The organism is Pontivivens marinum, from assembly GCF_900231835.1.
GTDB lineage: Bacteria > Pseudomonadota > Alphaproteobacteria > Rhodobacterales > Rhodobacteraceae > Pontivivens > Pontivivens marinum.
Map to the genome: position 1 here is coordinate 1 of NZ_OCTN01000004.1, position 57671 is coordinate 57671.

Here is a 57671-nt window from a genome sequence, read left to right on the forward strand (position 1 = left end):
CGCCATTCAGCATTGGGCTGGAAAAGCCCAGTCGCTTTCGAGCGGAAGGTGGCCTAAACGAGCACCGGGGGCGGCACAAAAACGGGTCAGGTCCACAATAGAACGCGTTGGTTTTGAAGCCGGTGCAATGAGCCAACATCTGTTCTTTGGTTTGCAATCGGCTGGGTTCGACGTCGTTTGCATGGAGGCGCGTCAGGTGAGCGCCGCGTTGTATGCCATGCGGAACAAAACCGACAAGACAGATGCAAAAGGCATTACCCAGATTTTACGGACAGGCTGGTTCAGCCCTGTTCACATGAAGAGTCGGGAGGCCCATGGGTTGAGGGCGCTTTTGAGCACGCGAAAAGCGTTACTCAAGAAGACGATGGATATGGCCAACGAAGTACGTGGGCTGCTGAAGATCTTTGGTGTGCGATTGCCCCGAACAGTGAAACACGGGTCCTTTGATGGTCTGGTGCGGCCCATGATCGAGATGGACGACGTCCTTGCGCATGCGGTCATTCCATTGCTCGACGCGCGGGTGGTCTTGTTCCAACATTACTTGGAACTGGATCGACGCGTGAAACGTGCGGCATCCCAAGACGAGGTTTGCATGCGCATGATGACCGTGCCGGGTGTTGGTCCGATCGCAGCACTCACATTCAAGGCGGCAGTTGATGATCCGAGCCGTTTCGAACGCTCTCGTACCGTCGCTGCGCATTTTGGCCTCACACCAAGGCGCTTTCAGTCAAGAGAGCACGACAATCCTGGCCGAATATCGAAGGCTGGAGACCGAGATGTTTGGGCGACTCTATATGCAGCCGCCAATGCTTTGTTGATGCGGACGATGGCGGGGTCACAGATCAAATCATGGGGCATGCGATTGATGCGCACCAAAGGTCTCCGACGCGCCGTTGCCGCCGTCGCCCGCAAACTCGCCGTTCTGCTCCACCGTATGTGGATCGACGGCAGCGAATTCCGTCAGGAACAAGTTGGAGGCACGGCATGAACAAGTAGCCTACCACCTAACCTGACGGGATCGTCCAATCCGGACGAGGTTCGTGGACGAAGCCGAAAATGTCTGCTGCGCAGCTTGAAGCGCGCCGGAAAGCGGGGCTCTCCACTTCCATTCCGACACATGCATGCAGCGGCGCCATTTCGAACGCCAAACCAGACTGCGAAGAGAAGCGTGACCCGGAGAAACGATCTCATCTACAAAAAATAGAAGGAAAACGAGCTTGACCCAGACACCCAATTAGAGAAGGCCTCGTTTGTGAGTTAGCTCTATTCCGGTTTTGGCCTTTCTTTGAGCGGTTGAAATATTCCCATGGTGTCCGGCCTGCGAGGCTTGAATCTAGGCAGTGGTGGTTGAAGTCGGTACGCCATGTCGCCACTAAGTTGCGAGCACGTGCAATTTGTTGAACAGGTTTCGGTTAGGAGTTAATCGCGCGTGCAACCGTTGAAGCATGCGGCATCTCGTTTGAGGTGCCTTTTATGCATTGCCATGTGAAGCCTGTTATTCAGGTGCGCACGCGGATCGGCCTTCCTGACATGTGGGCGGCAGTCGCGCGTGGTGGAAAAACATGTCTTGCCCGATCAGAGTATGCAAAATTTTGGCTTTGAATCTAGGTGGAAGCGCTGTGGCGATATGGCGGAGCATTAATCCTAGGTTCGCTGGGTCAGGGCTGATTGGCATGCTCGCTACCCTATTGGGGCATTCAAATTTGCTGGGCCAAATGGGGCATAGCCCAGCAACGCTTTAAGTGGCCTGCCTGTTATGCCGTTCCGGCGGTCATCTCGGGGACCTTGAAACACGCGACGCGGCGGTTTTGCTCAACCGTGCGCAGTGGCGGGCGGCTTTGGCGACAGATATCCTCGGCCAAGGGGCATCTGTCCGAAAAACGACAGCCCGGTGGGGGATTGCGTGCATCTGGCAGGTTTCCTGTCAAGGCAAGCGGTTCATGCGACTGGATTACATTTGGTACAGGTACGGCCTGTACCAATGCGCGTGTATAGGGGTGTAGGGGGCGGTTGATGACGTCTTTGGTAGGTCCATCCTCAACCACCGAACCCATATACATGGTGATTGTCCGTTCGCAGACATAGCGCACCAACGCTAGATCGTGACTGATGAAAACAGCCGCCAGTCCCATCGTGTCGCGCACCTCGCGCAGCACGTTCAGGATGCCTGCACGGACCGAAACATCCAGCATTGAAACCGGTTCGTCCGCGACGATGAAGTCCGGCTTCAGGACGAGTGCGCGCGCCAATACAACACGCTGCAATTGCCCACCGGATAGCTGGTGCGGATAACTGTCCAGCAGGTGTAGCATGCGATCCATCTGCACCCGCACCAACGCATCAGCAACCAACTGATCGTGCTGCTCCTCAGGCACCTGCGTGTTGACGAGGGGTTCGTATATACTGCGGCGGATTGTGAAATGCGGGTTAAGGGCGTCAAACGGGTTTTGAAAAACCAACTGCGCCCTACGGCGAAAGGCCAGCTCATCCGTTCGATCAAGTGTGGAGATATCTTCGCCACCAAAATCGATACTGCCTGATGTCGGCTCGATCAGCTTCAACAACATCCGGCCCAGTGTGGTTTTCCCGCATCCGGATTCACCGACAACGCCAATCGTCTCACCCCGTTTCAGCGTGAAGTTGATGTCATTCACCGCGTCCACTTGCGGGTGTCGCCCGTTGATGACATCGCCAAGAGAGCGGCTGAGGATGAAGCTTTTGGACAGGTTTTTAACGTCCAGGAGGATTTCATCGTGCATTTTTGCGTCCTTCATGCCGTCACCACGCCACGCCACACGGCGGGATCACGGGCCTGCTCGCGCATTTCGGCGGCCTCATGCGCGCGGTGGCAAAGTGAGAAATGTTCGGGGCCGACCTGTACCTCGACCGGTTCCTGCTTGCAGATTTCCTGCGCGAAGGGGCAGCGTTCGCGAAAGCGGCATCCCTCTGGCGGGTTCAGCAGCAGGGGTGGGCCGCCCTCGATCGGGGACAGCTCTCGCTCCTCATCCGCAGACAGTTCGGGAAACGCGTTGTAGAGGCCAATCGTGTAGGCGTGGGACGGGCTGGTCAGCACATCCTTAACCGGACCCTTTTCGACGATCTTACCCGCATACATCACCACCACGTAATCGCAGACATAGGCGACGACCGAGATGTCATGGGTTACCAACACGACGGACAGCCCAAATTCGCGCTGCAACCGTGAGAAGGTGTCCAGCACCTGCCGCTGAATGATCACGTCCAGCGCGGTTACAGGCTCATCCGCGATGGCGAGCCTAGGGCTGAGCGCCAAGGCAAGTGCGATTGAGGCGCGCTGACGCATTCCGCCCGAGAATTGGTGCGGGTAGTCGCGTAAGCGCTTCTTTTCCAGCCCGACCATTGCGAACAGTTCTTCGGCGCGCAGCTTCGCGGCGGCTTTTTTCATGCCTCCACGTTTTGTCAGTACCTCGATGATTTGATTGCCAACGCGCCATACAGGGTCGAGGGCATTCATCGCCGATTGTGGAATATAGGCGATGTCGCGCCAGCGCAGGTCGTTCATCTCACGCTCGGACAGTTTTAGAATGTCAGAGCCGTCGAACTTGATCTCACCACCGGCATAACTGGCAACCGGCGGCATGACGCGCAGTAGCGATCGCACCGCGGTGGTTTTACCGCAGCCAGATTCACCGACGATGCCGACCACCTTGCCCTCGGGCACATCAAAGGAGATGCCGTCAACTGCGTGGACTATGCCCGTGCGGGTTTTGTATTGGATTTTTAGATCCTTGACCGAAAGTAGCATCGGATCAGCCTTTCAGTTTGGGGAATAGGACTTCTTCATAACCGCGGCTAATGAAGAAACCGGCCATGACGACGAAGACGATGCACAGGCCCGGTGGGATGAACCAGTTATACTGACCGCGACCCAGTGCCTGACTGGCATAGGCATCTTGCAGCATGTAGCCCCAGCTAACCGTATCCGACGGGCCAAAGCCCAAGAAGCTGACGGACGCCTCTGTCAGGATGGCCCAGCCAACCGCGACGGATGTGTATAGGAACGACAGAGCCAAAACGTTGGGGGCAATGTGTACGAAGAGGATGCGCCACTTGCCAGCGCCGGTCACGCGGGCTGCCTCGATGAAGGCGCGTTCACGCAAGGACATGACCTGACTGCGTATAACACGGGCCGAGTTGGGCCATAATAGCAGTGCGATGCCCAGCACGACGTTTGATTGCGCCGCCCCCATGAATGATGCGAGCACGATGACGAAGGGCAAGAACGGGATACCCAGTGCGATATCCGCCAAACGCATCAGCAGGTTGTCGATCCAGCCGCCGAAATAACCGGCAACCAAGCCGACCAGCGTGCCGATTGCCACAACGCAGATTGCAGCAGTCAGGCCAACGGCGAGGGCGGATCGTGTGCCCATGACAAGTTGCGAATAGATGTCGCGCCCGGAATAGGAGGTGCCCAGCCAGTGATCGGTGGTTGGGGGCAGGTTTCGGCGCAGCTGGTAGTTATCCGCGAACAAAATCTCCAGCGGTTCATAGTGAACCAATTGATCCGCGAAAATCGCTGTTAGCGCGAATATCAGGTAAATAATCAGGCCAACCTTGGCGTAATTGCTTTCACGCGGAACCCGCCAGAAGGCGTTGCCTGCGCGGCCTAACATGGCGATCAGGCCGGATCGGCGGGGTGCTGTGGCCAGATGTGGCAGCAGTGCCGCAGCCGTCTGATCGGTGGAGGCGGTGCCCATAGGCTCAATTGCTTGCGGCATGACGGATCCTTGGGTCAAGCAGGTGGTAGGTCATGTCAGCGACAAAGTTCATAGCGACCAGAACTGCGGTGATGATCATGAAGGCGCCTTGCGCCAGCGGATAGTCTGAGGCCGAAACAGCGTTCACCAACAGGCGTCCAATGCCCGGCCATGAGAAGATCGTTTCAACAACAACATTGCCACCAATCGCACTACCGATCCCCAGGGCGAATGCCGTGGCAACAGGCAGCATCGCATTGCGAGCGGCGTGGTTCAGCACGATGGTGCGTGAGCCGAGCCCCTTCATCTTGCTCATGGTGATGAATTCCTCTTGCAGGATTTCAATCATGTTTGAGCGCATTAGCAGCAATGGCAGACCCTGTAGGTAAATCGCCAATGTCAGAACGGGCAGTGTTAGGTGATGCAGGTAATCAACGCTGAAAATGCGCGTCCACTCACTGTCATATTCGAGGCCAACACTGTTTGCGCCGCCTGCGGGAAACCAGCCCAGATAGAAGCTGAAGAAGGCGAGCATCACCATGCCCAGCCAGAATTCTGGTGCCGCACGTGTAGCCAGTGCGAGAGGAATGCCGATCCCCTCCACCGTTGAGCCGCGCCGCCATGCCAGATAGGCGCCAGCTAAAACGCCAAAGATATAGGCCACGACAAGACCGGATAGGGTCAGGATGACGGTGTTGGGCAGGGCCTCCATCACCACTTCGGTAACGGGGCGGCGGTGAAAGAAGCTTTGCCCTAGATCACCCTGAAGGGCGTTTTGCAGGAAGATGGTGTATTGCTGGAACAGGCTTTTATCGAGGCCGAAGCGCGCGATAAGGGCCTGCTGTTGTTCCAGTGTGGTGGTTTGATCAATGAATGCTGCCAAGGGCGAGCCCGGCATAAGGCGGAACATGAAGAACAGAATTGTCCCTACGATCCATAATACAAGGATCGCATATAACAATCTAGACATCACATATTTCATGCCGGACTCCTAATATTTGGCTATATTTTTTAGTTTGGGGTGGACCGTTAGTATTGCTCGGTCATGCCTGCCGGATAGTGCAGTTGCCCGTCGACGATTGAATAGCCTGCATCCTCAAGCATCGCCGTGGCCACATCGATGCCCACGGGAAGCTCCTCCGTTGCCGCGTTGTACCAGAATGGCAGTGCTGGTGAGACATGGCTGTTCGCAGGACGACCAAAGCCGTTATAGGCGGCGCCGGCAATCAGGCGGCGATTGATCGCAAAGGACAATGCGCGGCGAACCGCGGGATCATCGAAGGGCGCGCGGCGACAGTTAAAGCCAAGGAACTGGAACCCGATATCGGTCACATCAACAACTGCAATGCTGTCATCAGCATCGGCAGCATCCTTCAGAAGCTGAGGATCGCCAGTGTAATCGGTCAGGAAGTTCAGTTCACCCGAGCGCAGCATGCCGAGCGATGCCTCGACGTTCAGCACCACGCGCATGATGACGCGATCCACCTTTGCTGCGGCGAAGTGGTCGGGGATTGCGGACAAGACAACCTCGGACTGGTTCCAGCGGTCGAACTTGAAAGGACCGGAGCCGACGCGGCTGTCCTCAAGCACGGATTCGGCGGTTTCACCCTCAACCAATGCATCCAGCAGCGGTGCCCAGATATGCTCTGGTACGATGTTCACCTTGGATAATGTCGAGGTTTCAAAGGCCGCGTTCGGTTGCGCCAATTCTACGGTAAAGGTGCGGTCGTCCAGTTTTTCCATCGCGACGATTGGATCGACGAATGGCTTGTACATTGGTGCCACGCCTGCACGTTGCGGGGATTCGAGAGAGAAGATCATGTCCTCCACGCGAACCGGCATTCCGTCATGGAAGGACAGGTCGTCGCGGATAACGATGGTCGCGAGGGTGCCTTCGTCGTTCCATGTGACGGATTCAGCGGCCCATGGTGTTGGCAGGCCGTCGGCGTCGATCCGCATGATACGGTCCCAGATCAGTTCCGTCATCCAGCTGTCACCAGCGCCAGAGATGTAATACGGGTTGATCGCGTTCAGCTCGTTCGAGACGTTCATGATCAAATCCTTCTGGTCGCCCTTAGGCTCAACCGCGATGAAGGACAGGAAGTTTTTGATGCCGAGGCCCGGCTGGTTCACCAGTGTTGTGTCGTCAAACACAGCGGTATTATAGGCGTAGGATTTCGTCGGGTAGACGAGGAAGACATAAGGCTGATCCGCATTCACAATGTCCTGCGCCTCATAAATCAGGGCCTGACGTGCATCGCGATCAACGACGAGGCGCTGTGCCTCTGCCACGCGGTCATATTCGGGGTTGCTGTAGCCCACGAAGTTATAGCCGCTTTCGATATTGGCCGAGTGGAACAGGTTCGACACGAAATCATCGGGGTCTGACCGTTCGGGACGGCCAACCATTTGCCACATGGAAACGTCCCAGCTGTCACGGTTGTACCAAACAACATCCGAGAGCTGGTTCTGGGGCAGGCCGGACACAGTTACGTCAAGGCCAAGGTCGCCCCATGCCTGCGCGATCAGTTCTGCCGCTTGGTACTGCTGTGGGTTTGCCGCCTGTGCGCGGCTGTACAGCGTGAGCGCGCGGACCGGCGACACGGATTGTGCGAGAGCGGCCTTTGGCACCCCGGCCAAACTGGCAATTAGCGCAGCGGATGCGCTGGTGCCGAGAAATTGTCTGCGAGTAGTGGACATAGTCATCACCTCTGTTGGTCGGCATTGGATCGCATGCCGGATTGCCATTTTGTTTCACTAGCTGAAATCTTGTTTTATTTACTATGGGACAAGCGATAGATCAGGTAAACAAATAAAATCAGCAACAATGGATAACTATGATCATGAAACCTGAAAATTGCTCAATCAGTGGGCAGGCAACAGCCGCCAGCAACATTCTTGACCAGATTACGCTCGATCACGCGTGGGAATTGGTCACAACATTCTCAGGTAAGGAGCGTTGGCGCCCCGAGGATGTGAACGAAGCAGGCGAAATGATCGCAGATCGTTTGCGTGCTTTGGGCCTGCCGGTTGAAATCCATCGCCCAACTGTCGCGCTGTCGGTGCCGCTTTCGGCCAGTGTCACATTGGATGGCGAGGAGATGTTTGCGAAGCCGCCATCCTCCTCCAAGAGCTGCCCCGAGGGTGTTAGCGCCGAGCTGTTCTATATACCCGCGCAGAAATCCTCGCTGCGCAGCTATAATAAAAAGGCGATCGCGTTCTTTGGTGAGGATGTGGGCACCGATGTAGAAATGCGTGAAAAAGTTGCCGGTAAGATCCTGATTACAGAGGGTTTTGGAAACCCCGCGCTGGCCGCTATCGCGATGGAGTGGGGCGCGGTCGGCATGATCGCGGTCAACCCCGGCGTAGATACCCACTGGGGCACATGCACGACGGTTTGGGGGTCGCCTGACCTTGATGATTTCGGTCGCAAGCCTACGATTCCCGTGATCTCGGTTGCGAACCCGGTTGGCCTGAAGTTGATCGCCCGTGCGCAGGTCGGCCCGACTGAGGTTACGATCAAAACCGAGATGCAGGAGGGGTGGTTCGAGCAGGCTATCCCCGTCGTGGAAATCCCCAGTTCTGTCGATCCCGACAAATTCCTGCTGCTGCATGGCCACTACGATTCGTGGGATGTGGGCGTTGGCGATAACGCCACTGGCGATGCGACGATGCTAGAGATTGCCCGCGTATTGTGGGAGAATCGCGATCAGCTGCAACGGTCGGTTCGTGTTGCGTGGTGGCCTGGACACTCCACAGGTCGTTATGCCGGTTCGACCTGGTTCTCGGACCACTTTGCGCTGGATCTGGATGAGAATTGCGTGATGCAGGTGAACTGCGACAGTCCCGGTTGTCGCTGGGCAACATCCTATCACCAGACGACGGCAATGACTGAAACGCATATGCTGGTTAATGATGTGATTGAGAAAATCGCAGGCAAAACACCGGTGATGCAACGCCCACATCAGGCCGGCGACTATTCCTTTAACAATATCGGGATTTCGTCCTTCTTCATGCTGTCTTCGACCATGCCAGACGATCTGCGCGAGGAGAAAGGCTATTACGCGGTTTCGGGGTGCGGTGGAAATATCGCGTGGCACACTGAGAACGACACATTGGAAATCGCCGATAAGGATGTCTTGCTGACCGATATCAAGATTTACCTCGAATCCGTTTGGCGTGTTGTGAATGCGACGGTGCTGCCAGTGGATTGGCGCGCAACCATCGCGGAGCTGCAAGTCACGGCGGATAAATATGCCGAAGCATCCGGGGAGGCGGTTAACCTGACGGCTGTTCAAGGTGCGGTTGCATCGCTGGCAAGCTCGCTCGATCGGTTCTATCTGGGCGTGGAGGATGGGGATATCCCCGTAAAAGCCGCTAATGAGGTCCAGATGCGTCTAGCGCGAATTATGGTTCCGGTGAATTATACAACCGCGCCACGGTTTACCCATGATCCGGCTATCACCCGCGCGCCCATGCCATTGATTGAGGGCGTTATGGATCTGGCGCATGTTCCTGCTGAGATGCTTAACGTAACGCTAACGCAATTGATGCGTGGCGCAAACCGGACAGCGGCAGCGTTGATGGATGCGCGCCGCTTGGTTGATTCAGTGCTTTGAACAAAAAGCCCCGCGCGAGTGATCGCGCGGGGCAATTCAGGGGGCTATGTCTCTGGATTATACCGCAGAGCCGTCACGATATACTGAACCGTCATCGGCAACACAGACACCGTAATATTGTGTTGCAGCCTCGGCTGTGACGTAGCCAAGTTGCAGGTCGCGGGCAATCAGCGCGCAGTCCCGTTCCGCCGGATTGCCAAAGCCGCCGCCACCGGGTTGGGCAAAGCGGCAGATATCACCTTTTTCCATCACGCCACGGCCACTGCGGGTAAAGGGCGCATCATCCCGAATTTGAATCACGCCTTGGGTGCCGGACAGGGCAGTTTCGCGCCCCATCGCGGGTTCGACCAGCCGACCACCTGAAAAGGCAACCTGTACAGGTGTATCGTTCAGGCACTGCATCACGGTTTCCTGCCCAAGGCCGCCGCGAAACTTACCCGCACCGCCTGTATCTGGCCGTAATTCGCGTGAGATGACGCGGAAGGGGGCCTCCAACTCGAACAACTCGACCGAGGTGGTTGCAATATTGCCTGGAAAGACGACTGCGGAATTGCCATCGCGATCCCTGAATGCGCCCTGTCCACCCTGCGCATTATAATGCGACAGGAATTCGCGCCCATCCGGTCCGACACCTGCGAATTTTTCCGTCCAGAGGGGGTAGGTCCCCGATGGTGCCATGGCGAGGTCGGGGGCGACTTTGTAAATCGCGCCCATCAATGCCTCTACCGTGAAATAGGACAGGAGGGACCGGTACATTCCCGGCGCAGGGAATGTGGGGTTTAGAACGGTGCCCTCGGGCACGAACAACTTTACCGGACGGAAGGCCCCCGCATTCATCGGTAAATCGGGGCAAAGCGTTGCGATAAACGGAAACACTGCATAGGCGCGCGTGATGTTGAACACCGCATTGATCGGCATCGCGACCTGCGGTGAAGTGCCGGTGAAGTCCAGATGGACCTCACCCTCCTGCACTGTCAGCTTGACCGAAATTTTCAGACGCTCACCGTTTTCGTTGGTGATCTCGTGGAAAACCTCGGAATGCGCCTCACCCACGGGCAATCGGGATAGGGCCTTGCGGAACATGGCCTCCGTTGCGTCGGTGATTTGTTGGGCTAATGTTTCCAGTTGATCCAAATCGAAATCCTGCATCAAGCCGACAATGCCCTTGGCGCCGACCCGATTTGCGGCGATCTGCGCTGAAATATCGCCCAGAACCTTCTCGGACATCCGCACATTGCGGGCGAGCAGGCGATACAGTTCGTCATTGCGTACGCCAGCGCGCCACAGTTTTGAAACGGGAATGATGACGCCTTCTTCGTATACGTCGCGGGCATCCGTCGCACCCAGGCGCCCCCCCATATCGGCATGATGTGCGCAGGTGCAGGCAAAGCCCGCCAAACGGCCCAAGTAGAAGATCGGCGTTGCGACAAATACATCCGGTGCATGACCCGCGCCAACCCACGGGTCGTTACAGATCAGGATGTCGCCATCCTCCAGCGTTTCGGCGGGATATGTGGCCAGCATCTCGCGGATGACAGTCGGTGTCGAGCCTGCCTGCCCGGGGGTGCATTGGTTTGACTGGGCCAGCATTGTGCCATCGGCATCATATAGCGCACATGCGTAATCCTGATTGTCACGCACGATCAGCGAGAATGCCGTGCGTTCCAGCGTCGTGGCAATCTCATCCGCGACGGAGGCGAGGCGTGACCAGATAACTTGCAGGCGGATCGGGTCGAGTGGGGTTTCTTCGCGCATTGCTTAAACTCCAGTATTGATTTCGAGCCACCCTAGGGCGTGGCGTTCAGCATAGGCGCCGGTTCCTAGATGGATTGATGTGCCGGGCTGGATGATCAAGGCAGGCCCATCGATACGGTCTGTAATCGCGTCGAAGCGCATGACCCTGTGCGGCACCATCGCCTGTACGCCTTGATCCCAGATCGTGCGGTTGGATTCCGCTGATGCCACGGTGTCTGATGCTGTGAACTGTGGGCCTGATGCATCTGCCGTGGCCTCAACCCGCAGGGTTACAATCTCGATCTGCATGTCGTCATAGACATATCCGTAGGCTTCCAAATAGGCGTGGGCGAAGTTTTCGGCGATTGATCCGCGTGCGATTTCGTCAATCGGGACGCGCAGTTGATGGCCCTGCCCAATATAGCGCAGGTCGGCGAACAGGTTGAAATGTTGTGCCGCATCAGGGGCAGAGGCGGCGATGATTGCGCCCGCCTGATCGCGCAGTTCACCTATGACGGTGGTCAGGGCGCCTTCGTCCACCTCATCCAAGCGGCGGGGGTAGGAGCGGGCAACCTCGTAACTGGGAGCGGCCATCAGGAACCCAAGTGCAGAGAAAACGCCAGCGGCTTCGGGCACGATGATTTTTGGAATCTTCAATTTTCGGGCCACCTCCATCGCATGTAGGGGACCACCGCCACCAAATGCAACCATGGCTGTTTCTGTCAGGTCACCAGCATTTTCCGCCGCGTAGATCCGTGCGGCTTGCGACATGTTTTCGTTGACGATCTCGATGATTGCGGCGGCGGCCTGTTGCACATCCAACCCCAGTGGATCGGCCACTTCACGCAAGATCGCATCGGCGGCGGCATCGCGGTCGAGGATAATTCCGCCCGCGGCGAATTCAGCCGGGTCAAGGAACCCGAGGATCAAGTTTGCATCTGTGACCGTGGGCTGGGTTCCGCCACGACCAAAGCAGGCAGGGCCGGGATCGGCCACGGCGCTTTCGGGGCCAACCTTTAACCGGCCAAGTGTATCAACCTGCGCGATGGAACCACCGCCGGCGCCAATCTCGATCAGGTCAACCGTGGGAACCGCCAATGGGGTGCCTGAACCCCGCTTGAAACGGTGCACGCGATCCACCTCATAGGAGCGGGTGATGGGCATCTCACCCTTGCGGATCAGGCAGGTTTTGGCCGTGGTGCCGCCCATGTCGAAGGCGATGGCGTCGCTGTGACCGGCTAGACGTGCGAGGTTGCGGGCCGCTAACACGCCTCCGACGGGGCCGGATTCTGCCAAACGTACCGGGCTTTGCCGTGCGGTTTCGGCTGTAATGACACCCCCGCCTGATTGCATCAGATATAGCGGTACGCCGTGGCCTCGCTCGCTCAATGCGCGCTCAACGCCGGCCAGATATTTGTCTACCTTGGGTTTGACATAGGCATTCAGGGTCGTGGTGGTGAAACGTTCAAATTCACGGATTTCAGGCAATACGTCCGAGGATAGGGAGAAGGAGAGGTCAATCCCGGCATCCCGTGCGATTTCGGCGACTTGCGCCTCGTGCGCGGGGTTAGCATAGGCGTTGATGAAGCAGACGGAGACGCTTTCGATGCCCTGCGCGCTAAGCTCATGCAGGATTTCCGTGACTTCGGTCGGGTCGATCGGCGTGACCTCTGACCCATCAGATGCGATACGCCCTGCGGTTCCAATACGCAAATTCCGCGGCACGATAGGCTTGGGGTATTCCTGCCGGATGTCATAGATATCATAGCGGATTTCACGCCGCGTCTCGATGATATCCCTGAAGCCCTCGGTGGTGAGAAGCGCGGTTTTGGCGCCTTTTCGTTCAAGGATTGCGTTGATGACCAGAGTGGTGCCGTGGATCAGAACTTTTAAATTCTCGGGCAGGGTAGGGTGGTTTTTGGTAAGCGCATCAATGCCATTCATCAGGCCGTCTTCGGGTCGCTCAGGTGTGGTTGCGACCTTGAGCGTTTCGATTTTGCCTGTTGCCACCTCGTAAAGAATGAAGTCGGTGAAGCTGCCGCCGATGTCGCAGCCAATACGATATTTTGTCATGTTGCGTGCTCCGGCAGGTGTTTCAGTGATCTGGTTGGGTGGTCTGCTATGCTGTTTCGGGCTGTGCAGGTCATGTTTGCGCCCCCGTTGCATCCGCACCGATATCCCAGAACAGGCCGGTCATTATCGCGAGGCCCTGCTCAACGATGGGTTGCAGCAAATGTTCATCAGGGCCGTGCTGTTTGCAGCCGCCATAGGAATGCGGAATCCAGATGACGGGACAGCCAAGGTGGCGGGCAAAGATTTCAGAGGGCAGGCCACCTGACGAATTGGGCATCAATGTCGGGGCATAGCCGATTGTTTTCTCAACGCTGGTCATAACGCGATCGACCCACGGATTGTCAGGGTCGGTGCGCCATGCAGGGAACCGATTTTTGGACAGGTCCACGATTTCCACCTGCTGAAACCCGTGGGCGTCCAAATGCGTGCGCAGGGCAGGTATGAATTGGGTTTCATCCACATCTGCCGTGTAGCGGATTTGGCAACTAGCGGATGCATCGGGTTGCACGCCGTTGATCGGTTTTTCCGGCGCGCCGGTCACGTAGGCCAGCACGATAAAGGAGGTCCATCCATACATTTTTTCGGCGCGGCTTAGGCCGGCCTCGCCCCAGTCATCGGGCATAATCAGGGTCGGATCAGAGGGATCGACGTTGATCCCCTTTAGCGCGGCGGTCACTTTGGGAGGGACGGATTTTGGCAGCCAGTCCTCGACCAGAATACGCCCACGTGGTGTTGTGATCGAGGCAAGTGCATGGGCGAGGATGAGGCCGGGGTCCTCTAACACGCCACCCCAATGGCCGGAATGACGACTGCCCTCACGCAATTTCACGCGCAGGTCAAAGGCAAATGCGCCGCGATTGCCAAGTTTGATATCCACCTTATCGCGGACAAGGCGCGGGCCATCGGATGCGAGCAGCACATCGCAGGACAGGGCCTCGGCCTCGGTTTCCAGCAGGACATCAAGGCCAACGGACCCGATCTCCTCGGATGTTTCGATCACGAATTTCGCGTTAAAGCCTAGCTTGCCGCGAGATTTCAGCGTGGTTTCCAGCGCTGCGATCCAAATGGCGTGCTGGCCCTTATTGTCGGCCGCGCCACGACCGTACCAACGCTCCCCCTCAACCGTGACGGTCCATGGGTCCAAGCCCTCGCGCCATTGCTCGGGAATGCCACGCACGACATCCCCGTGACCATAGCCCAGTACGGTCGGAAGGGAGGGGTCCTCAATCCGGTGCGCGATTAGAAAGGGGCCGCCACCCTCGACCGGATTGTCGATGATGCGGCATTCAAAATCCAATGCCTGCAATGCGGGCGCAATTTGATCTGCCAGATAGCGGTATAAATCGGGCAGGCGGTCTGCGTTCTGGCTCTCGGTCGGGACGGCAATGCGCTGTCGTAGCACATCCAAAAACCGCCCATCACGCGCGAGGGCAGAGGCATTGTCGGTTGCGGTCAAACGATCTGAGTTCATTTTTCACCTATCGAAAAGCTTTTTCGTATAATAGAAAAATTAGAAGGCTAAACGCAACCAGTCATGCAGGCAGAAATGAAAAAACCCGCCGGTGGGGGCGGGTTTCGTGTTTCTAAACAGTGGGTAAGGTCTAAAGCCGTGCCGTATTTATCGCATGTGCGCCAACGAGGCGTGTGATCTGAACCCCCGCCTCGCGCAGCAGATCCAGTACATGGCCGCGCTTTTCTGGCGGCAGCAGGTCCGTTTTTCCGGTGATTGCCATTGCGGCGGCCACTTGTGAACTGCTGTCATAGATCGGGATCGCGATGGAATAGGTGGAGTGGTCCAGCTCCCCTTCAGACATGACCCAGCCATCGCGCTGGATGGCCGATATTGCCTCACGCAGGCGGTCGGGTTCAATCATTGTCGCAGGTGTGAAGCGGGCCAGATCACTGGCCAGAATAGCCTCGCGAATATCCTCAGGCGCGTAGGACAGTAGGACTTTCGGCCCGCCGCCAGCATGCAGTGGGCCGCGACGACCGATTTCAGCAAATATGTGCTGTTCCTGTGTGCCACGTTGCAGCGCCACGGTAACGGAGTTCATTCCGTCGCGGATCTGGATCGAGACGTTGCACCCCGTTACGCGGCTAAGCTCAACCATTTGTGGTTCGGCTGCTGACAGTAGTTTGGATTGCCGACGTGCCTGATCGCCCAAGATCATGGCGCGCCATGACAACGTATAGGTGCGCCGAACCGTATCCTTGGATACGAAACCGCGCTCCTCAAGTGTGTAAAGCAGGCGAAAGATCAGCGTCTTGGTAAGACCCGTTTTCACGGCAAGTTCTGAAACGCCGCTATCAGGTGAATCTGCCAATGCTTCAAGTAGCAACAGCGCCCTGTCTACTGCGGAAATCGTGTAGTTCAAGGGGCCTCCAAGCCGCAGTAAGCGATAAAATCACTGGTACATGCAGTCGAAATAAAGGAATAAATAGAAATTACAACAATGAAAAAGTGTTTCACCTACTGAAAAATCAGGAGATATGAACGTGTTGGAAACTCAGTTAAGCGAGATTCGTAATGTCCTAGACATGACATCGGCAACGGCACTGGTACATGCATTTGCCAAACAAGATCGGGAAATCCCCGCTGAGGCCAATCGCGGTGCGCAAATGATTGCCGATGCGTTGCGCGCCAAAGGCATTCCGGTAACCCTTCACCAGCCTGAGATTTTCCTGTCACTGCCTGGGCCCGCATCGGTTGTCCTGGCTGATGGATCACAGATGAGGGCCAAGCCACCAGCCTTTGCCCTGTCCTGCCCGCAGGGGATCGAGGGGGAGTTGGTCTATATGGCCGAGGCCGGCGGCGGCACGCCATTAGACCGCAATCCAGCTAGCGCCAGCGCGTTGGAATGTGCGCGGGGCAAGATTGCAGTGATCGAGGGCTTTGCCCTGCCAAACTTCATCGCGGGATTGGAGGCTGTCGGCGCAATCGGTGCAATCGCTGTGAATCCCGGTGTTGATATTCATAACGGAACGGTCTCCACAATATGGGGTACGCCCGAATTGCCCGATCTGTCCCGCTTACCCAAAATCCCATCGGTGGCGGTGAACCGCATTGACGGTGACAGGCTGATTGCGATGGCTTCGCAGGGCGCGCGGGTGACGCTGAAAACCGAGTTGGAAACAGGGTGGTTCCCGCAAAACTTGCCAGTGATGGAGATACCAGCCGCCAATGGGTGCGAAGATTTCGTGCTGCTGCATGGTCATTATGACAGTTGGGGCGAGGGTGTCGGTGATAACGGCACCGGCAATGCATGCATGCTGGCCGTGGCAGAGGCATTATGGGCCTTGCGTGGGAAATTGCAGCGCGGAGTGCGTTTGGCGTGGTGGCCCGGGCATTCGACAGGGCGTTATGCTGGGTCTGCATGGTTCGCAGATACATTCGCGCGGGATCTGGATAAGCATTGCGTCGCGCATATTAACTGCGACAGCCCTGGTTGCCGATGGGCAGTCAGTTACGAGTCGGTGCAATGTCTGGCCGAAGCGGAACCCTATGTTCAGCAAGTTGTCGCCGCCGTAACAGGGCAACATGCCACGGGCATCAGGCCACAGCGAAATTCCGATTACACGTTCAGCAATATCGGTGTGACGGGGTTGTTCAATTCCTCATCCATGATGACCGCCGAGGATCGTGCCGCACATGGGTATTACGTTGTTGCTGGTTGCGGCGGTAACATCGCGTGGCATACGGAAAATGACACAATTGAAATTGCGGATTTCGATGTGTTACGAACCGATGCGGAGCTATATGCAACAACGGTTTACGGATTGGCGACGGCAGAGGTTCTGCCCTTTGACTGGCGACTGACAGCAGCAGAGTTTCGCCAAACCATTCTAAAGGCACAGGCATCTGTCGGTGCGGATTTCGATTTTTCACCATCGCTTGAGGTATTGGATGTATTGCAGGCCTCGCTGAGCGATTTTTACGCGGCGGTGGAGGCTGGGCATATTGCTGCCACGCAGGCCTCTGCTACGATTCAGGCGCTTGCGCGGGTTATGGTGCCGGTGAATTTTGTGCGAGGACCGCGTTTTTCGCATGATCCAGCACTCAATACGCCCCCACTGCCGGGAATTGCGGATGCCAGCCTATGGCCAGATCTGCCTGAAAATCAGCGCGGTTTCCTGCGGGCGCAGCTGATGCGAGGGCAGAACCGTCTTATTGATGCGCTGGAGCGTGCGACCGGGTTGCTGCCAATCGGGTGAATTTTGTCAGGCTGGGTGTGTTCCGTACCCAGCCTGACATTCTCTATTGTTGGGCGATGTCGTCACGACAATGGGAAGCCCATCCGGCCAAGGATCGCGCGTAGGTTTATCCGGCCGCTTAGATAATCACGGTTTGCATATCGGGCCTTATGGCGATCGGTCCATGTGGTTTCAGGGCGACCTTGCGCGACTTCATGTTCCGCAAAAATCGCATCATAGTCCTGCAATGCGGTGGTCTCTACATCGGTACTATAGTGTTCGTGATGCAGGACGACTGATTGCGGCAGGCGCGGGCGGATGCCGGTCTGTGGTTCAGCCTCATACCCCAACGCCATGCCGAATAGAACGACAGCTTGGCTTGGCAGGGATAGCTCACGCGCCATGAATTCAGGGTCGTTGCGGAAATTGCCGATATAGCAGCCTCCCAAACCCATCGATTGGGCGGCGAGCAGGACGTTTTGCGCAAAGATGGCAGCGTCGGTTGCGCCAGCCAGAAAATTATCCAGCAGAGGTAGCGCCCAAAGGTCTTCACCCTTATCCGCGCCAATGCGGGCAGGGCGTGATTGATCCAGGGCGAAGCACAATATGACAGGTGCCTCGGCTACGAAGGACTGCCCGCTGGCCGCCTCGGAGAACCGCTTTTTACGATCCGGATCCGTCACCGCAATCACGGAGATCGGTTGCATATTTGATGAGGTGGCCCCCGATTGGCCCGCCGCGATCAGCGTTTCAAGCGCACCCTCTGGCAGGGGTTGCTCGGTGTAATGGCGAACCGAGCGGTGCTGCATCATCAATTCCATCACCGGTGTTAAGGGCACGCCGGTTGTGGGCAGCGCGTTTCCGTAACGCGCCGCCATCAGTGCTTTCCCGTCCATTACTGCGATACCAAACGTGTCGCAGCACGCAGGGCCGCAACGGTTCTGTTTACACCACGTACAAGTTGGGTACGGGCAAAGCCTTGCTGATTTTCGGGCAGTTCGCCAATTTGGGTGGCAACGGCAAGCAGCGGCAGGGCAGGTACGGGCAATGCAGGGTCGTGACCAAACCGCGGGCCACGAGTGTAGTTTAGCGGAACCAAGATCCGGGCCAAACTCTGAATCGCATCATTGGCCGTTGCTTGCGGCATGGTTGGTGCGTTGGTGTAGAATGTATCAAGCGCAGTGGAAAATGCGCTCAGCGCAGTGGATACGGGTTCTAGAAGTGCCGCATCCGCGCCTGCCTGCTGAGTGTATTTGCCGAGTGTCGCCTCAAATTCAGCCGCCGTGTTGCGCCAGTCAAAGGGCAGGATGGGTGCGTTTGCGACGCTCATCACAGCGGCCAGATACAGTTTAATGTCGCGCATCAGGACATTCTTATCCGCGATTTCCATGACGTCATTTTCAGTATGCCATGCGATGTTTCCACCGCAGCCACCCACAGTGTAATATTCCATTTCCTTGCGCTTCTCCTCGCTCATGGTCGAGGACAGCATGAAGAAGGAGGTCAGGCCAATGTTGTTGAATGAGTAGTCACCGGCGCGCAGCGGACGCTCACCACTCGATTCCAGACCTGTCGCATCGCGGATCACGTCCTTGCAGAAGGCTTCCGTCTCGCTCATCCATGCAACGTTTTCATATGTGTCGGCCCAGCGGCATCCCGGACTGTCGCAATTGACCTGCGCGACGCAGTTTTCATCTAGATCAATCGCAAATGCATCGGCAAACCATGCGGAACCGGCGTAGCGGCCTGTTGAATGGCCGGGCCACCATGCGATGCGCACGGAGCGGCGCAGGTTATCCTTGTTCGCCCACAGGACGCGGGCGATCTCTAGCATGGCGGCATCGCCTGTTGCGTTGTCGCCAACGCCCACATCCCATGAATCGTAATGGCCGTGCAGTAGGACGAATTTCTCGGCTTCCTCGCTGCCTGTGATGTTTACGACCGGAACGGGTGAGGAAAACCAGCCCTCCTCCAGGCGGGTTTTTAGGGTCACTGTGCCGCCCGATTGGGCCAGTTCAACCAGTGCCGCACCGTCAGGGTTTGAGACGGCAGCAACGGGGATCATGGGTTTGCGCGGCAATCCGTCCAGATCAGGCGTGCCCCAGATCGAGGAGCATATGCCCCAGTGCCGGTCCACACCGGGGTTCACGGCAATCACACCGATCGCGCCCTTTTGTTGGAATTCCAGCACCTTTTGCGGATTGGCGAAACCATCGGTCAGCACGATTTTCCCCCGCAAACGTTCGGCATCTGCGTCGGATTCGTTCTTGCGGTTCTTATCGTAAAAGCTGGCGGTCGATGCGGCCAAGGTGCCGGGAACATGTACCAAGGTGCCGGTCAGGCCCTCGGGGATGCTTTTGGCATAGGCTAATGGCTTGGCTGTGTATGTGACGCCATTCGCCTCAACCGATGCATCATAGGGGATCGAGAGGTATAGGTTTGCGTTCAGCAGCTCGCAAGGGACGCCAACCTCATCCAGGCGACGTGCGATGTCAGAGGCAGCTTCGGCGACATCCTCGGGTTTCCACCGTGGGAACGTGGAAAAGTGCTCTACCAAGGCCCAAGGGGCGGCATCGCTTACCTGATCGATAGCGGTCTTAATCCGTGAATCCAGCATAGTTTTCATCTCCTGAGTTGTCCCAAATCCGATGTCGATTTACGCCCCAGTACGGTGTGGGGTGCTCTGTTGGTGATACGGTGTCTCAAAAATAATTGTATGACAATACTAGATTGTACGACAATTATGTGGGTTAATGACATTCAAACAGCTAGGCTGTGACTCGGCGCGTATGGCGTCGATGGACCTTCAGGGATGAGTGATGGACGATTTAAGCCAGATTTTTCAGCATGATCGACTGACACCGCCGGATGCAGGTACAAAACCTGCCCCCAAAAAGGTCGAGCGTGAGCGGATATTCGAAGCCGTGCGTCGTAAAATTGTCGACGGCAGTATCCCACCCGGTGCACGCCTGACGGAGCGCGGATTGTGCGACGCATTCGGTGTGTCCCGTACAGTTGTGCGTGAGGTAATCCGCATGATTGCGGCGGAAAAGCTGGGCGATTTCGAACCCCATGTCGGATTGCGAGTGGCAGAACTGACCCACAAGCATGTGCAGGAAATTTACGCTATCCGAACCGAGCTGGAGGCCATGGTTGTGCGCGGATTTCTATCTGCGGCAACCGATGCCGATATTGCGGTGGCGGAAAGCTACGGCCAGAAAATGCTGGAGATCGCAGCGCAGGGTGATCGCTTTGCCGCAGTTGAGATGATGGCAGAATTCGAACGCTTCATGGCGCGTGTCGCGGATAATGAAATCGCGGCGGAGCTGCTGTCCCAACTCAACGCACGCATCAGTATCCTGCGGCTCGTCGCGATGCGCGAACCGGGGCAGGTCGAAACCGGGATGGAGGGGGTGCGCGCAGTCGTTGCCAGCATCGTCGCCCGAGAGACCGATGCCGCAGAACATGCGGTCCGCACCTTTGTCCGCCGATCGGGTGAATCAGTGCTGCGCCACATGGACCGAACTACCGTTTCCCCAACGACTATTTCCGAACCAACTGAGGAAGACATCACGCCATGACACCTCTATCTTCTGCATCGTCGCCCCAATCGGCCATGGCTGATGCGCCCCTATGTGATCCCGTTACGCTGGAGATTATACGCGGCGCTATCATGGCAACTCAGCGTGAGATGGAGGCGTTGATTGAGCGTACCGCGATCTCAGCCTTTATCCGCGAAAAGAAGGATTTCTATACCGCCCTGTTTGATGAAAACGGCGTTATGGCGGTGGGGTCAATGGTGCCAATCTTTGGCGATCTGACCACACCGGTTTTTGAAAAATTCCCGCGTGAGACGATGAAGCCGGGCGACCTGTATTGGTATAATGACTGCTACGGGTCCAAGGGTGCCGTGACACATTCGAACGACCAAGTGTTGTTGGCGCCAGTGTTTCATGACGGGCGCCTATGTGCCTTTGTGATGAGTTGGGCGCATTTTGCAGATATTGGCGGGCTGCATCCGGGGTCGATTAGCCCTGATGCAACCTCGATCTATCAGGAAGGTATCATCGTTCCGCCGACCAAGATGATTGATGCTGGCGTAGTGAATGAAACCGCGCTCGATATTTTTCACCGTAATTCCCGCTATCCCGCGCAGAGCGAGGGCGACATGGCGGCGTTGACGGCGGCTGTAAAGCTGGGCGTTGATCGCGTGGCTGAAATTGTCGCCCGCTATAGTGCCGATATCGTTTCGAATGCCCTGTCACAGCTATTAGAGCGGACGCGGAAGTTGGTTCGGTCACAGCTTGCAGAAAACTTCGACTACGGCACGTATCGCTTTGCCGATCAGATCGACAGTGACGGGCACGGCAATGGCCCGTTCAGCCTGCGTTTTGCCATCACCCGTGAAAAGGGTGCCGATGGCGAGGATCGGTTCATCTTTGATGCTACCGAAAGCGACGATCAGGCACCCGGTCCGGTCAACCTGATCATGAACAAGGGCGTTGCCGGCATGGCGCTGGGCCTGTTTTATCTGGGGGGTGATCCTGCGCAGGTCTGTAATGCGGGTGGTCCCTTGGCAATTGACGAGGTCCGCCTGCGTGAGGGTTCGATCGTGCAGCCGAAATTTCCGGCTCCGCTGGGCATGCGCGGCCTGACAATGATGCGAATGCTGGCCGTGCTGAACGGTATGGTGAATCGGGGTAAAGGCGGCGCACCGGCGGCGCATTCTGCCTATGTCGTCACGATTATGCGCGGAACCTATGGCAGGGATACCGGAAGCCCGCAGGAATTTTTGTTGGCGGACGGGATCGGTGTGGGTTACGGCGCGCGCGATTTCGCGGATGGTATTGATGCTGTGTATTTCGTGGCGCAGGAAAATTACCCCGTTGAATTCCTTGAATCCAGCTATCCGGTGCGCCTGCGCAATTACGGCGTTGTGCCGGATTCAGGTGGTCCTGGAAAGTGGCGGGGCGGCACGGGCATCATTCGTGAATACGAGGTGCTGGCCGATGAAATGCGCCTCGCATTGCGCATTGATGGTGTGACCAATCCGCCATGGGGCTATGCCGGCGGGAAATCTGCGGGCGTCGGTGGTGCATGGGTCAATCCCGGCACGGCGGGTGAAAAGGTTATTCCGCCCCTGTCTGACGGAACCGTTCTTACAAAGGGTGACGTGCTGCGCATCCACACAGGTGGGGGCGGCGGTATGGGGCATCCCTATGACCGTCCAGCGGAAACTGTGTTGGAAGATGTCCTCGGCGGTTTTGTAACGGCTGCGGCCGCGCGCAGTGAATATGGCGTCGTGATTACTGATGACGTTCTGGATACCGCCGCAACTGAGGCGCTGCGTCAGGATCGTCCGACCGCGATGGCCTTCCACCGTAACACCTATTGTGAAGAGCTTGCTTAACATGGCCCAGAATAACGAACAGACCTCACTTGTCGTTGCTGTTGATATCGGCGGCACTTTTTCTGATGTGGCGCTGGTGGATCACGCGACAGGGCGCAGTTGGCGGGCAAAGACACCCTCGATCCCGTCGGACCCGTCCGAAGCGTTCCTGAACGGTATCCGCCTTGCCCTAGGGCAGGCCGGTGCTGCCGGTGCTGATTTGGATCAGGTCCTGCATGGCACGACCGTCGCCACGAACATGATTCTGGAGGGCAAGGGCGCGCGTGCTGCCCTCGTCACAACGCGCGGGTTCCGGCATGTTCTGGCCATTGGGCGTCAGGACATTCCGCGCAAGGCGAACCTATATACTTGGGTCAAACCTGTGCCGCCTGTTCCCTCTTCGCGCATTGTCGAAATTGACGAGCGTGTGGCCGCAGGGGGCGAAGTGACCGGTGCCTTGAACGAGGACAGCGTTCGCGCCGCTGCCGCATCTATCAGAGGGATGGATGTTGAGGCCGTGGCCGTTTGCCTGTTGCATGCCTATGCCAACCCCGATCACGAGCGTCGCGTTGCTGAAATCCTGCGACAGGAACTGCCGGATCTGGCGATCACTGTGTCGTCGGACGTGTTGCCGGTTGTGCGTGAATATGAACGCTCGCTGACCACGGTGCTGAATGCGACGGTTATGCCGGGCGTCACATCCTATGTGGCGCGTCTAGAGCAACGGTTGAAGGATGAGGGCGCGACCCCGCCATTGATGCTGATGCAATCCAATGGTGGCGTTGCGGGCGCGGCGAAAATCCGCGTTGCACCTGCATTGACCGCATTGTCAGGGCCAGCTGCTGGTGTTGTCGGTGCGCGGGCGGAGGCCGAGGCCTGCGGGATCAGCGATATTATCACCGTGGATATCGGCGGCACCTCGGCTGACATCTGTCTGATCAAGGATGGTAAAATCGGTTTGACGCAGCAGGGCGCTGTTGGTGAGTGGCCGTTGGCATTGCCCATGGTGGACATGATCACGATCGGTGCTGGTGGCGGTTCGCTGGCGCGGATCAAGAATGGTGGCCTAACTGTCGGGCCTGAAAGCGCGGGGGCACGCCCCGGCCCAGCATCCTATGGGCATGGTGGAACGGAACCGACTGTGACCGATGCGCATGTTGTGTTGGGCCAATTGCCTGCGCGTCTGCTGGGCGGCACGATGTTGCTGGATACAGATGCGGCACATCGGGCGGTGGCCAGTGTGGCTGATCCGCTGGGCATCGACATGGAAGCCGCTGCGCGCGGAATTCTAGCCATTGCCGACAATCACATGGTCGGTGCGATCCGCGTCGTTTCGGTTGAGCGGGGCCACGATCCGCGTGATTTCACGCTGGTGCCGTTTGGCGGTGCTGGTCCATTGCATGGATGTGCATTGGCTGACTTGTTGGGTATCCGTCGGGTACTGATCACGAACGCACCGGGTGTTCTATGTGCGAACGGGCTTCTGGTTGCGGATCTGAAGTCGGAGTTTTCACGGGCATTGGCGATTGCCGGCCCGATGAACGGTCCCGAAACGGAGAGCATTGTTGCAGAGCTAGAGGCGCAAGCCCAATCGTGGCTGGATGATGAGGATGTTGTTCCTGAGGCACGTGAGATCGAGCGCGTGGCGCTGATGCGCTATGCGGGGCAGGGGGGCGAGATCGCCGTGCCATGGTCGCCTGACCCCAAGGTGGTCGAGGCAAGCTTTGCCGAGACACATAAATCGCTCTACGGCTTCACACTGTCTGCGCCGATTGAGCTGGTCACATTGCGGGTTCATGCCACTGGCCTTGCCCGTAATGCGCCGGGAATTACCCTTGAACCGGGCGAGACGCCTGAACCGAGCGAATTCATATCGGTTATGATTGCGGGTGCGCCCACCTCGGTTCCGGTCATCGACCGTGCGACACTGGGAGCTGGCTCACGTTTCGACGGACCGGCCATTCTGATCCAACTCGATACCACAACCTTTGTCGGTCCTGATTGGAGCGCGACAGTTCACCCCTCGGGCAACATATTGCTGGAAAAGGCTGCACAATGACGAGCAAAACACTGGACCCGGTCCTCGAACATATCGGTGCGCGCAGCGACGAGTATGTCACGCGCTTGATGGACTATGTAAAAAACCCCTCGATCAGTGCCCACAATATCGGCATCCGCGAAGTGTCAGAGCTGTTGGTGGCGCAGTTGAGCGCGCTGGGCATGAAGGCGGAGGCGATCCCGACCAAGGGGCATCCCTTTGTCTTGGCTGAGTACCGCGTTGATCCCGATAAGCCGACCGTATTGCTATATGGCCATTACGATGTGCAGCCGCCGGACCCGCTGGAGCTGTGGGACAGCCCTCCCTTTACACCCACAATCCGTGACGGCCGTATTTATGCGCGCGGCGTGGGGGATAATAAGGGCCAGCACTTCGCTCAGATCATGGCGATTGAAGCGCACCTAGCGGTCCATGGTACATTGCCGTGCAATGTCATCTTCCTGCTAGAGGGAGAGGAGGAAATTGGCTCTCCACAGATTGCTGATTTCGTGCGGGATCATCGCGATCGGCTTGAGGCGGATTTCGTGGTCACGGCCGATGGCCCGTTGCATGAATCCGGCCGCGCGACCCTGACCTATGGCGTTAGGGGCATGTGTTCATTTGAAATGCGGGTCAAGACGGCTGCGCGTGATGCCCATTCAGGCAATTACGGTGGCGTTATGCCGAACGCGATCTGGACGCTGGTACACTTGCTGGGCACGATGAAGACACCCGATGGACAGATCACCATCGACGGTTTGCATGCTCCGATTATCCCGGCCACCGAGGTAGAGATCGCCGCATCACAGGCGCTGCCGCTCGATCTGCCCGCATATATGCAGAAGATGGGGCTGTCGAAGCTCGATGCTCCGACGGACCGACCGTTCTGGGATCGGCTGATGTTCCACCCAACCATGACAATCAACGGGCTTCATGGTGGTTACGGCGGGCAGGGATCGAAATCGGTCCTACCATGTAGCGCAGTGGCGAAATGCGATATCCGCCTTGTTGAGGCAATGACTCCGCAACAAGTCATGGACTGCGTGCGCGCCCACGTTGCCAAACATGCGCCGGAGGTTGAGGTGATCTTTCAAGGGGGGATGCTGCCCTCGAAGACGGCTATCGATAGTCCGTGGGGACAGGTCATTCAGCAGGCGATCACCGAGGCGCGTGGTGAAGCCCCGTTGGTATACCCCTGTGCCGGTGGCAGCCTGCCTGATTATGTCTTTACCAAGATATTAGGCGTCCCTGCTTTCGTAATGCCATATGCGAATGCGGATGAGGCGAACCACGCTCCTAACGAGAATATGGAGATATCCCTATTCCTGAAGGGGATCCAAACCGGTGCAGCCTTGCTGGACAGATTGGGGCGTATCTAGACGCGATGGCTTTGGTCACACTGAACCATAGGGTGTAGCCTTACCTTAAAATCATGAATCGGTCGGGGCTTTATTGAGCGTCGGCCGATTATGCTAAGGTGAGTTCGGTTGCGTTTGTTTTGATGTATTATGTTTGATGGTGACCTTATCCTATTGGGTTACTATTTTGTGATTTAGAACTGTTCAGGGTTTGGATATTCTTTTAGTGATGGAAATATTTCAAATTATGCCTACGGCGCTTAAATGTGAGCGATGGTGAATGAAGTTGTTAACCTATAACTCAAATTATCGAATAGGTGCTCGTTCAGTATTTCATTTCGCATGCAGCCATTTAAAATTTTGACGAAGGTGTTCTGCATTACCTTGTCTGTCGTACCACTCGACTTTGCAGGTCTCCCTGCCATTTCAAGATGGCATCGAAGGTCAATTCCGTCCCGCTGACCTCCATGCAGGGATAGCCCTTGATCTTGGCAATCTTGCTTAATTCTCGGCTCACACGGATTTTCGATAAGGACGTACCGACAACCGCCGCCAAGCATTACTAGCTAAAGTTGTCGGTCACGTTAAAGATGCGCGAAACCGGCGTCCGCAGGACAGGCTGTCAGAGACAAAGTCCAAGTTCCATTTCTGGTTCGGCCCTACGGCTGGTAGGGCAATGATGAATGGTGCAGGACGATACGTAGAGTGCCGGTCTCGTCCTTCTTGTAGCCAAAGCTCTTATCGACAGTTGTGATGGATTCGTCCTTGTTGGTCAATTTGACCCAGCCCATCCACATCGCGACATCGCCCTGAATAAAGCTGGCCGACGGGATGCTTTCCATAGCACGCCAGCCCATGATGGCGAAGCCGTTGTCTAGCGGATATTCTTCGGAGTGGCCGCAGAAATAGGCCAATGCACCCGCTTTGGTTGGGCGAAACGTTTGCTCGCCGTTGGCCATGGTGGGTTTGAATAGAACCGGCCCCAAGCCGTAGCCGTAATAGTTATCAATATTGGCGGAGGCGACCTGACGCGCCGCGTCGATACCGCCATCCTCGAATGCCTTCGAGATAGTGATTTTGCCGTTCCCCCAGATCGTTAGGGCTTCTTCGATGTCGGCTTGGGTGATCTGCACAGGATGCTCCTTATTGCTATGTTGTCTCGACCGGTAAGCGCCGTGGTGAACGTTGGCATCACTTGGCAGCTTTCGCTAGGGCGGAACATGGTTCGCATCGCAACCAAACTAAAGGGTGTGGTGCTGCGGCCTTTTGTCCGCCTAACCCTATACTATGACATACATTTCAAAACGAGGAATATGCCCGTGCCTGCGGGGGGAATCGGCTGTGCGGTGGACCTGATTTCCGTGCCAACCATCGGCAGCTGCTTGCCTTGGACATGTCAGGGTGGCCGATTTCAGGAACATTTCGCCTTTCTATGCGTTTTTGAAGCTCACACATCCGAACGCAGATCGGCGAAGGAAGGCACGTCATGACCAGCAAGAAAAGCACTCCACCCACCACCACCGATGCAGGTATTCCCGTTCAAAGCGATGAGCATTCTCTAACAGTTGGCCCCGATGGTCCGATTGTTTTGAATGACCATTATCTTCTTGAACAGATGGCAAACTTCAACCGTGAACGTATCCCCGAGCGCCAGCCGCATGCCAAGGGATCAGGGGCCTTCGGTACGTTTGAGGTTACGCAGGATGTGTCACAGTACACCAAGGCAAAGGTGTTCCAGCCCGGCGCGAAATGTGATGTCGTGATGCGGTTTTCCACGGTCGCGGGTGAGCGGGGAAGCCCGGACACGTGGCGCGATCCACGTGGATTTTCGGTAAAAATGTACACCGAGGACGGTAATTTCGACATGGTCGGAAACAACACACCGGTGTTCTTTATTCGTGATCCGATGAAGTTTCAGCACTTCATTCGCAGCCAAAAACGGCGCGCTGACAATAACCTGCGAGACCACGACATGCAGTGGGATTTCTGGACGCTCTCGCCGGAAAGTGCGCATCAGGTGGCCTATTTGATGGGGGATCGCGGCATTCCCAGAACGTGGCGGGAAATGAACGGTTATTCCAGCCACACCTATTCGTTGATCAATGCCGAGGGTGAGAAATTCTGGGTGAAGTTCCACTTCCATACGGATCAGGGGGATGGAAACGCCTATCTCAGTCAGGACGACGCCGACAAACTGGCCGGTATGGACGGGGACTTCCACCGACGAGACTTGTTCAATTCGATCGACAAGGGGGATCACCCTAGCTGGACGCTAAAGTGGCAGGTGATGCCATTCGAGGATGCTAAAACCTACCGGATCAACCCATTTGACCTGACCAAAGTCTGGCCGCATGAGGATTATCCGTTGATCGAAGTTGGCAAGTTGACCTTGAATAGAAACCCGACCGATTTCCACACCGAGATCGAGCAAGCCGCTTTTGAGCCAAATAACATGGTTCCGGGCGTTGGTCTGTCGCCGGATAAAATGCTTCTGGCGCGCGGGTTCTCATATGCAGATGCGCATCGTGCACGGCTGGGCGTGAATTATAAGGAAATACCGGTGAACAGTCCGCAGTCAGACGTTCACAGCTATTCAAAGGACGGGGCAGGGCGCACCAAGAAGGTTTCTGACCCTGTATATGCTCCCAATTCCTATGGCGGCCCATCGGCGCAACCAACGCAGCATGAGGCCGGTATCTGGCATACGGACGGCGAGATGGTGCGGCAGGCATATACCCTTCGCAAGGATGACGATGACTTTTCGCAGGCCGGTATTCTGGTGCGTGATGTGATGGATGATGCAGGACGCGAACGCTTGGTCGGCAACGTCGTTGGGCATCTAACGGACGGCGTTAGTGAGAAAGTGCTGCTGCGTGCCTTCGAATACTGGCGCAACATCGACGGTGATATTGGTGATAAGATTGAGGCAGGCGTGCGCGAAAAACTGGGTGGTGCATCCGATGCACCCGGAATGGCATCTGCCAAAAGCATTAGCGGCTAATCTGTACCAAGGTTAAATATTGCGAAAAAGCAGGGCGGACAAACTCGCCCTGCTATTCCAGATGCGCTCTATATCCACTTCAGTCACCGTCTATTGACTGCTCAAGGAACTTTATGACGTTTTGCACTTGGGTGGCTCGCTCCTGAAGCTCGCTAATTTTTGCCCGAATGACTGTGATTGCATCAGCGCGATCGCAGCTTCCTGCGATGGCCTGCATGATGTCGCGTAGATCTGCGATGGAGATACCTGCTGTGCGGGCCTTAGAGAAGAAATCGAGTGCCGTCAGGTTATCCTCTGGATAATCCCTGTAGTTATTCGTGTCGCTGGTGCCTGCTATGGAGCGTATTAGTCCGTTACGCTCATAGAACCGGATTGTATCCCGGCTGACGCCTGATCGCTCGGCCAGCTCACCTATCCGCATGATAATCCCCAAACCAGTGACAATGGTCCATTGTTTCGCATTAACTTGCTTTCTATATGTTGTGTGACACTCAAAATGACAATCGCACTCGGTAAAGAGGAACAGATTTGATGGCTAAGCGTATCGCAATCGTCGGGGGTGGTGCCATCGGTGCCGAGCTTGCAAAGTCACTTGAAGCAAGCGCGACAGTCACGTTGATCGAGCAGTGCAGCCATTACGTACATGCTCCTGCTATGATCCGTGCGGTTGTTGAGCCATCCATTCTGGATCAAGCTTTGATCCCCTATGACACGCTGTTAACGCAAGGAACATTCGTACAGGCCCGCGCGGTAAGTATTGATGCCGGTGGCGTGCAACTGAATGATGGCAGCCGTATTGACGCAGATTACATTGTCGTCGCGACCGGTTCAGAAAACGCAACGCCTTTTAAACCGAAAGGTGCGGATATAGCTGGGCTTCGCGCTGATAATGCGCGCATTCACGAGATGTTAAAGGCTGCGAGCACAGTCGCGATCGTAGGGGCAGGAGCCGTAGGAACGGAACTGGCGGGTGAAATTGCGCATTTCACGCCCGAGAAGAAGATCAAGCTGATCTCAAGCGACGCCACGCTTTTCCCGCAGATGCCGAAACGGCTGGGGCGGTCCCTCGAAAAGAAGCTGGTTGCCGCTGGCGTTGAGGTGATCCTAGGCGCGCGTGCCATGAACCTGGAAAACATGACGGAGCCTTACGCAGGAGTTTTAGAACTTACCAATGGTCAAAGCGTTCAGGCGGACCTGATCTTTCCTGCAATCGGCTCGCGGGGTTCATCGGAGTTGTTAAGGGCATTGCCGGATGTCAAAATGGGCACCGCAAATCGCGCTATCACTGACCAGTGGATGCGCCCCTCGTCCCTACCAAATATTTTTGCGGCGGGTGACGTGGCTGAAATGGGGGACGCGATGACTGTCGTGGCAACTACGCGACAGTTGCCCTGGCTTATAAAAACACTGAAAACCGTGTTGGTCGGGCAAAAAATCGAAGATCAAAAGCCCTACACACCTTGGAAGAAAGCGCCCATCCTGATCCCACTGGGCCCGTTTAAGGGTAACTCTTTCCTTTCGCTCTTTACCGCAGGCGATTTTTTAACTCGACAGATTAAGGGCAAGGACTTGTTCTTGAAGAAACGTAACAATTTTTTTGATCGGAACTGACGTAATTATGCCCAAATCGATCGACTTTGGGGGGTATAGAAGGGGGCAATCTGTCCAGTTGGGTGTTGGATAGACCTGTAGTGATTTGAGGCGGCTCCTATAATCGCATGGAGCCGCCCATAGCCTTGCTTTCGCTCACAGGCTCCAAATGAACCCGGTCTCCTGCTGTGATCGATCCCACAGTTTTCCCATGATCGTTGGACCGTAGGCAAAGGGTTCCAGCTTCCCCTCGCCAACCGGACCGACAAATCCCATACGGCCTGTTGGCCCGTACAGAGCGCGTTGTTTAAGGCCGTTCTCTGTCGCGCACATGATCTCGGGATACGCGCCCTTTTCAGCTGTTTGAACCAAAGGTGATTTGGTCATAAGCCACCATACGATCCGAGCACCCAAACCGCCGCTGGTGCTGATCAGTGAGGTTGCGGACGAACCGGGGTGGCAAACGTAAACACCGACATTCTTACCGGCGCTTCTGATCCGGTCCTGCAATTCATAGGCGAACATCATCTGCGCCAGTTTGCTTTGACTATACACAGGGTTGGCACTGTAATTCTTATCCCAGTTCATATCGTCAAACTGGATCGTTCGCAGACCCATTTTATAGCCTAGGCTTGCCACAACCACGATGCGGCCCTGCGTTGCCTCGATCCGGTCGAACAACATTCCGCACAAGACAAAATGGCCGTAGTGATTTGTGCCCAGTTGGCTCTCAAACCCGTCCTTGGTCAGTTTTTGCGTCGGCACCTGTGCGATGGCGGCGTTGCAGATCAGCGCATCAATTCTGGGCACCGTTTGCAGGACCTCACTGGCCGCACCGCGCACGCTGCTCAAATCAGCAAGATCCATGCGGATGAAGCTGACATCTGCCGCCATACCGAATTCATCTTTGAGTGTCTTTACCGCGTCCTTGGATTTTTGGGTGCTACGATTGAGCATCACGACTTTTGCGCCCTTGGTTAGAAGTATGCGAGCGGCTTGAAATCCGGTTCCAGCATTCGCGCCGGTGATTAAATAGGTCTTTCCGGTCAGATCGGTGAGGCGCTCCGGTGTCCAGCCTTGGGGTCCGAATTGGGTGTCGGCCATTTTATGTCTCCATGGTTCGCATGCTACGGGCAGCGCGGTATGTGTTTTGTCCTGATTGTTAGATGGCTGTCTTTCATGCGCAAAAATAGGCGATATCATCGCGAATACTTGCCTATTTGTATCGTCGAGATTGCTGTGCTGTCGTTTGCGGATTAACGTAGCAATATGATGCAGGAACAAATCAGACAACTTATCGTGGGTAAAATTCGCGAGGATGGCCTTATGGAAACCGGTGTGCCGGGGGTGAGATTATTTCGGGCGACCGAGGCAATTCCCTGTGCACCTGCCGTCTATGAGCCCAGTGTCCTTGCTATCGCCAGCGGCGCCAAGGAGGCGGTTCTGGATGGTGCGCGATATGTGTATGATAGCAGCCAGTATATGTGTTGCCCGATGTCGATGCCGCTAAAGGCCGGTACACCGCAGGCCACAGCGCAGAACCCGCTTTTCGGGGTCTACATCACCCTCGATCCACGTGTGATGAGCGGGTTGGCCATTGAGATGGAAAATGCAGGCGGGGTTGCCCCTGTACGCTCGAATGAATTGAATACGCAGGGGATCAAGCTCGCCAATTGGGATGATCGGTTCTGCGAGGCGCTGTTGAGGTTGCTGCAGTTGGGCGACAATCCAATGGACGCCGCGGTTCTGGGCGAGGCGCGATTGCGAGAGCTTTATTACGCAATCCTACAGGGCGAGGCAGGTTTTTTTGCACGGCAGGCCTTTGGCTCCGGCAATGCGATTGCCCGCTCCATTACCCATATTGCATCACATTTGAGCGCGCCCATTTGCATCGACGATTTGGCCACTCGCGCCGGCATGAGCCGAGCCGTTTTTCATCGCAAGTTTAAGCATGCGACAACCATGTCACCGATCCAGTTCGTCAAATCGATGCGGTTGAACAATGCCGCGATGCGGATGTTTGAGGGGATGACGGTCGCCGAAGCGGCCTTGGATGTGGCTATGTCAGCCCATCGCAGTTCAGCCGAGAATTCAAGCGCATCTACGGACAGTCGCCACGCCAATGGATCGATACGCAGCATGTCGCGTAACCGGGGTTGTTTCGACGCGTTTGTAGGAGCGGAGATTATCAAGAGCTCCGCTCCTACAAGTCTGTGATGTTACTGCGCCAAGGACGCGAGGACATCGTCAGGCGTGATCGGCAAGCTGCGAATTCGTGACCCCACCGCATTGTAAATCGCGTTCGCAATGGCGGGTGCGATCACGGTCGTCCCGGGCTCACCCAATCCAACGGGCACTTCGGTGCTTTCGACAAACTCGATTTCCATCTCTGGCGTGTCGATCATGCGTAACGGGGTGTAGGTGCCTAGGTTGCGATCCACGACATTGCCGTCCTCGAAGCGCGTTCCCTCGTATAGCGCCATAGACAGGCCCCACAGCGCCGCACCCTGACACTGCGCCAATGCGCCATCAGGATCGACAACTGTGCCGCAATCAAAGCTGAGCCACATCTTCTGCACGTCGATATAGCCGGTGTCCCGATTGACGTGCAGTTGAACCGCACCACCAACCCATGTCGGCATGGATCGCGATTGACCAAAGGTCGTGGCAATGCCAATCGCCGTATCTGCGGGTAAATCGGTTCTGCCGTAATTGGCCATATCCGCGACGCGCTGCAACACATTCGCCTGACGGGACGCACCACCAACGGCGTTCGGTGCAGACCCAGCATTCATTCCTGTGGCGGTCAGTTGCCCCAGACGGAAATCCAATGGGTCCATGCCGACCTTATGCGCGGCTTCGTCCATGAAGCTTTCGACCGCAAAATTGGTCCAGCCCGGCCCGACGGAGCGCAACCAGCCCGGGCGGAAGGTCGCATTGGCCAGATCGTTGGAAATCGCCCGCACGCGGTGCGCGCCGACATTATACCAGTGATCGGCCCCATCGATGGCAAAGGGGTCATAGGGCTCATCATTCACACCCTTGGGCATAAAGGACGGCACCATCACCTGCGTTGGCCACCCCGCGGCGGCGTTGTGATCCATGCCTGTGACGGCGTTTTCCCCATCAAATGCCATGCGCAATTGCTGAACCGAGGGCGAACGGGGGCTGTCGAATTTAGCGTCATCCTCACGCATGAACATCAGCTTGACCGGCTTGCCACCCAGTGCTTTCGATGCCAACGCCGCAGGAATGGCATAGTCGCCATTCAGGCGACGCCCAAAACCACCGCCCAGCATATAGGTGCGCATGACGATCTGGTCGGCAGGTGCCTCCAGCGCGGCAGATAGCGTCGGCAGGATCAGGGATTGCCACTGATTGCCCGTGTGGATTTCCCAGATGCCGTCCTCGTTCTGGAATACCGTTGCGTTTGCCGGTTCCAGCTGGAAATGCAGAACTGTTTGCGTAGTGTATTCCGCCTCAAACACATCAGCCGCGTCACTGAATGCAGCAGAGGTGTCGGTATTATCGGCCGGCAGGATCGAGCCATAGCTGTCATCCGCAATCAGCTCGCGTGAGCGGGCGTTGATATCATCCTCATTCACGCCAGCATTTTCACCAGCCTGCCATTCGACAACGACCCGTTCCGAGGCGCGCTTGGCCGCCATCAAGCTATCACCCAGCACAACAACCCAGCCGGGCACGGTGCCCGATGGATCATTCAGCGTTAGTGTTTGCAGATAACCCTTCACGTCCTGCGCGCTGCTATCGTCCACAGAAATGACAGACGATCCCAGCCGCGTTGGCGGGATCATCGGCACAGCATAAACCATGCCATCAACCGAGGCATCCAGACCATAAATCGCCTGACCGTTCGTCTTTGTATCGATGTCGAGCGCGGTCACGTCCTTACCCACCAACCGCAATTCCTCATGCGGTTTTAGCGGCAATGCGTTCAGCTCATCCTCGGTAAAGGATCGTTGCAGGCCCTCCGCGACCAGCGCGGCGTAGGTTACCTCATTCGTGCCGTCAGTGACGGTGCCGTTGCGCGCCTGACAGGTGGACGGATCAACGCCCCACATTTCTGCCGCCGCCTCAATCAGGGCTGTGCGACCTGCTGCACCTGCCTTGCGGTAAACAGGCCAGCTTTGCCAGATGGACCAACTGCCGCCCGTAACCATCGTGCCCCACTTTTCAGCGGTATCGACATGGGTGATGCGAACATTTTCCCACGCGACCTCCAGCTCATCCGCCAGAATGCGCGCAATTGCGGTGCCCACATGCTGCCCCATCTCTGCGCGGATGATGTTGACGTTCACGATGCCGTCGCTGTCGATCCAGTACCACATGCTCGGCTCAAAGGTTTCCCCTGTCGGTGAAACCGGCACGCCATCCGCAGCGGCAGGGTCCATTGCAGCATAACCTGCCAGTGGAAAGCCGAATGCAGCGCCCGCAGCGGTTGCTGCAACGAGGAAGCCGCGACGTGACAGGTCTGATCCAGCCGTATTGTTTTCGGACTGTGCGGCATTGCTATCGCGCAGGCGGGAAAGAAGATTAGCCATTGTTGCGGCCTCCCTCGGTCATTGCAGTCGCGGCCTGACGGACGGCTTCGCGAATGCGGGGATATGTCATGCAGCGGCACAGGTTACCGGTCATCACCGCGTCGATATCGTCATCTGTAGGGGCGGGAATATCCTCCAACAGCGCGGCGGCCTGCATGATCTGACCTGACTGGCAGTACCCGCATTGCGGCACACGCAGATTGCGCCATGCCTCCTGCACGGGGTGGTTATCCTCGACGGCCAACCCCTCAATCGTGGTGACGGACGTGCCCTCAACCGCGGAGATCGGCGTAATGCAGGACCGTGTCGCGCGCCCGCCAACGTGGACCGTACACGCGCCGCACATCCCGATACCGCAGCCGAATTTCGTGCCGGTTAATCCAACCTCATCACGGATTGCCCACAAAAGCGGTGTGTCCGGTTCCGCATCAATGCTGACTGCTTTGCCGTTGATTTCAAAATTAATCATATCTTGGGTCCTCTTTGAGGTTATTCGGCGTGCGCGGCGGATTCAGCCATGCGGGACACTGTTTCCGACAGATCAGGCCATGCGGGCTGACCGGCACGTGCATCACGCAGATAGGCCGCAATTGCCGTAATTTCGGTGGTGGAAAGCGCATCGCGGAAGCCAGGCATGACAACGCCCTCGATCCCCTCGGGTCCGCTGACACCATCCAGAATGACGTGGATCAGGTTTTCTGGTGTATCCAGATTGGTCGCAGAGTTAATGCCAAGGTCAGGACGCCCCGCCTCAATCTGCGCCGTGTTGTAATGGCACGACGCGCAAGCCGTCGCATATAGACGCTCGCCTGCATCCCGTCGGTATTGTGGATCGGGGCGACCGCGTTCCAGCGTGCTGACAATCGCGGTGCTGGTTGCGGGATCATCCTCGTTTCCACCGGTACGCTCACCCAGATACACGCTGAGGGCGTTAATATCCTCATCAGGCAATTCGCGGATACCCGCATGCACGACTGGCCCCATCGGGCCGGCAGAAATACCGTGATAGGTCGAGACACCATCCGTCAGGTAGGATTTGAAATCGGCCGTTGACCATGGCACCGCCGATGCGTTGTCAGCGGTCAATGCAGGCGCGGTCCATCCATCGATCTGCGCACCGCCATATTGATCGCTGGCAATCTCCGCACCGACTGGATTGCGCGGCGTATGGCATGCGCCGCAATGGGCGACCCCCTCGGCCAGATATGCGCCACGGTTCCAATCCTCAGATTGCGTGTCATCAAAGGCATATTCGTCGAAGTCAACGAACAGCAGCTTCCAGCCCGCTTGTAGGAACCGCTGGTTCAAGGGGAACGGTAATTCGTTTTCCCGTGTTTCCTGCTCAACCGGTACGACCTCAGTCATGATGTAGGCATAGATCGCATCAACGTCTTCGTCAGACATTTTGGCAAAGTGGTCATAAGGGAATGCGGGGAACAGGTGGCGGCCATCAATATCGACGCCCTCCTTCATGGCGCGCCGGAACGCTTCGACTGAATAGGCGCCGATGCCCGTGTCCATTGCTGGCGTCAGGTTACTGGCGTAGATCGTGCCGAAGCCGGTCTCCATCGCGTAATTGCCTGCATAGGGCGCGCCATCTGCGGTCGTGTGGCATTCACTGCAATATCCCGCAGCAGCAAGGATACGCCCCTGCTCAACGACTTCAGGACCAAATGCCGGCCGATCCTGCGCTGCAACTGGATCCATTGCGGGCTTATACGCATAAACTCCGAACCCGACTACGCCGACTGCGGCAGTGGCTGTAATCGTCCAAAATATGCGTTTGATCATGGCGTGTTGCTCCAACGGCTAAATCTAAAATGTCGCAGTTCTCGCTGCACTCTGTTTGAACCCGCGCGCAGGCACGTTGGTTCCATGATTTTCGCACTTTCATTGTGGCAAGCGGCGTAGGTGAAGGCGCAGTTCCATGTGTATGATTTCCTGACTATTTTTGTCACGCCGTGTCGGGAAGTACCCGCGAAAGGGTGCGTTTTTATCCAGGTTTTGTGGGCGCGAAGTTGCGTAGCTTTAGCGAATAAGAATCCTGTAAATGTAATGCATTGTAATGTCGGATGTGCCGCGATTTGCATCACAGTTCATGGTTGTGATTGGGGTGGATTCAAGATGAGCTTGGTCAACGTTAAATCTGACTGAATGTCCACGCCGGAGGTCTTTATAGACCGCGAGGGATCGTAACGTCGGACCCTACGTTAAGGTCCGCCTATCGGCGAAAATATTACTGAATGGATCGGCTCTCGGCGGTAATTTCCATCGGAAACCAGTTGGCCAACGGCTGATCCAGTGCGTTTTACAATGTCTCGGCGCAAATCCAGTCGATGAACGCTCGGACATCGTCGCGCTGGCCTAGATCGTCACGTTCGACGAGGAAGAAGTTTTTGATCGCTGGCAGCTGCAATGGCAAGGGCGCGACCAGTCGGCCATCGGCCAGTTCATGCTTGGCGAAGCTGCGCGTGACAATTGTGCAGCCGTGGCCGGACCCGATGATTTGCAATGCGACGAGGGATGAATCCGCCTTCATCCAGTGTTTAGGGCGCGGTTGGTTCGGATCATATTGGGCGGTTGCCAAATCCCAGTCGGTTTCGGAGCCGACAATCTGCACGATGCTGGCGTCGCGAATTGCCTGGGCTGGGGGCTTGTCCGCGAATTGCGCGGCGTAATCAGGGTGGCAAATTATGGTCGATGGCTCGATTTGCAGCAGGTGGATGTTGTGTTCCGGCCAATCGCCAGTTCCGAACCGGATATCCAGATCAATGGTCGCATCGCTCATCCGATCTGACCAGACGGTTGTGGACAGCTCGATCTCGACCTCTGGATGTTGGCGGCGGAATGCGTTCAGGCGCGGGGCGAGGATCAGCGCTGCAAAGGAGATCGAGGCGCGAATGCGGATCGGTGATTTCCGTTTTGTGCTGAACAGCCCGTCAGTCGCGCTTTGCATCTCCAGAAACGATTTGCGGATAGGCAGGGCATAGGCCTGTCCAATATCTGTTAGCTCCACCCCCTTGGCCAAGCGTTTGAACAGTTGCACCCCCAGATGATGTTCCAGCAGGCGAATTTGCTGGCTAACGGCGGCGGGTGTCAGGTTCAGCTCATCCGCGGCGGAGCTAAAGGAGCTGTGGCGCGCGGCTGCCTCGAACGAGCGTAGCCATGTGACGTGGGGCAGTTGGCGCATGATGTGTCCGCTTCGTTCAGGCAAGATTTCGTGTTGTGCTCAAAAACATATGAGGTCTGACCGGTCAAACTCGTTGTTTGTCTTACACGCGCCCCGCTGCTCATTTGTAGGGCCAAGGCAACGTTAGGATGGGCGGCGAAATGACGGTAGAGGAATACGACTATATCGTCGTCGGCGCAGGCTCTGCCGGATGCGTTTTGGCCGATCAGTTGTCGAAAAGCGGCAAATTTCGCGTGCTGGTGCTGGAGGCAGGCGGCAGCGATGCGCGCATGTGGATCAAGATTCCGGTCGGTTATGCCGTCAATTACGCAAACCCCGTGCTGAACTGGGGATATCACACCGATGCGGATCAGGGATTGGCTGGGCGCAAGAACTACTGGCCGCGCGGGCGGGTGATCGGGGGGTCCAGCTCAATCAACGCCATGGCCTATATTCGGGGGCAGGCCCGTGATTTCGACGATTGGGCGGCGGCTGGTGCCACTGGCTGGGACTGGAGCGCGGTTCGCGGCACCTATGCAGGCATGGAGGCGCATTCAGGCGAGGCCCCCTCGGACAAACCAATTTGGGTGCAGGATCTGTCGGACCAGATGCACCCGTTTTCCAAGCGCTTCCTGTCCGCCGCCCCTCAGGCCGGTTACGAGGTGGTGGATGACCTGAATCGTGAGGGCGCAGAGGGCATGGGCTTTTACCGCAGTAATGTGCGCCGAGGGCGGCGCTGGTCCGCGGCGGATGCTTTTTTACGCCCCGCGATGCGGCGTGCAAACCTTAGGGTCAAAACCCGCGCCCATGTGACTCACCTGGATTTTGTCGGAACGCGGGTGGCGGGGCTGACCTATTCCCGACGCGGCAAAATCCATCGTGTGACGGCCCGTCAGCAAGTTATTCTGAGCGGTGGCGCGATCAATACGCCGCAAATCCTGCAATTATCGGGCTTGGGGCCTGCTGAGCTGCTGAGATCCCATGGGATCAAGGTGCAGCGCGATCTACCGCAGGTCGGGCAGGGGTTGCAGGATCACTTGGCGATTACCCATCAGTTTCGCGCAAATACCACGACGCTGAACGCAACGCTGGGCAACCCGGTGGGGCGTTTGCTGGCGGGTATGCGTTATGTGCTGTCACGCCGTGGGCCGTTATCGGTGCCGGTAAATCAGGTGGGCGGATTTGTGCGATCACATGCTCAGGCGACCGCGCCGGATATGCAACTGTTTTGTAACCCCGCCTCATACGAGATTTCGCCAGATGGCCAGATCGTTCTGGACCGTGGCGCGGGTTATCTGATGTCCGCGCAGGCCTGCCGACCGACCAGTCGGGGCGCGGTGCAGATACGGTCGGCGGATTACCGCGAGGCCCCCTCGATCCAGCCCAATTCCCTGTCCACGGAAGGGGATCGCCAAACCGCCATCCGTGCCAGCCGCCTGATCCGCACACTGTCACAGACGGCGGCGATGCAGGCGGTTAGTGCCGGTGCGAAATGCACGGAATTCGAGCAAATGGATGATGACGCCCTGTTGGATGATTTCCGCAACAGGGCCACCACCGTTTACCACCCGACCTGCACCTGCCGGATGGGGCGTGATGCGCAGGATTCAGTGGTGAATGAACGACTTCAAGTTCACGGCGTACCCGGATTGCGGGTCGTGGACGCCTCTGCCTTTCCCAACATCACTTCGGGCAACACCAATGCCCCGACCATGATGTTGGCGATGCGCGCTGCGAGGATGATCCTGCAGGATGCGGGCTGAGAAAATCTTAACTGAGGAAAGGGGCACCTATGCGCCTTGAGAAACTCGAAACCTTTGTCGTCGCCAACCCGCCGCCGCGCCATGGCGGGCGGTACTTTATCTTTGTCCGGTTGACGACTGCGTGCGGCATTACCGGCGTGGGCGAGATTTACAACGCCACCTTCGGACCAGATGTCTGCTGTGCCATGGCGCGCGATATGTTCGAGCGTCACTTCGCAGGCGAAGACCCTAGCCGCATTGAGCTGCTGTTTCGCAAGGCATATGGCGCTGGCTTTACCCAGCGCCCTGATGTCAGCGTTATGGGCACGTTTAGCGGGCTGGAAATGGCGTGCTGGGATATTCTGGGCAAGGCGGCGGATAAACCCGTTCACGAATTGCTGGGTGGGCGGGTTCATGACCGGTTGCGCAGCTACTCCTATATCTATCCGACCAGCGGCGATGTGTATCCCGATCCTGATCTGCCCAATGCCTATAATGACGCGACTATCGCGGCGGAAATCGCGGTTGAGATGGTCGAGCAGGGCTTTACCGCGCTGAAATTCGATCCGGCGGGGCCGTTCACCATCTTTGACGGGCACCAGCCACGGCGTGAGGATATCACCCGCAGCGTCGCGTTTTGTCGTGAGATACGTGAGGCCGTGGGCGATCGTGCCGATCTGCTGTTCGGTACTCATGGGCAGTTCACCGTGTCGGGGGCCAAGCGTTTGGCTCGCGCGCTGGAACCCTTCGATCCGCTGTGGTTCGAGGAGCCGCTGCCCCCTGAAAGCCCTGCGGACATGGCGCAAGTGGCCGCCTTTACCTCGATCCCTGTCGCGGCGGGGGAGCGGTTGTGTACCAAATACGAATTCGCCCGTTTGATTGAGAGTGGAGCCGCCTCGATCCTGCAAATGAACCTTGGCCGTGTTGGTGGCTTGCTAGAGGCAAAGAAAATCGCCGGCATGGCCGAAACCCGACAGGTCCAGATCGCTCCGCACCTGTATTGCGGCCCGATTGTTGCGGCGGCCAATATCCAGATCGCCGCCTGTTCTCCGAACTTTCTGGTGTTGGAAAGCATTGGCACCTTTGACGGCCCCTATATGCAGGGCGTTAAGGGCGAAATCGAATGGGAGGATGGCTATATCGTGCCGTCCACCGCGCCGGGCCTCGGCCTGGAAATTGACGACGAAGCTATCGCAGGCATGACCTATGACAGCGACGAACTGCATCTGGACATGGCCCAGATGCATGTGACCCCTTGAGAGGAAAAGAGATGATTTTGATTGATAAATTTTACATTGGCGGCGAATGGGTTGCCCCGGATTCGACGACCACGATGCCAATTCTGACGCCCTCCACCAATGCGCAAATCGGGCAGGTGACATTGGGCAATTCCGTTGACGTGGATCGCGCCGTCGCCGCAGCCAAGGCCGCGTTCGAGACGTTTTCCATGACCACCAAGGATGAGCGTCTAGCATTGCTGCGCCGTTTGGCCGAGGTAACGCGCGCGCGCATGGATGATCTGGGCCACGCGATTTCCAAGGAGATGGGCGCACCGATCACGATGTCCTGTCAGGTGCAGGCCTATTCCGGCCTTGGCCATCTGGAGGGGTATATCGCGGCGCTGGAATCCCTTGATGAGCAGGAAACCCTGCCCAGCGGTGATATCCTCAGCCGTGAGCCGATCGGCGTTTGCGGCCTGATCACTCCATGGAACTGGCCAATCAACCAGATCGCGCAAAAGGTGATCCCAGCCTTGGCCACCGGTGCGACCTGCATTCTGAAGCCGTCCGAGCACACGCCGCTTTCCGCCCAAATCTACGCCGAGATCGTGCATGAGGCCGGATATCCGGCGGGCGTTTTCAACCTCGTCCACGGTGACGGACCCAGCGTCGGGTCGGCCATGTCGCGCCATCCCGATGTGGCGATGATGTCCTTTACCGGTTCGACCCGCGCGGGCAGTGCCGTGTCCAAGGATGCAGCCGATACGGTCAAGCGTGTGACGCTGGAATTGGGCGGCAAATCGCCCAACCTGATCTTTGCTGATTGCGATCTGGAAACCCGCGTGCGTGAGGGCGTGGCCAGCTGCTTCTACAATACCGGCCAATCCTGTGACGCGCCGACCCGCATGTTGGTGGAGCGGTCCGTTTACGAGCAAACGCTGGTTATCGCGCGCAGCGCGGCTGAGGCACAGCAGGTGGGTGATCCCGCGCAAGAGGGTGACCATATCGGTCCTCTGTTCGACGGCCTGCAATATGACCGTGTGCAGGCGATGATCCAAAAGGGCATCGACGGCGGCGCGCGTGTGCTGGCCGGTGGGTTGGGGCGTCCTGATGACCTGCCTGTAAACGTACAAAACGGCTGGTTCGCCCGCCCGACGATTTTCTGTGATGTGACGCCTGACATGGCGATCTGGCGCGAGGAAATCTTTGGTCCGGTTCTGGTCATCACCCCCTTCGATACAGAGGAAGAAGGGATCGCGATGGCCAATGATACGGAATATGGCCTCGCCGCATATCTGCAAACAGGTAGCGAGGAGCGCGCCATTCGCGTCGCACGCCGCCTGCGCGCCGGTGGCATCCATATTAACGGACGCGATGCCGGCTACGGCTCGCCCTTTGGCGGGTTCAAGCAGTCCGGCAATGGGCGCGAGGGCGGCCTGTTCGGGTTGGAGGACTATCTGGAGCTGAAGGTTCGTCCGCCCTTCGCGCTGTAATCCATAAGGCCATAAATACAAAAACGGCGCGAAGTGATCTTCGCGCCGTTTCTCTTTGTACTGCTTGGTCGTGTCAGGCGATGGCCTGTTGGTCCGTGGCCGTGCCGTCATAGCCCTGATGTGCCAGAACACGGTAAGCTGACCGCAGCGCGCCGCGATCAGTGTAGCATCCGCGCAGGTGGCGGCTGCCGCTCTCGGCCACGTATCCCTCACGCCCGTGAACGATGCGGTGATTATCGAACACCACGCAATTGCCCGCCTCGGACCGGAAGCGCAGCATGAAACGTTCCTCGCGCATCATCCGAATGAACTTGATGAAGGCGGGGTAATAGGTGTCCAGCAGGTACTGCGGCAGGTCCATATTGTCCTGCAAGTGCTGGGAGATCGTAACACCGGTGACGTTTCCATCAGGGTCCGTTTCGATCACACGCTGATGGGCGCGGTAGTCCCAGTTGTTGTGGCGATAGAAAAACGGAATGTCGTGACCGGCTAGCAGGGCGAAGGCCTCGGGGTCTTCGGTACGCAATGCCTCAGCCACGGCGGCGCCATCCAGAAACAGCGACAGGCCGCCATCAACGGTGTTTTCCAGACAATGCAGGAACTGAACGCCGGGGGCGAATTCCTCACCCGGTAGATCGGTGTGCATTTCCAGCGGGCCCGCGGTAAAGGCAAGGTTCGTGGGCTCAATTTCGACCCGCACGTCAAAAAACAGCCCCTCGGCCGATGGTGTGACAGACCCGATGGAATTGACCAAGCGGGGCAACGCCTCGGTTGTTTTGTCCATGCCGGTGACGATGGCGATACCGTCCTCGATCAACGCACGGGTCAGGCGGGCACGGCCCTCACCTGTCTCCAGCACTGCATTTTGGTCCACGCGGGTGATTTTCGGCAGGTGGTCATGATACCACAGCTTTCGCGGCAATGCGGCGGGATCAACGGCGCGACCGCCGCCTGCAACCTGTCGCAGCAGGGACATCGGTACGCGTGATGCCTGTGCCTCATCCATCCAGCCGATGACCAGCGTGTCGCCCTCGATCATAGCGGTGCTGGCGCGGGGGGCGTTGGTCAGTTCCGACGCATCGAACACCCGTTCCCGCGTCTGCGGGTCGATGCAGGACTCGCACGCATCGCGCAGCCAGTAATAGTTGAAGTAGGTTTCGCCGTCGGGCATGCCAACGACCATGCCATTGTCCCGCAGGTCAAGTGTCATATCTGTCATCGCTGAATCATCCTGTCTAAAGGAGTGAGGGAGTTTAGGTGGCGTAGGGGTCTTTTTCGTCGTCCAGGATCGCGCGCAGCTCGGCCAGATGTGCCTCGGCCTGACCGGGGTAATCATCCAGTTCCTGCGCGGTTTTCTCAGCGATTTCGGAGCTGAGGATGCGCAGCGGCTGACCCGTTTGTAGGGCGCGGATATAGGTTTCGGCGGCGCGCTCGAAATAGAACAGGCGGTTCCATGTATCTGCGACGCTATTGCCAACCACGAGGATACCGTGATTGCCCATAATCATGACCTTTTTAGCCGGATCGGACAGCATGGAGGCGCAGCGGATGCCTTCCTCCTCAAACGCCAATCCGCCAAAGGCATTGTCGATCACATAGCGGTTATAGAACGTCGCCGTGTTCTGATCGATCGGCGGCAGGGTGCTGTCAGCCAAGCAGGCCAGAACCGTGGACCAGACCGAATGCGTGTGCATGACACAGCGCGCATGGGGGCAGGCGCGGTGGATTGCGGCATGTAGGCCCCATGCGGTTGGGTCGGGCGCGTTTGCGGCCTCCAGCGCGGTGGGGTCCTCGGCATCCAATAGCAGCAGGTCGGATGCCTTGATCCGCGAGAAATGCTGCTGGTTGGGGTTGATCAGAAACTCCGTGCCGGAGTCGTTGACGGCTAGGCTGAAATGGTTCGCCACGGCCTCATGCATGTCCAAACGGGCGGCCCAGCGAAAGCTGGCGGCCAGATCGGCGCGTTCGTTCCAATGGCTAAGGTTTGGTGTGGACATGGTTATACCTTTGCTGTGCTGCTGACGGGCGCGGACAGACCGGTTGGGATAACCTCGTAACCGTCCTCCTCAGGCTCATCATCGAACAGTTCCGATGGGAAGCCGGGGGCGGTAATGCTGAGGCCGGTTGCCTCCTCCAGACGGCGGATGATGTTTGGCGACAGCTCACGCTCACCAAAGCGGGCGATGCCGTCATTGAAAATCTCAACCATCAGGGGGCTGATTTCCAGCGGCACGCCTGCCTGATCCGCGATCTTCTGGAACAGGCCGATATCCTTTTTCACCAGATCCATGGTGAAGGACACATCGCGCGATCCGTTCAGGATCAGCTGGCTTTCCGTTTCATGCACAAAGGACGTGCCGGAGGAGATTTTCATCGCCTCATAGGTGATGTTCATATCCACGCCTGCGGCCTTCATCGTGACCAATGCTTCGCAGCAGGTCAGCAGGTTCGCTGTGGCCAGATAGTTGGTCATAACCTTCAGAACCGAGGCGGTGCCGATTTCGCCGGTATGCAAAACACGACGGCCAAGGGTGGTTAGCGTGGGCAACATCCGCTCAAATGTCGCGCGGTCGCAACCGGCGAAAATCGAGATGTTGCCGGTATCCGCACGGTGGCATCCGCCCGAAACGGGGCATTCCATAGCCGAGCCGCCGCGTTCGATGACCATCGCGGCCAGACGCTTGATCTCACCCTCATCGGTGGTGGACATCTCCATCCAGATTTTGTCGGCGTTCACGGCGGGCATCATCGCCTCAACCACGGCGGCGGAGGCTGCGGGCGAGGGCAGGCAGGTGATGACCGCATCGCAATCCTGCATCAGGGCCAGCGGGCCGGTGGTGGACTTGGCCCCCTTTGCTACGAAGCTGGCGACCAGTTCCGCATCCAAATCATGGACGGTCAGGTCAAAGCCGTTGCGCAGCAGGCTACCTGCAAGTTTTCCGCCAACATTGCCGAGTCCGATAAAGCCGATTTTCATCTGGGGAACTGCCCTTTAATCATAGGTAGAAATTCACGTTGGGCCAAAGGGTGAAGTCGTTCGCAAAAACTGTAAAGCAATGGAAATGCACCCAATGCGGGCGGTTCTATTGCTGGTCAGGCTGGGTGTGCTGAACGCAAAACGGGCGCCAACCGGCACCCGTTTTGTTATCTTGATCCGGTTTGGGTCAGATCGATTTCTGATTGACCCGTTTGGACAGTTCGGCGGCGCTTTCCTTACGCTCGCTATAGCGGTCCAGCAGATAGGATTTGTTGTCGCGGGTCAGAACGGTGAACTTCATCAACTCCTCCATCACGTCCACCATCCGGTCATAGAATGGAGAGGGATTCATGCGGCCCGCCTCATCAAACTCCAGAAACGCCTTGGGGGTCGAGGACTGGTTCGGGATTGTCAGCAAGCGCATCCAGCGGCCCAGAATGCGAAGCTGGTTCACTGTGTTAAAGCTTTGCGAGCCCCCGCTAACCTGCATAACAGCCAGCGTTTTTCCCTGTGTCGGGCGCAAACCGCCCAGCGATAGGGGAATCCAGTCGATCTGTGTCTTCATGATACCGGTCATTGCACCGTGGCGTTCGGGGGAGCACCAGACCATGCCCTCGGACCACGTGACCAGATCGCGCAGCTCCTGCACCTTGGGGTGGTCAGCATCAGCATCATCGGGCAGGGGCAGGCCTGAGGGATCGAAGGTTCGCGTCTCAGCCCCCAAACCGGTCAGCACCCGCGCCGCTTCTTCCGTCATCAGGCGGCTATAGGATCGATCCCGCAGCGATCCGTATAGCAGTAGGATACGCGGTGCATGGCCGGAATGGGTGGGGTTGAACAATCTCTGCTGATCCGTGGGATGGAACAGGTCGTCATCTAGGTTGGGCGTATCAGGCAATGTAATTTCCTTTGGTATCAATCAGCAGAGTTCCGTCCTCCTTGGAAAACGGCCCGGGGGGTAACTGGTCGAGCAGGCCCAGAACGGTCTCGCTAGGGCGGCACATGCGGGTTCCCTTGGGCGTGTTGACGATGGGCCGGTTGACCAGAATGGGGTGGGTCAGCATCGCCTCCAGCAATTCCGCATCGCTGACGGTGGGGTCTAGCAAGCCAAGCTCCTGTGCCGGTGATCTGGTGGTGCGCAGCGCATCGCGGGGCGTCATGCCCGCCGCGCTGAGTAGCAAGAGCAACTGTCGCCGCTTCCATCCGGTTTTGAGGTATTCGATGACCACCGGCTCGATCCCCGCCGCACGAATGATCGCCAATACATTGCGCGAGGTTCCGCAATCGGGATTGTGGTAAATCGTGACGGTCACGCATCATCCCCCTCGGTTGGGAACCAGTGCTGCGTCCGGTTTGCAAATGCGACGAGGGACAACATGACCGGCACCTCAACCAGCACACCCACCACCGTGGCCAAGGCAGCGCCCGATCCCAGTCCGAACAGGCTGATCGCCACGGCTACGGCCAGCTCGAAAAAGTTGGACGTGCCGATCAGCGCGCAGGGGGCAGCAACGTTGAAGGGAATGCCCCATGCCCGCGCCGCGCCATAGGCGATAAAGAAGATGCCATAGGATTGTATCAGCAAGGGTATGGCGATCAGCACGATCACCAGCGGGCGATCCAGAATGACCTCTCCCTGAAAGCCGAACAGCAGAACCACCGTCAGTAAAAGCCCAATGATTGAAAAGGGCTGCACGCGAGACTTAAAGCGATTAACCGCGACCTCACCACCATCACGCACCAGATTACGGCGCGTTAGGTATCCTGCCAGCAGGGGCAGCATGACATATAGGCCCACGGATATCAGCAGCGTGTCCCATGGCACCACAATGTCGGTGACGCCTAGCAGAAGTGCCACGATAGGGGCAAAGGCGAAGGCCATGATCACGTCGTTCACACTGACCTGCACCAAGGTATAGGTCGCGTCGCCCCGCGTCAGGTTCGACCAGACGAACACCATCGCAGTGCAGGGCGCCGCGCCCAGCAGGATAACACCTGCCAGATAGGCCTGCGCATCATCGGCGGGGATCAATCCGGCAAAGACGTAGTTAAAGAACAACACGCCAAGCGCGGCCATCGTGAACGGTTTTATCAGCCAGTTCACCACCAGCGTCACCACCAGCCCTTTCGGCTTTTCCCCCACACGGCGCAGGGCGCTGAAATCCACACCCACCATCATCGGATAAACCATCGCCCAGATCAGCACCGCCACCGGCAGGTTGACCGACGCGATTTCCAGCGATGCGAGGAACGCGAAAACTGTGGGCATCAGATTGCCTAGCAGCAGCCCGCCACCAATCGCCAATGCGACCCAGATGGAAAGCCAGCGTTCAAAGGGGCCTAGCCCCGCCGCCGCGGGATTTGGGGTCTGTGTCATGTCAATCCTTCGGGGGTTGGTGTCAGCAGGGACAGGAGATTTCATTGAGCAGGGGTTGGCAAAGTTCGGGACGACCGCCGCAGCAATCCTCCATCAAGAACCCGAGCAGCCCGCGCATGCCGTTCATATCCGCGAAATAGCGCACGGCGCGGCCCTGACGTTCACTGCGGATCAGGCCTGCGCGGGTCAGGATCGATAGGTTGGCGGACATCGTGTTTTGGCGCACGTCTAGTGCCTCACCAATTTCACCGGCGAACATGCCGTCGCTGCCTGCCTTGATCAGCAGGCGAACCACGTCGAGACGGGTGGATTGGCTAAGGGCGGCAAAGGCGCTGAGGGCGAGTTGTTTATCCATGTATCCAGATATTGTGATATTTAGATGTGAGTCAACCACGCCGACCAAATTTTCCCTTTAGTCGGCCATCGCCCAATCCATCGTTGTGAATTCCTCGCGAAAGGCGAATTTCTCCAGATGGCTGTCGAGAATGTATTTCGCGCGATCCGCATCGCCTGCGTCATTTAGCGCAATCACAACGGATAGCGCCTCATCCGAGGCAACCAGTTGTGCTGGCCCGACGGGCAGGGCAGCGGTTCCGGCCTGCATATCGTAGCTAACATCGACCTTATGCCCGAAATGCTTGCACAACTGTTGCAAGTATTTCGAGGCATGCGCCGTGGCGTAGTTTCCGGTGAGTGTGGGCATGTGTGCTTTCCGACTAATTCAGTAGGAATAATTTCTGGACGATCCAGATGGAAGTCAATAGGCAGGGCCAAACAGTTCGAGCCAGCAGCCGCCAGCCAGAACAGGTCCATATTAGGAGTGTTCGATGGCCCATATCATCCGTTTGGCGACAGCCTTTACCCTTGCCCTGACAACAGCCGCTGCTGCGCAGGATGTGACGATTGAGACTGCGACCGGTCCCGTCACCTTGCCCGCCCAACCACAGACGGTTGTTGCGCTGGATATTGCCGCACTGGACACGCTCGATGCGCTGGGCGTTCAGATCGCCGGTATTCCGGCCCCACATTTCGTGACCTATCTGGATGATGTTGCCGCACAGGCGCAGAATGTTGGCTCGCTGTTCGAGCCTGATTTCGAGGCGCTGGCCAATATGGCCCCCGACCTGATCGTCGCTGGCGGCCGTTCGTCCCGTCAGGTTGATGCGTTGAGCGAGGTCGGCACAACAATCGACATGACCATCTACGGCGATGATCACGTTGCAGCGGCTCTCGCACGACTGGACGCATACGGCACCTTGATGGGGCTGGAGGGTGAGGCAGATGCGGTTGAGGCTGATTTCAACGCCAAACTGGATGCCGCACGCGCTGCTGTTGCGGATCAGGGCGATGCGCTGATCGTCATGACCAATGGCCCAACCGTTTCGGCCTTTGGCGCGGGTTCGCGTTTCGGCTGGATCCATCAGGCGCTGGACCTGCCAGAGGCTGTTGAGGGCGTGGATCAGCAAACCCATGGTGAGGCAATCTCGTTCGAGTTCATCGCCGAGGCGAACCCCGATTGGCTGATCGTGGTTGATCGTTCCTCCGCCATTGGGCAGCCGGCTGATGCGGCGTCGCAAACGCTGGACAATGCGCTGGTTGCACAGACAACAGCGTGGCAGCAGGGGCAGGTGATCTATCTGACCTCGGCCAATGTCTACATTGCGGGTGGCGGCATTCAGTCGATGGGTATGACACTGGACGAAGTCACTGCGGCCTTTGGCGGCTAAGGAAGACCAATGTCAGGTTCACGGATATATGGTGCCTATGCGTTATGTATAGTGAGCCTGACTGCACTCGCCTTGCTGAGTGTCAGTATCGGGGTGGCGCAGTTTGACCTGCGCCAGCTGTTTACCAACCCTGCGGATTTAGAGCTGCTATTGCTCAGCCGCGGGCCGCGTACGCTGGCCGCATTGCTAACCGGTGCCAGCCTCGCGGTGTCTGGCGTCATCATGCAGCTGCTGGTGCGCAACAAATTCGTGGAGCCCGGCACAACCGGCGCGACAGAGGCCGCGATGATTGGCCTGTTGGTCGTGACCCTGCTGGCCCCCGGATGGCCGATCTTTGCCAAGATGCTGGCCGCGTGCATTACATCCCTGATCGGAATTTTGGGCTTTCTGGCGTTGAGCCGCGTCCTGCCGCCAACGCAGCCGCTGTTGGTCCCATTGGTCGGGCTGATCTATTCGGGCGTGCTGGGGGCGGGTGTGACCTTTGTCGCGTTTCAAACGGACTTGTTGCAGTATCTGGGTACGTGGCTGAATGGCGGGTTCTCTGGTGTGCTGGCAGGGCGGTACGAGCTGTTGTGGATTGCGGGTGGCGTGACCATTGCGGCCTATTTCGCGGCGGACAGGTTTACCGTCGCCGGATTGGGGCCAACCACCAGTCGCGCGCTGGGGCTGCCCTATCGCCAAGTCATGGCCATCGGCGTGACCGTCATCGCGATTGTAACCTCTCTGGTGGTCGTAACCGTGGGGCTGCTGCCGTTTATCGGGTTGGTCGTTCCCAATATCGTGTCGCGGCTGATGGGCGATAACCTGCGACGCAGCTTACCCGTCGTTGCCGCAATGGGGGCAGGGCTGGTGCTGTTCTGCGACATTCTGGGGCGCGTGATCCGTTACCCCTATGAGATCCCTGCCGGTACCGTGTTCGGTATTCTGGGCGGCATCATCTTTCTGTGGCTGCTGCTGGGGCGTCGTCGTAATGCCTAATATGCGTATTGTTCTGCTTGCCGTGCTGCTTGTGATTTTTAGCGCGACCTTTTTGATCTGGGGCCTTTCGGGGCGCATCTGGTTCATTCTGGAACTGCGCGCGGTCAAGCTAAGCGCGCTTATTGTCGTTGGTTGTGCTGTCGGCGTGTCCACGGTTCTGTTCCAAACGATTAGCGGCAACCGGATTTTGACGCCCTCGATCATGGGGTTCGATGCGCTGTTTATCCTGATCCAGACGATGCTGGTTTTTATGCTAGGTGGGTTTGGTTACACGCAACTGCCGCAATTGGCGGTTTTCGGTGGGGAAATCGCGGCCATGGTGCTGGCCTCGCTCGCGCTGTTCACGCTGATCCACCGACGCAGCCGCCACGATTTGCAGATGCTGATCCTGGTTGGCGTGATCTTTGGCCTGATGTTCCGTTCAATGGCCTCGTTCCTACAGCGGGTGATGGACCCCTCGGAATTTGCGGTGGTGCAGGGCGCGATGTTTGCCAGCTTTGGCGGGATTGATCGGGTGGAGCTGTTGCTGGCGGGAACCACGATCATGCTACTGAGTGTCGGTATCCTTCGCTGGGCGTCGTTGTGCGATGTGGTCGCGCTGGGGCGTGGGCCTGCGCAATCGCTGGGCGTGAACTACAATGCGGTGGAACGGCGGCTGCTGATTGTCATTACGGTGCTGGTATCCTGCGCAACGGCGCTGGTGGGGCCGATTACGTTTTTGGGGCTGCTGGCGGCCAGTCTGGCCCATGCGTTGATGCGAACGCACCGCCATATCCTGCTGTTGCCCGCCGCTGCGATGATTGCTGCGATTATCCTCGTGGCAGGGCAGGCATTGTTTGAGCGTGTGCTGGGCCTGCAATCAACATTGGCCGTAGTGGTCGAGTTCGCAGGCGGCGTGCTGTTTCTGATCCTGCTGATCCAAGGAAAAATCCGATGATTTCGATCGAAGCCCTAAATCACGCGGCAGGCACAACGCAGATTCTGCACGACATCACCCTGACCATCCCGCGCGGCGGCCTGACGGCGCTGATCGGGCCGAACGGAGCAGGTAAATCGACCTTGCTCAATCTGATCGCGGCACAGGCGGATGTGCAATCGGGGCGGATCAGCGTCGATGATCTGGATGTGGCGACGACGCCGCGCACCCAGTTGGCGCAACGTATGGCGGTAGTGGCGCAACGCTCGGATATCGCCAGCCGCCTGACCGTCGGGGATTTGGTGGAGTTCGGTCGCTGGCCGCATAGCAAGGGACGCCTAACCCCCTATGACAGGGCGATTGCGTCCCATGCGTTGGAGGTCTTTGACCTTACCAACCTGTCCCACCGGTTTCTGGATGAGATTTCGGGCGGGCAACGGCAACGGGCCTTTGTTGCGATGGCCTATACCCAGCAGACCGATTGGCTGATGCTGGACGAGCCGCTGAACAATCTGGATATCCGCCACGCGCGTGGCTTGATGGGGGAATTGGCGCGGCTGGTCCGGGAAGAGAACCGCAGCATCGTGATCGTCTTGCACGACCTTAACCATGCTGCTGCATGGGCGGATCATGTGGTGGCTCTGGATGCGGGCCGTGTTGCGTTTAGCGGTGCGCCCGATCAGGTGCTGACGGCTGAGGCGCTGAGTACACTGTATAACGCACCGATCCAAACCCACATGATCGACGGTCGTAAGGTGATCCTGCACCATCGGTAATTCGATTTTGCGACCCTCATATTGCTGAACTGTTTGCTTACGGTGGGCTGTGGCTGGCGTTCCTCTGTGGTGCAGAGTTGTGCCGCGCTTTGCCTATAGTTTGTGCACAATTCCGCCAAGCAATCAGTGATTCCTAATATAGAATTTGAATTAAAGGCCCTCTGGGCCGGTTTGATTTGTTTCATGCAGAATGTGCATGGAATCAGATCAATGCACGATTCCATTTTTCCGAACTGCACAGCGAATCCGGTGCTGATCCATCGTAAATATTCGGAATCACTTCTGAAAATCCCTCATCAGCGGCGCATTTTTCCCATTTCCGTGCGCGATGGAACAGCCCCTCTATCCGTCTGAGTAGAAATCGCTCGAATTGGCCCGAAGCTGTCCGTTCGCGCTCATGTAGCGACCCCTCCTTTCCTGTTGATTGTTCTCAAGCCGCCGCGATCCAGCCGCGGTGAGCTAGGCGCAACAACGACCGCGGCCCCCGCCGTAACCCGAGAAAGGAAACGAGATGAATATTTCGCTACTGAAACGCCCTCTTCTAGCAGCAACAGCTGTGATCATCATTAGCACCGCACAGGGTGGTCACGCACAAGGACTGGAAAGCCAGTTCGCATTCCAGATCGTCGAAATCGCCGCAGATGGCACCGAGACATTGGTTGATCGCAGCAGCGTCTACCCCGGTGAAGTCATCGAGTATGCGGTGTCGCACATGAACAATCTGGAGGATGACCTGAACGGTCTGACCTTCCTCGCACCAGTGCCAAACGGTGTGACGTTGGAATTCGGTTCCGAATTTTCCTCGCTCGCCGCGAGCTTTGAAATTCAGGCCGAAATGGACCCGATGAATGAGGGTCTAGAATGGTCGGCTGTTCCGGCAAGCCGCATCGTCATCGCCGAGGATGGCACCCAGCACAGCGAACCAGTTCCAGCCGACGCCGTTCAGGCGGTTCGTTGGAACCTCGAATCCGCCCTGAAGAGCGGTGAATCGGCTCTCAACACATATCGAGTGGTCGTCAACTGAGCGGACTAAACCCGCTCAGAATGACCGGGTATCCGAAACCTAACTCCAAACAAGGTACGTAAAAGTGAAACATTCCAGAAACTTCCTGCTGTCCAGCAGCGCGATCGTTGCAGTGTCGTTCGTGGGCATGGCAGCACTCGCAGCCCCGCAAGATGCGGGCTCCGTAATCGGCAACCAAGCGGTTGCGACCTATACCAACGCGGCGGGTGATACGATCACCGTAACGTCGAACAAGGTTGAAACAATTGTGCAGCAGGTTGCCGGCGTTTCGATGACTTCGGACAATTCCGAACAAATCGCACCCGGTGGTAAGGCGTTCCTGCCGCACATCGTAACCAACGATGGTAACGGTCCGGACAGCTTCGACCTGTCCTATGTCGATAATACGGGTGATTTCAACTTTGCGTCCGTTGTGTTCTACGCAGATGCCAACTTGGATGGTGTGGCTGATAACGCAACGCCAATCACGGAAACTCCGGTCCTGGGCGCTGGTGAGCGTTTTGGCTTTATTGTTGATGCAACTGCGCCATCCACTGCGTCCGCGGCTGATGCGGAGACGCTGACCATCACGGCAGCCAGTGCGCTGACTGCGGCAACAACCGCCGTTAACACCGACACATTGACCGTCGCCAATGGCGCGATCATGGAGCTGGTTAAGTCGATGGTTGTCGATAAGAGCGCCGGTGATGCGACGATCATTGATGCAGGCGATACAATCGAAGTAACGCTGACCTACTCCAACACCGGTCTGGCTGCATCCGATACCTACTCGGTTCAGGATATCATCGATACAGATCTGCCCTACACAGTCGGTTCGGCCCAGTGGTCCGATGCAACAGTTGTTGGTGGTCTGGATGAAACCAACGGCACGGCTGTTGATGCGACCAACGGTTCGCTGGATACCATTGCGTACCAGTATACTGCTGGCACCAACACAATCGACTTCGAGATTTCCGAAGTTCCTGCCGGTCGTACCGGCTCCGTTACCTTTGAGGTTACAATCGGCGGAACTGCTGATGCCGGCCTGATCGAGAACACGGCGACACAGTCCGATAACGATCGTGCATATCCGCCATCGAACACGGCCTCGGTGACAGTTGCGTCGCAATATGCGCACATCATCGACGATACCTTCACGCAGACGGATACAACGGTTCTGACCTCGACCACCGATGATGGTGCCGCTGGCAATGACGAAGTACTTGAGACCGGCGATGTTTCGCAGGGTACGACCATCGAGTTCGAATTCGTGATCGGGAACAACTCGAACCAGGATGACAGCTATACGCTGGACGTTGCCAATGGTGACTTCCCGCTGGGCACGAGCTTCCGCATTGTGGCCTCTGACGGCGCGACACCGGTTGTTGGTAGCATCCCGCTGGATGCAGGTGATGGTGCAAAGGTCTTCGTGTTGGCAACTCTGCCAAGTGATGCGGCACCAACGGCAAGTGGCGCGACCAACTATACAGCCACAATCACGGCAACCTCGGATGAGACGGGCACAACCAACACATCCGTAGCCGAGTTCACCGGTGCGGTTCTTGCGGCCTCGGTCGATCTGGAAAACACGGTTGCCGGGTCCGAGGGTGACGGCGCAGCACCAACGGATGGCGGCGACCCATGGGTCACCGAAGCAACGGATCCGGGTGTTCCTGTAACCTTCCCGCTGAATATCGAAAACCAGGGCCCGACATCAGACAGCTACAACCTGACCCTGAATCAGGCACTGCCGGCAGGCTGGACCGTTGAATTCCAACTGGCTGATGGCTCGATCGTCACCAATACCGGTACGATTGGCAGCGGCGACACGGCCAACATCACGGTTGTTGTTACGCCGGCACCCGGTTCGGCACCTGTATCGCAGCTGATTGATATCAACGTTGCATCACCGGTTTCGGGTCAAAGCGACAGCATCACCAACCAGGTCACAGTTAACGAAGTGATCGATGTTTCGATTGTTGAGAGCCAGACTGTTCAGGCCTCGCCAAACGGTGTTGTCGATATCCTGCACACCATCTCGAACGCAGGTAACATCGACATCGTCGAAGGTTCGATCACTGCGGCAGGTCTGTCCGGTTTCTCCGGCACGATCTTCTGGGATAAGAACGGCAATGGCGTTCTGGATGCCACGGACGAGGTTATCGACAACTTTAATGACCTGACCGACAATATCGGTGGCACGACAGACGGCCTTGCGGCTGGCGAAACGATCTCGCTGATCTATCGTGTGCAGGCCGGTGCTCTGGCAGGTTCGTCCGAAGTCGCGACGCTGACATTGGACAGCAACCTGAACACCGACACCAAGGCTGATCGCGATACGACCAACAACACGGTTGACGATCAGGTGGTGGTTGTTACCGGCGACGTGACCTTGAGCAAGACCCAAGCGATCGACCCGCTGTGCAACGACAATCCGGGTGCCTTCTCGGCTGAGCGTCAGGACGTCGAGCCTAACCAGTGTATCGTTTACCGTATCGAAGCAGCCAATACCGGCTCCACGCCAGTAACTGATGTTATCATCCGCGATGTTGTCCCTGCCTACACCACGTTCGAAACCTGCGGCGGCGCATGCCCTGCGGTTGTGACGCCCGGCACGGCGACAGTGGATGTGACTGGTGCTCCAAATCTGGAAACCGATCACGGCACGATCAACCCGGGCAGCACCGGAACATTCGAGTTCACGGTTCGCGTCGATAACTAATCCACCTTTCGATCTCTAAAAACCGCGCCCCCCGGCCCATCCGGGGGGCGTATTCAGCAAGAATTTCCAGCACTCCTGCCGAAGGTTTATGTACGATGCCCCGCTTCGCTACCCATATACACGCCTTCTGCGCACTCGGCCTTACTGTCGCACTGTTTCCCGCCTTTACAGCCGATTTGAACGCAGCTCCCGCTCCAGCCGGTATGAGCATCGTCAACGTCGCAGAAGCTCGCTATTACAACGCAGACCTTGGTATTTTTGAGACTGTTTATTCCAATCAAGTCTCTGCTCTCGTTGCAGAAGTCCCCGCGATGGAGGTGGTGAGCAATTCCTACCTTCGTCTGTCGCGCGGCGCCCGTGACCAACATCATTTCGAGGTCCGCAATACCGGCAACGTCGAGATCGCCTTTGCGGCTGAACTTGATACCGGTAATGAGGCAGGGTTGCTTCAAAACCCCCTGTTGATCTGGGACATGAACGGCAATGGTGTCGCCGATGCAGGTGAGCCTGCGTTAAGCGCCACTGACGAACTGGTCCTGGATCAGGGTGAGAGCGCCTTTCTGATCTACTCCTTTGACGTGACTGCCTTTGCAGATCCGGCAGAGACCGCAACAACATTCCTGATGACGACAGCCCGCAGCACGTCCGCTGCTGCCACCCCGATTGACGCGATCAGCCCGGCCGCGCTGGTTGATATCGTTGTGGGTGGTCTGGAGCTGCAAAAGTCGGTGGTTCGCCGCACTGTTGCCGACGGCGATGAACTGTCCTTCACTCTGAATTTGCGAAACAACTCTGAGTTCGACATCGTTACCTATGATGAGATTGACGGCGACACCCTGCGCATTGATGGCGCGGCGGTCAGCGGCATTCTGGTTCGGGATGCGATCCCGTTGAATACATCGTTTGTGGCCTTTGAGGCCGATGCCGGCCTGACCCCGCTATATCACCTGCGTGGCGCGCCGACGCAGGAGTATGTCACAGTAGAGCCGACTGAACTGGCTGATATTGATGCCGTTGCGTTCTATCTGGACCGTGATTACGCGGTTGGCCGGTCCTCTGACCTGACCTTCAGCGTTTTGCTGCCAGAGGCACTGGGCACCGTTTCCATTTCAAACATCGCGGATACATATCTTGAGGAAGTCGCGGGCACTGCCACGTTGAACTCCAACGAGATCGTTCTGCGTCGTGAGGCGGATGATGCAATCAGCCTGGATTTCACCGATCCCACGACGGGTGCGTTCACCAGCTATGGTGAACTGGGCGCCGATACGTCACTG

General features: G+C 57.3%; 46 protein-coding genes and 1 pseudogene (1 of these 47 running past the window's edge). 20 read left to right on the forward strand and 27 right to left on the reverse strand.

Annotation, left to right across the window (positions count from 1 at the left end; genetic code table 11):
- Positions 1-4 precede the first annotated feature (4 nt).
- Positions 5-988: an IS110 family RNA-guided transposase gene (locus tag CR254_RS10710; RefSeq protein ID WP_245851606.1), complete on the forward strand. Its 984-nt coding sequence runs from the start codon at positions 5-7 to the stop codon at positions 986-988.
- 766 nt (positions 989-1754) lie between these two features.
- Here the strand turns inward: CR254_RS10710 and CR254_RS10715 are convergent.
- From CR254_RS10715 to CR254_RS10735, 5 genes are read right to left on the reverse strand one after another with little or no spacing between them, the layout of a single operon-like run.
- Positions 1755-2759 carry an ABC transporter ATP-binding protein gene (locus CR254_RS10715; protein WP_097929872.1) on the reverse strand — a complete coding sequence of 335 codons (1005 nt, stop codon included), beginning with the start codon at positions 2757-2759 and terminating at the stop codon, positions 1755-1757.
- Between the two features lie 11 nt (positions 2760-2770).
- Entirely contained in the window at positions 2771-3784 is a 1014-nt protein-coding gene (locus tag CR254_RS10720; protein ID WP_097929873.1) for an ABC transporter ATP-binding protein, read from the reverse strand.
- 4 nt (positions 3785-3788) lie between these two features.
- The gene (locus CR254_RS10725; RefSeq protein ID WP_245851573.1) at positions 3789-4760 is read right to left on the reverse strand and encodes an ABC transporter permease; all 972 of its coding nucleotides are present in this window, start codon (positions 4758-4760) and stop codon (positions 3789-3791) included.
- A complete protein-coding gene (locus CR254_RS10730) occupies positions 4744-5721 on the reverse strand; it encodes an ABC transporter permease (RefSeq protein WP_097929874.1) in 978 nt (325 codons plus the stop codon). The genes CR254_RS10725 and CR254_RS10730 overlap by 17 nt, the downstream gene beginning before the upstream one ends.
- 47 nt (positions 5722-5768) lie before the next feature.
- A complete protein-coding gene (locus tag CR254_RS10735) occupies positions 5769-7439 on the reverse strand; it encodes an ABC transporter substrate-binding protein (protein ID WP_097930291.1) in 1671 nt (556 codons plus the stop codon).
- A 143-nt stretch (positions 7440-7582) separates the two neighbouring features.
- Between CR254_RS10735 and CR254_RS10740 the strand changes: the two genes are divergently transcribed.
- On the forward strand, positions 7583-9358 hold the full coding sequence (locus CR254_RS10740) for a M28 family peptidase (RefSeq protein WP_097930293.1): 1776 nt from the start codon (positions 7583-7585) through the stop codon (positions 9356-9358).
- 57 nt (positions 9359-9415) lie between these two features.
- On the opposite strand, the gene CR254_RS10745 is transcribed toward CR254_RS10740, so the two are convergent.
- The 4 genes from CR254_RS10745 to CR254_RS10760 form a co-directional block, all read right to left on the reverse strand.
- Positions 9416-11113, reverse strand: coding sequence for a hydantoinase B/oxoprolinase family protein (locus CR254_RS10745; RefSeq protein WP_097929875.1), 1698 nt, complete (start codon positions 11111-11113; stop codon positions 9416-9418).
- A 3-nt stretch (positions 11114-11116) separates the two neighbouring features.
- The gene (locus CR254_RS10750) at positions 11117-13165 is read right to left on the reverse strand and encodes a hydantoinase/oxoprolinase family protein (RefSeq protein WP_097929876.1); all 2049 of its coding nucleotides are present in this window, start codon (positions 13163-13165) and stop codon (positions 11117-11119) included.
- A gap of 70 nt (positions 13166-13235) precedes the next feature.
- Positions 13236-14636, reverse strand: coding sequence for a M20 family metallopeptidase (locus tag CR254_RS10755; protein ID WP_097929877.1), 1401 nt, complete (start codon positions 14634-14636; stop codon positions 13236-13238).
- 130 nt (positions 14637-14766) lie between these two features.
- On the reverse strand, positions 14767-15540 hold the full coding sequence (locus CR254_RS10760; RefSeq protein ID WP_097929878.1) for an IclR family transcriptional regulator: 774 nt from the start codon (positions 15538-15540) through the stop codon (positions 14767-14769).
- 121 nt (positions 15541-15661) lie between these two features.
- On the opposite strand from CR254_RS10760, the gene CR254_RS10765 reads away from it, so the two are divergent.
- The gene (locus tag CR254_RS10765; protein ID WP_245851575.1) at positions 15662-17377 is read left to right on the forward strand and encodes a M28 family metallopeptidase; all 1716 of its coding nucleotides are present in this window, start codon (positions 15662-15664) and stop codon (positions 17375-17377) included.
- 62 nt (positions 17378-17439) lie between these two features.
- Here CR254_RS10765 and CR254_RS10770 read toward each other — a convergent pair whose 3' ends face one another.
- Positions 17440-18234, reverse strand: coding sequence for an NADPH-dependent oxidoreductase (locus CR254_RS10770; RefSeq protein WP_180955970.1), 795 nt, complete (start codon positions 18232-18234; stop codon positions 17440-17442).
- Positions 18235-18251: 17 nt separating this feature from the next.
- Complete coding sequence (locus CR254_RS10775) at positions 18252-19973, reverse strand: M28 family peptidase (protein ID WP_097929881.1); 1722 nt, start codon at positions 19971-19973, stop codon at positions 18252-18254.
- Positions 19974-20175: 202 nt separating this feature from the next.
- Here CR254_RS10775 and CR254_RS10780 point away from each other — a divergent pair, with 202 nt between their 5' ends.
- From CR254_RS10780 to CR254_RS10795, 4 genes are read left to right on the forward strand one after another with little or no spacing between them, the layout of a single operon-like run.
- Positions 20176-20937 carry a GntR family transcriptional regulator gene (locus tag CR254_RS10780; protein WP_097929882.1) on the forward strand — a complete coding sequence of 254 codons (762 nt, stop codon included), beginning with the start codon at positions 20176-20178 and terminating at the stop codon, positions 20935-20937.
- A complete protein-coding gene (locus CR254_RS10785; RefSeq protein ID WP_245851578.1) occupies positions 20934-22766 on the forward strand; it encodes a hydantoinase B/oxoprolinase family protein in 1833 nt (610 codons plus the stop codon). Before CR254_RS10780 ends, CR254_RS10785 begins: the two co-directional genes overlap by 4 nt.
- 1 nt (position 22767) lies before the next feature.
- Positions 22768-24804, forward strand: coding sequence for a hydantoinase/oxoprolinase family protein (locus CR254_RS10790; RefSeq protein ID WP_097929884.1), 2037 nt, complete (start codon positions 22768-22770; stop codon positions 24802-24804).
- Complete coding sequence (locus tag CR254_RS10795) at positions 24801-26162, forward strand: M20/M25/M40 family metallo-hydrolase (protein ID WP_097929885.1); 1362 nt, start codon at positions 24801-24803, stop codon at positions 26160-26162. Before CR254_RS10790 ends, CR254_RS10795 begins: the two co-directional genes overlap by 4 nt.
- Positions 26163-26437: 275 nt before the next feature.
- Here the strand turns inward: CR254_RS10795 and CR254_RS18360 are convergent.
- A pseudogene (locus CR254_RS18360) lies at positions 26438-26819 on the reverse strand (IS3 family transposase); the annotation flags it as partial.
- Complete coding sequence (locus CR254_RS10800; RefSeq protein WP_097929886.1) at positions 26801-27274, reverse strand: metal-independent carbonic anhydrase family protein; 474 nt, start codon at positions 27272-27274, stop codon at positions 26801-26803. The pseudogene CR254_RS18360 and the gene CR254_RS10800, both read right to left, overlap by 19 nt.
- A gap of 353 nt (positions 27275-27627) precedes the next feature.
- Here CR254_RS10800 and CR254_RS10805 point away from each other — a divergent pair, with 353 nt between their 5' ends.
- On the forward strand, positions 27628-29142 hold the full coding sequence (locus tag CR254_RS10805; RefSeq protein ID WP_097929887.1) for a catalase: 1515 nt from the start codon (positions 27628-27630) through the stop codon (positions 29140-29142).
- Between the two features lie 79 nt (positions 29143-29221).
- Here the strand turns inward: CR254_RS10805 and CR254_RS10810 are convergent, their stop codons facing one another.
- A complete protein-coding gene (locus CR254_RS10810) occupies positions 29222-29563 on the reverse strand; it encodes a MerR family transcriptional regulator (protein WP_097929888.1) in 342 nt (113 codons plus the stop codon).
- Positions 29564-29673: 110 nt separating this feature from the next.
- On the opposite strand from CR254_RS10810, the gene CR254_RS10815 reads away from it, so the two are divergent.
- A complete protein-coding gene (locus tag CR254_RS10815; RefSeq protein WP_097929889.1) occupies positions 29674-30753 on the forward strand; it encodes an NAD(P)/FAD-dependent oxidoreductase in 1080 nt (359 codons plus the stop codon).
- Positions 30754-30888: 135 nt separating this feature from the next.
- Here the strand turns inward: CR254_RS10815 and CR254_RS10820 are convergent, their stop codons facing one another.
- Positions 30889-32025, reverse strand: coding sequence for an SDR family oxidoreductase (locus CR254_RS10820; RefSeq protein ID WP_342744480.1), 1137 nt, complete (start codon positions 32023-32025; stop codon positions 30889-30891).
- Positions 32026-32031: 6 nt separating this feature from the next.
- On the opposite strand from CR254_RS10820, the gene CR254_RS10825 reads away from it, so the two are divergent.
- A complete protein-coding gene (locus CR254_RS10825) occupies positions 32032-32949 on the forward strand; it encodes an AraC family transcriptional regulator (RefSeq protein ID WP_425440266.1) in 918 nt (305 codons plus the stop codon).
- Between the two features lie 2 nt (positions 32950-32951).
- Here the strand turns inward: CR254_RS10825 and CR254_RS10830 are convergent, their stop codons facing one another.
- The 4 genes from CR254_RS10830 to CR254_RS10845 all read right to left on the reverse strand — a co-directional run bounded on the left by CR254_RS10830 (position 32952) and on the right by CR254_RS10845 (position 38484).
- Positions 32952-35294: a xanthine dehydrogenase family protein molybdopterin-binding subunit gene (locus tag CR254_RS10830; protein ID WP_097929891.1), complete on the reverse strand. Its 2343-nt coding sequence runs from the start codon at positions 35292-35294 to the stop codon at positions 32952-32954.
- Positions 35287-35763, reverse strand: coding sequence for a (2Fe-2S)-binding protein (locus tag CR254_RS10835; RefSeq protein ID WP_097929892.1), 477 nt, complete (start codon positions 35761-35763; stop codon positions 35287-35289). Before CR254_RS10835 ends, CR254_RS10830 begins: the two co-directional genes overlap by 8 nt.
- Before the next feature lie 20 nt (positions 35764-35783).
- The gene (locus tag CR254_RS10840; RefSeq protein WP_097929893.1) at positions 35784-37085 is read right to left on the reverse strand and encodes a cytochrome c; all 1302 of its coding nucleotides are present in this window, start codon (positions 37083-37085) and stop codon (positions 35784-35786) included.
- Positions 37086-37602: 517 nt separating this feature from the next.
- On the reverse strand, positions 37603-38484 hold the full coding sequence (locus tag CR254_RS10845; RefSeq protein ID WP_097929894.1) for a LysR substrate-binding domain-containing protein: 882 nt from the start codon (positions 38482-38484) through the stop codon (positions 37603-37605).
- Between the two features lie 140 nt (positions 38485-38624).
- Here CR254_RS10845 and CR254_RS10850 point away from each other — a divergent pair, with 140 nt between their 5' ends.
- The 3 genes from CR254_RS10850 to CR254_RS10860 are packed head-to-tail and all read left to right on the forward strand — an operon-like array spanning position 38625 to position 42918.
- Positions 38625-40226, forward strand: a complete 1602-nt coding sequence (locus tag CR254_RS10850) for a GMC family oxidoreductase (protein WP_097930294.1) — start codon at positions 38625-38627, stop codon at positions 40224-40226.
- Between the two features lie 29 nt (positions 40227-40255).
- Positions 40256-41464 carry a mandelate racemase/muconate lactonizing enzyme family protein gene (locus tag CR254_RS10855; RefSeq protein ID WP_097929895.1) on the forward strand — a complete coding sequence of 403 codons (1209 nt, stop codon included), beginning with the start codon at positions 40256-40258 and terminating at the stop codon, positions 41462-41464.
- An 11-nt stretch (positions 41465-41475) separates the two neighbouring features.
- Positions 41476-42918: an aldehyde dehydrogenase family protein gene (locus CR254_RS10860; protein WP_097929896.1), complete on the forward strand. Its 1443-nt coding sequence runs from the start codon at positions 41476-41478 to the stop codon at positions 42916-42918.
- 73 nt (positions 42919-42991) lie between these two features.
- On the opposite strand, the gene CR254_RS10865 is transcribed toward CR254_RS10860, so the two are convergent.
- The 8 genes from CR254_RS10865 to CR254_RS10900 all read right to left on the reverse strand — a co-directional run bounded on the left by CR254_RS10865 (position 42992) and on the right by CR254_RS10900 (position 48975).
- A complete protein-coding gene (locus CR254_RS10865) occupies positions 42992-44137 on the reverse strand; it encodes a TauD/TfdA family dioxygenase (RefSeq protein WP_097929897.1) in 1146 nt (381 codons plus the stop codon).
- Between the two features lie 34 nt (positions 44138-44171).
- A complete protein-coding gene (locus CR254_RS10870; RefSeq protein ID WP_097929898.1) occupies positions 44172-44915 on the reverse strand; it encodes a class II aldolase and adducin N-terminal domain-containing protein in 744 nt (247 codons plus the stop codon).
- Between the two features lie 2 nt (positions 44916-44917).
- The gene (locus CR254_RS10875) at positions 44918-45895 is read right to left on the reverse strand and encodes an NAD(P)-dependent oxidoreductase (protein WP_097929899.1); all 978 of its coding nucleotides are present in this window, start codon (positions 45893-45895) and stop codon (positions 44918-44920) included.
- Positions 45896-46082: 187 nt separating this feature from the next.
- A complete protein-coding gene (arsH, locus tag CR254_RS10880; RefSeq protein ID WP_097929900.1) occupies positions 46083-46793 on the reverse strand; it encodes an arsenical resistance protein ArsH in 711 nt (236 codons plus the stop codon).
- Positions 46786-47208 carry an arsenate reductase (glutaredoxin) gene (gene arsC, locus CR254_RS10885; RefSeq protein ID WP_097929901.1) on the reverse strand — a complete coding sequence of 141 codons (423 nt, stop codon included), beginning with the start codon at positions 47206-47208 and terminating at the stop codon, positions 46786-46788. The genes arsH and arsC overlap by 8 nt, the downstream gene beginning before the upstream one ends.
- Positions 47205-48272: an ACR3 family arsenite efflux transporter gene (gene arsB / locus CR254_RS10890; RefSeq protein ID WP_097929902.1), complete on the reverse strand. Its 1068-nt coding sequence runs from the start codon at positions 48270-48272 to the stop codon at positions 47205-47207. Before arsB ends, arsC begins: the two co-directional genes overlap by 4 nt.
- Positions 48273-48294: 22 nt before the next feature.
- Positions 48295-48627 (reverse strand): ArsR/SmtB family transcription factor, encoded by a 333-nt coding sequence (locus CR254_RS10895; RefSeq protein ID WP_097929903.1) that lies wholly within the window; start codon positions 48625-48627, stop codon positions 48295-48297.
- 57 nt (positions 48628-48684) lie between these two features.
- Positions 48685-48975 (reverse strand): DUF2218 domain-containing protein, encoded by a 291-nt coding sequence (locus tag CR254_RS10900; protein WP_097929904.1) that lies wholly within the window; start codon positions 48973-48975, stop codon positions 48685-48687.
- A gap of 124 nt (positions 48976-49099) precedes the next feature.
- On the opposite strand from CR254_RS10900, the gene CR254_RS10905 reads away from it, so the two are divergent.
- The 7 genes from CR254_RS10905 to CR254_RS10935 form a co-directional block, all read left to right on the forward strand.
- Complete coding sequence (locus CR254_RS10905) at positions 49100-49999, forward strand: siderophore ABC transporter substrate-binding protein (RefSeq protein WP_097929905.1); 900 nt, start codon at positions 49100-49102, stop codon at positions 49997-49999.
- A 9-nt stretch (positions 50000-50008) separates the two neighbouring features.
- The gene (locus CR254_RS10910; RefSeq protein ID WP_097929906.1) at positions 50009-50977 is read left to right on the forward strand and encodes an ABC transporter permease; all 969 of its coding nucleotides are present in this window, start codon (positions 50009-50011) and stop codon (positions 50975-50977) included.
- Positions 50970-51914: an iron chelate uptake ABC transporter family permease subunit gene (locus CR254_RS10915; protein ID WP_097929907.1), complete on the forward strand. Its 945-nt coding sequence runs from the start codon at positions 50970-50972 to the stop codon at positions 51912-51914. Before CR254_RS10910 ends, CR254_RS10915 begins: the two co-directional genes overlap by 8 nt.
- Positions 51911-52669, forward strand: coding sequence for an iron ABC transporter ATP-binding protein (locus CR254_RS10920; RefSeq protein WP_097929908.1), 759 nt, complete (start codon positions 51911-51913; stop codon positions 52667-52669). Before CR254_RS10915 ends, CR254_RS10920 begins: the two co-directional genes overlap by 4 nt.
- 511 nt (positions 52670-53180) lie before the next feature.
- Complete coding sequence (locus tag CR254_RS10925; protein WP_097929909.1) at positions 53181-53693, forward strand: hypothetical protein; 513 nt, start codon at positions 53181-53183, stop codon at positions 53691-53693.
- A gap of 64 nt (positions 53694-53757) precedes the next feature.
- Entirely contained in the window at positions 53758-56394 is a 2637-nt protein-coding gene (locus CR254_RS10930) for a COG1470 family protein (RefSeq protein WP_245851580.1), read from the forward strand.
- A gap of 320 nt (positions 56395-56714) precedes the next feature.
- Positions 56715-57671 carry the 5' portion of a DUF11 domain-containing protein gene (locus tag CR254_RS10935; RefSeq protein ID WP_180955971.1) on the forward strand. It continues 4563 nt past the right edge of the window, so the window shows 957 of its 5520 coding nt (coding positions 1-957); the start codon lies at positions 56715-56717; the stop codon falls past the right edge of the window.

What these genes read in the sequence shown, in the direction of transcription:
- CR254_RS10715 (WP_097929872.1), bottom strand. Translation starts at nt 2,759, where the DNA reads ATGCACGATGAAATCCTCCTGGACGTTAAAAACCTGTCCAAAAGCTTC.
- CR254_RS10720 (WP_097929873.1), bottom strand. Translation starts at nt 3,784, where the DNA reads ATGCTACTTTCGGTCAAGGATCTAAAAATCCAATACAAAACCCGCACG.
- CR254_RS10725 (WP_245851573.1), bottom strand. Translation starts at nt 4,760, where the DNA reads ATGCCGCAAGCAATTGAGCCTATGGGCACCGCCTCCACCGATCAGACG.
- CR254_RS10730 (WP_097929874.1), bottom strand. Translation starts at nt 5,721, where the DNA reads ATGAAATATGTGATGTCTAGATTGTTATATGCGATCCTTGTATTATGG.
- CR254_RS10735 (WP_097930291.1), bottom strand. Translation starts at nt 7,439, where the DNA reads ATGTCCACTACTCGCAGACAATTTCTCGGCACCAGCGCATCCGCTGCG.
- CR254_RS10740 (WP_097930293.1), top strand. Translation starts at nt 7,583, where the DNA reads ATGAAACCTGAAAATTGCTCAATCAGTGGGCAGGCAACAGCCGCCAGC.
- CR254_RS10745 (WP_097929875.1), bottom strand. Translation starts at nt 11,113, where the DNA reads ATGCGCGAAGAAACCCCACTCGACCCGATCCGCCTGCAAGTTATCTGG.
- CR254_RS10750 (WP_097929876.1), bottom strand. Translation starts at nt 13,165, where the DNA reads ATGACAAAATATCGTATTGGCTGCGACATCGGCGGCAGCTTCACCGAC.
- CR254_RS10755 (WP_097929877.1), bottom strand. Translation starts at nt 14,636, where the DNA reads ATGAACTCAGATCGTTTGACCGCAACCGACAATGCCTCTGCCCTCGCG.
- CR254_RS10770 (WP_180955970.1), bottom strand. Translation starts at nt 18,234, where the DNA reads ATGGCGGCGCGTTACGGAAACGCGCTGCCCACAACCGGCGTGCCCTTA.
- CR254_RS10775 (WP_097929881.1), bottom strand. Translation starts at nt 19,973, where the DNA reads ATGCTGGATTCACGGATTAAGACCGCTATCGATCAGGTAAGCGATGCC.
- CR254_RS10780 (WP_097929882.1), top strand. Translation starts at nt 20,176, where the DNA reads ATGGACGATTTAAGCCAGATTTTTCAGCATGATCGACTGACACCGCCG.
- CR254_RS10785 (WP_245851578.1), top strand. Translation starts at nt 20,934, where the DNA reads ATGACACCTCTATCTTCTGCATCGTCGCCCCAATCGGCCATGGCTGAT.
- CR254_RS10790 (WP_097929884.1), top strand. Translation starts at nt 22,768, where the DNA reads ATGGCCCAGAATAACGAACAGACCTCACTTGTCGTTGCTGTTGATATC.
- CR254_RS10795 (WP_097929885.1), top strand. Translation starts at nt 24,801, where the DNA reads ATGACGAGCAAAACACTGGACCCGGTCCTCGAACATATCGGTGCGCGC.
- CR254_RS10805 (WP_097929887.1), top strand. Translation starts at nt 27,628, where the DNA reads ATGACCAGCAAGAAAAGCACTCCACCCACCACCACCGATGCAGGTATT.
- CR254_RS10810 (WP_097929888.1), bottom strand. Translation starts at nt 29,563, where the DNA reads ATGCGGATAGGTGAGCTGGCCGAGCGATCAGGCGTCAGCCGGGATACA.
- CR254_RS10815 (WP_097929889.1), top strand. Translation starts at nt 29,674, where the DNA reads ATGGCTAAGCGTATCGCAATCGTCGGGGGTGGTGCCATCGGTGCCGAG.
- CR254_RS10830 (WP_097929891.1), bottom strand. Translation starts at nt 35,294, where the DNA reads ATGGCTAATCTTCTTTCCCGCCTGCGCGATAGCAATGCCGCACAGTCC.
- CR254_RS10835 (WP_097929892.1), bottom strand. Translation starts at nt 35,763, where the DNA reads ATGATTAATTTTGAAATCAACGGCAAAGCAGTCAGCATTGATGCGGAA.
- CR254_RS10840 (WP_097929893.1), bottom strand. Translation starts at nt 37,085, where the DNA reads ATGATCAAACGCATATTTTGGACGATTACAGCCACTGCCGCAGTCGGC.
- CR254_RS10845 (WP_097929894.1), bottom strand. Translation starts at nt 38,484, where the DNA reads ATGCGCCAACTGCCCCACGTCACATGGCTACGCTCGTTCGAGGCAGCC.
- CR254_RS10850 (WP_097930294.1), top strand. Translation starts at nt 38,625, where the DNA reads ATGACGGTAGAGGAATACGACTATATCGTCGTCGGCGCAGGCTCTGCC.
- CR254_RS10855 (WP_097929895.1), top strand. Translation starts at nt 40,256, where the DNA reads ATGCGCCTTGAGAAACTCGAAACCTTTGTCGTCGCCAACCCGCCGCCG.
- CR254_RS10860 (WP_097929896.1), top strand. Translation starts at nt 41,476, where the DNA reads ATGATTTTGATTGATAAATTTTACATTGGCGGCGAATGGGTTGCCCCG.
- CR254_RS10865 (WP_097929897.1), bottom strand. Translation starts at nt 44,137, where the DNA reads ATGACAGATATGACACTTGACCTGCGGGACAATGGCATGGTCGTTGGC.
- CR254_RS10870 (WP_097929898.1), bottom strand. Translation starts at nt 44,915, where the DNA reads ATGTCCACACCAAACCTTAGCCATTGGAACGAACGCGCCGATCTGGCC.
- CR254_RS10875 (WP_097929899.1), bottom strand. Translation starts at nt 45,895, where the DNA reads ATGAAAATCGGCTTTATCGGACTCGGCAATGTTGGCGGAAAACTTGCA.
- arsB (WP_097929902.1), bottom strand. Translation starts at nt 48,272, where the DNA reads ATGACACAGACCCCAAATCCCGCGGCGGCGGGGCTAGGCCCCTTTGAA.
- CR254_RS10895 (WP_097929903.1), bottom strand. Translation starts at nt 48,627, where the DNA reads ATGGATAAACAACTCGCCCTCAGCGCCTTTGCCGCCCTTAGCCAATCC.
- CR254_RS10900 (WP_097929904.1), bottom strand. Translation starts at nt 48,975, where the DNA reads ATGCCCACACTCACCGGAAACTACGCCACGGCGCATGCCTCGAAATAC.
- CR254_RS10905 (WP_097929905.1), top strand. Translation starts at nt 49,100, where the DNA reads ATGGCCCATATCATCCGTTTGGCGACAGCCTTTACCCTTGCCCTGACA.
- CR254_RS10910 (WP_097929906.1), top strand. Translation starts at nt 50,009, where the DNA reads ATGTCAGGTTCACGGATATATGGTGCCTATGCGTTATGTATAGTGAGC.
- CR254_RS10915 (WP_097929907.1), top strand. Translation starts at nt 50,970, where the DNA reads ATGCCTAATATGCGTATTGTTCTGCTTGCCGTGCTGCTTGTGATTTTT.
- CR254_RS10920 (WP_097929908.1), top strand. Translation starts at nt 51,911, where the DNA reads ATGATTTCGATCGAAGCCCTAAATCACGCGGCAGGCACAACGCAGATT.
- CR254_RS10925 (WP_097929909.1), top strand. Translation starts at nt 53,181, where the DNA reads ATGAATATTTCGCTACTGAAACGCCCTCTTCTAGCAGCAACAGCTGTG.